51 protein-coding genes and 1 tRNA gene (2 of these 52 running past the window's edge) are annotated in these 56,146 nt (G+C 68.1%); 24 read left to right on the top strand and 28 right to left on the bottom strand.

Going from position 1 to position 56,146, the window contains the following annotated elements; translation table 11 throughout:
• The 3 genes in view from ACM0PK_RS02035 to ACM0PK_RS02025 are tightly spaced (at most 11 nt apart) and all read left to right on the top strand, a layout consistent with a single transcriptional unit that may run on beyond the window.
• On the top strand, positions 1-387 hold the 3' portion of the coding sequence (locus ACM0PK_RS02035) for an RNA polymerase sigma factor (protein WP_414607038.1). Its footprint begins 192 nt before the window's first position; the window shows 387 of its 579 coding nt (coding positions 193-579); the start codon falls outside the window, past its left edge; the stop codon is at positions 385-387.
• Positions 384-917 carry a hypothetical protein gene (locus ACM0PK_RS02030; protein ID WP_334272024.1) on the top strand — a complete coding sequence of 178 codons (534 nt, stop codon included), beginning with the start codon at positions 384-386 and terminating at the stop codon, positions 915-917. Before ACM0PK_RS02035 ends, ACM0PK_RS02030 begins: the two co-directional genes overlap by 4 nt.
• An 11-nt stretch (positions 918-928) precedes the next feature.
• A complete protein-coding gene (locus tag ACM0PK_RS02025; protein WP_252744417.1) occupies positions 929-1,810 on the top strand; it encodes a DUF4097 family beta strand repeat-containing protein in 882 nt (293 codons plus the stop codon).
• 49 nt (positions 1,811-1,859) lie between these two features.
• Here ACM0PK_RS02025 and ACM0PK_RS02020 read toward each other — a convergent pair whose 3' ends face one another.
• The 3 genes from ACM0PK_RS02020 to ACM0PK_RS02010 form a co-directional block, all read right to left on the bottom strand.
• Positions 1,860-2,042, bottom strand: coding sequence for a hypothetical protein (locus tag ACM0PK_RS02020; RefSeq protein ID WP_005410566.1), 183 nt, complete (start codon positions 2,040-2,042; stop codon positions 1,860-1,862).
• 11 nt (positions 2,043-2,053) lie between these two features.
• Entirely contained in the window at positions 2,054-2,347 is a 294-nt protein-coding gene (locus ACM0PK_RS02015; RefSeq protein WP_072169117.1) for a YkgJ family cysteine cluster protein, read from the bottom strand.
• A 229-nt stretch (positions 2,348-2,576) separates the two neighbouring features.
• Positions 2,577-3,938 carry an Hsp70 family protein gene (locus tag ACM0PK_RS02010; protein ID WP_414607037.1) on the bottom strand — a complete coding sequence of 454 codons (1,362 nt, stop codon included), beginning with the start codon at positions 3,936-3,938 and terminating at the stop codon, positions 2,577-2,579.
• Between the two features lie 179 nt (positions 3,939-4,117).
• Here ACM0PK_RS02010 and ACM0PK_RS02005 point away from each other — a divergent pair, with 179 nt between their 5' ends.
• Entirely contained in the window at positions 4,118-4,453 is a 336-nt protein-coding gene (locus ACM0PK_RS02005; protein WP_010482882.1) for a zinc ribbon domain-containing protein YjdM, read from the top strand.
• 7 nt (positions 4,454-4,460) lie between these two features.
• Here the strand turns inward: ACM0PK_RS02005 and ACM0PK_RS02000 are convergent, their stop codons facing one another.
• The gene (locus ACM0PK_RS02000; protein ID WP_414607036.1) at positions 4,461-5,612 is read right to left on the bottom strand and encodes a transglutaminase domain-containing protein; all 1,152 of its coding nucleotides are present in this window, start codon (positions 5,610-5,612) and stop codon (positions 4,461-4,463) included.
• Positions 5,613-5,841: 229 nt separating this feature from the next.
• Between ACM0PK_RS02000 and ACM0PK_RS01995 the strand changes: the two genes are divergently transcribed.
• The 4 genes from ACM0PK_RS01995 (at position 5,842) to ACM0PK_RS01980 (ending at position 8,706) form a co-directional block, all read left to right on the top strand.
• A complete protein-coding gene (locus tag ACM0PK_RS01995; RefSeq protein ID WP_088496759.1) occupies positions 5,842-6,444 on the top strand; it encodes an HD domain-containing protein in 603 nt (200 codons plus the stop codon).
• A 49-nt stretch (positions 6,445-6,493) separates the two neighbouring features.
• The gene (locus ACM0PK_RS01990; RefSeq protein ID WP_061480629.1) at positions 6,494-6,667 is read left to right on the top strand and encodes an oxidoreductase-like domain-containing protein; all 174 of its coding nucleotides are present in this window, start codon (positions 6,494-6,496) and stop codon (positions 6,665-6,667) included.
• Entirely contained in the window at positions 6,664-7,281 is a 618-nt protein-coding gene (locus ACM0PK_RS01985; protein WP_111200931.1) for a DUF998 domain-containing protein, read from the top strand. Before ACM0PK_RS01990 ends, ACM0PK_RS01985 begins: the two co-directional genes overlap by 4 nt.
• 78 nt (positions 7,282-7,359) lie before the next feature.
• Entirely contained in the window at positions 7,360-8,706 is a 1,347-nt protein-coding gene (locus ACM0PK_RS01980; protein ID WP_414607035.1) for a virulence factor family protein, read from the top strand.
• Positions 8,707-8,801: 95 nt separating this feature from the next.
• Here ACM0PK_RS01980 and mprF read toward each other — a convergent pair whose 3' ends face one another.
• Complete coding sequence (mprF, locus tag ACM0PK_RS01975) at positions 8,802-11,366, bottom strand: bifunctional lysylphosphatidylglycerol flippase/synthetase MprF (RefSeq protein ID WP_414607034.1); 2,565 nt, start codon at positions 11,364-11,366, stop codon at positions 8,802-8,804.
• Positions 11,367-11,558: 192 nt separating this feature from the next.
• Here mprF and ACM0PK_RS01970 point away from each other — a divergent pair, with 192 nt between their 5' ends.
• On the top strand, positions 11,559-11,906 hold the full coding sequence (locus ACM0PK_RS01970) for a RidA family protein (protein ID WP_005418155.1): 348 nt from the start codon (positions 11,559-11,561) through the stop codon (positions 11,904-11,906).
• Between the two features lie 50 nt (positions 11,907-11,956).
• Here ACM0PK_RS01970 and rnfB read toward each other — a convergent pair whose 3' ends face one another.
• The 9 genes from rnfB to ACM0PK_RS01925 form a co-directional block, all read right to left on the bottom strand.
• The gene (gene rnfB / locus ACM0PK_RS01965; RefSeq protein ID WP_414607033.1) at positions 11,957-12,370 is read right to left on the bottom strand and encodes an Rnf electron transport complex subunit RnfB; all 414 of its coding nucleotides are present in this window, start codon (positions 12,368-12,370) and stop codon (positions 11,957-11,959) included.
• A 24-nt stretch (positions 12,371-12,394) separates the two neighbouring features.
• Positions 12,395-12,985 (bottom strand): HAD family hydrolase, encoded by a 591-nt coding sequence (locus ACM0PK_RS01960; RefSeq protein WP_414607039.1) that lies wholly within the window; start codon positions 12,983-12,985, stop codon positions 12,395-12,397.
• A 78-nt stretch (positions 12,986-13,063) separates the two neighbouring features.
• Positions 13,064-15,136 carry a methionine--tRNA ligase gene (gene metG, locus ACM0PK_RS01955; RefSeq protein WP_072169113.1) on the bottom strand — a complete coding sequence of 691 codons (2,073 nt, stop codon included), beginning with the start codon at positions 15,134-15,136 and terminating at the stop codon, positions 13,064-13,066.
• Between the two features lie 101 nt (positions 15,137-15,237).
• Positions 15,238-15,681 carry a DUF2147 domain-containing protein gene (locus tag ACM0PK_RS01950; protein ID WP_049415741.1) on the bottom strand — a complete coding sequence of 148 codons (444 nt, stop codon included), beginning with the start codon at positions 15,679-15,681 and terminating at the stop codon, positions 15,238-15,240.
• 479 nt (positions 15,682-16,160) lie between these two features.
• A complete protein-coding gene (gene gloA2 / locus ACM0PK_RS01945) occupies positions 16,161-16,565 on the bottom strand; it encodes an SMU1112c/YaeR family gloxylase I-like metalloprotein (RefSeq protein ID WP_414607032.1) in 405 nt (134 codons plus the stop codon).
• A complete protein-coding gene (locus ACM0PK_RS01940) occupies positions 16,562-17,632 on the bottom strand; it encodes a serine hydrolase domain-containing protein (protein ID WP_414607031.1) in 1,071 nt (356 codons plus the stop codon). Before ACM0PK_RS01940 ends, gloA2 begins: the two co-directional genes overlap by 4 nt.
• Positions 17,633-17,648: 16 nt before the next feature.
• Entirely contained in the window at positions 17,649-19,589 is a 1,941-nt protein-coding gene (locus ACM0PK_RS01935; RefSeq protein WP_414607030.1) for a DUF885 domain-containing protein, read from the bottom strand.
• A gap of 94 nt (positions 19,590-19,683) precedes the next feature.
• Positions 19,684-20,472, bottom strand: a complete 789-nt coding sequence (locus ACM0PK_RS01930; protein ID WP_414607029.1) for a queuosine precursor transporter — start codon at positions 20,470-20,472, stop codon at positions 19,684-19,686.
• Complete coding sequence (locus ACM0PK_RS01925; RefSeq protein ID WP_005418129.1) at positions 20,469-21,152, bottom strand: DUF502 domain-containing protein; 684 nt, start codon at positions 21,150-21,152, stop codon at positions 20,469-20,471. Before ACM0PK_RS01925 ends, ACM0PK_RS01930 begins: the two co-directional genes overlap by 4 nt.
• Positions 21,153-21,228: 76 nt before the next feature.
• On the opposite strand from ACM0PK_RS01925, the gene ACM0PK_RS01920 reads away from it, so the two are divergent.
• Positions 21,229-22,545, top strand: coding sequence for a hypothetical protein (locus ACM0PK_RS01920; protein ID WP_032954375.1), 1,317 nt, complete (start codon positions 21,229-21,231; stop codon positions 22,543-22,545).
• Positions 22,546-22,672: 127 nt separating this feature from the next.
• Here the strand turns inward: ACM0PK_RS01920 and ACM0PK_RS01915 are convergent, their stop codons facing one another.
• The 4 genes from ACM0PK_RS01915 to trxA all read right to left on the bottom strand — a co-directional run bounded on the left by ACM0PK_RS01915 (position 22,673) and on the right by trxA (position 27,508).
• A complete protein-coding gene (locus ACM0PK_RS01915) occupies positions 22,673-23,125 on the bottom strand; it encodes a DUF4442 domain-containing protein (RefSeq protein ID WP_111201791.1) in 453 nt (150 codons plus the stop codon).
• Between the two features lie 98 nt (positions 23,126-23,223).
• Complete coding sequence (locus ACM0PK_RS01910) at positions 23,224-24,846, bottom strand: CHASE2 domain-containing protein (RefSeq protein WP_111201792.1); 1,623 nt, start codon at positions 24,844-24,846, stop codon at positions 23,224-23,226.
• The gene (locus tag ACM0PK_RS01905) at positions 24,843-26,543 is read right to left on the bottom strand and encodes a FecR family protein (RefSeq protein WP_111201793.1); all 1,701 of its coding nucleotides are present in this window, start codon (positions 26,541-26,543) and stop codon (positions 24,843-24,845) included. The genes ACM0PK_RS01910 and ACM0PK_RS01905 overlap by 4 nt, the downstream gene beginning before the upstream one ends.
• 107 nt (positions 26,544-26,650) lie before the next feature.
• Entirely contained in the window at positions 26,651-27,508 is an 858-nt protein-coding gene (trxA, locus tag ACM0PK_RS01900) for a thioredoxin (protein WP_069139614.1), read from the bottom strand.
• A 257-nt stretch (positions 27,509-27,765) separates the two neighbouring features.
• Between trxA and ACM0PK_RS01895 the strand changes: the two genes are divergently transcribed.
• The 8 genes from ACM0PK_RS01895 to ACM0PK_RS01860 all read left to right on the top strand — a co-directional run bounded on the left by ACM0PK_RS01895 (position 27,766) and on the right by ACM0PK_RS01860 (position 34,657).
• Positions 27,766-28,365 (top strand): DUF998 domain-containing protein, encoded by a 600-nt coding sequence (locus ACM0PK_RS01895; protein WP_111201794.1) that lies wholly within the window; start codon positions 27,766-27,768, stop codon positions 28,363-28,365.
• Positions 28,366-28,470: 105 nt separating this feature from the next.
• Positions 28,471-31,113 (top strand): leucine--tRNA ligase, encoded by a 2,643-nt coding sequence (leuS, locus tag ACM0PK_RS01890; protein ID WP_005418117.1) that lies wholly within the window; start codon positions 28,471-28,473, stop codon positions 31,111-31,113.
• A gap of 137 nt (positions 31,114-31,250) precedes the next feature.
• The gene (locus tag ACM0PK_RS01885; protein ID WP_005418114.1) at positions 31,251-31,835 is read left to right on the top strand and encodes an LPS-assembly lipoprotein LptE; all 585 of its coding nucleotides are present in this window, start codon (positions 31,251-31,253) and stop codon (positions 31,833-31,835) included.
• A 12-nt stretch (positions 31,836-31,847) separates the two neighbouring features.
• Positions 31,848-32,885: a DNA polymerase III subunit delta gene (holA, locus tag ACM0PK_RS01880; RefSeq protein ID WP_049414424.1), complete on the top strand. Its 1,038-nt coding sequence runs from the start codon at positions 31,848-31,850 to the stop codon at positions 32,883-32,885.
• Positions 32,886-33,554, top strand: coding sequence for a nicotinate-nucleotide adenylyltransferase (gene nadD / locus ACM0PK_RS01875; protein WP_171955659.1), 669 nt, complete (start codon positions 32,886-32,888; stop codon positions 33,552-33,554). It begins immediately after the preceding gene.
• 58 nt (positions 33,555-33,612) lie between these two features.
• Entirely contained in the window at positions 33,613-34,023 is a 411-nt protein-coding gene (rsfS, locus tag ACM0PK_RS01870; protein WP_005410536.1) for a ribosome silencing factor, read from the top strand.
• 64 nt (positions 34,024-34,087) lie between these two features.
• Positions 34,088-34,558, top strand: a complete 471-nt coding sequence (gene rlmH, locus ACM0PK_RS01865) for a 23S rRNA (pseudouridine(1915)-N(3))-methyltransferase RlmH (RefSeq protein WP_005418108.1) — start codon at positions 34,088-34,090, stop codon at positions 34,556-34,558.
• Between the two features lie 22 nt (positions 34,559-34,580).
• Positions 34,581-34,657, top strand: a tRNA-Asn gene (locus ACM0PK_RS01860).
• A 101-nt stretch (positions 34,658-34,758) separates the two neighbouring features.
• Here the strand turns inward: ACM0PK_RS01860 and arcD are convergent.
• From arcD to ACM0PK_RS01840, 4 genes are all read right to left on the bottom strand, one after another.
• Positions 34,759-36,180: an arginine-ornithine antiporter gene (gene arcD / locus ACM0PK_RS01855; RefSeq protein ID WP_134972466.1), complete on the bottom strand. Its 1,422-nt coding sequence runs from the start codon at positions 36,178-36,180 to the stop codon at positions 34,759-34,761.
• 164 nt (positions 36,181-36,344) lie between these two features.
• The gene (locus tag ACM0PK_RS01850) at positions 36,345-39,134 is read right to left on the bottom strand and encodes a TonB-dependent receptor (protein WP_061479655.1); all 2,790 of its coding nucleotides are present in this window, start codon (positions 39,132-39,134) and stop codon (positions 36,345-36,347) included.
• Positions 39,135-39,331: 197 nt separating this feature from the next.
• Complete coding sequence (locus tag ACM0PK_RS01845) at positions 39,332-39,982, bottom strand: energy transducer TonB (protein ID WP_134972464.1); 651 nt, start codon at positions 39,980-39,982, stop codon at positions 39,332-39,334.
• Between the two features lie 216 nt (positions 39,983-40,198).
• On the bottom strand, positions 40,199-40,936 hold the full coding sequence (locus ACM0PK_RS01840; protein WP_005418081.1) for an SIMPL domain-containing protein: 738 nt from the start codon (positions 40,934-40,936) through the stop codon (positions 40,199-40,201).
• Between the two features lie 130 nt (positions 40,937-41,066).
• On the opposite strand from ACM0PK_RS01840, the gene ACM0PK_RS01835 reads away from it, so the two are divergent.
• Genes ACM0PK_RS01835 through tldD form a run of 4 tightly spaced genes read left to right on the top strand, consistent with a single transcriptional unit; the run spans position 41,067 to position 48,547 of the window.
• Entirely contained in the window at positions 41,067-41,675 is a 609-nt protein-coding gene (locus ACM0PK_RS01835; protein WP_414607028.1) for a Maf family nucleotide pyrophosphatase, read from the top strand.
• The gene (rng, locus tag ACM0PK_RS01830) at positions 41,668-43,155 is read left to right on the top strand and encodes a ribonuclease G (RefSeq protein ID WP_111201796.1); all 1,488 of its coding nucleotides are present in this window, start codon (positions 41,668-41,670) and stop codon (positions 43,153-43,155) included. The genes ACM0PK_RS01835 and rng overlap by 8 nt, the downstream gene beginning before the upstream one ends.
• Positions 43,156-43,185: 30 nt before the next feature.
• On the top strand, positions 43,186-47,043 hold the full coding sequence (locus ACM0PK_RS01825; protein WP_414607027.1) for a YhdP family protein: 3,858 nt from the start codon (positions 43,186-43,188) through the stop codon (positions 47,041-47,043).
• 58 nt (positions 47,044-47,101) lie between these two features.
• Entirely contained in the window at positions 47,102-48,547 is a 1,446-nt protein-coding gene (gene tldD, locus ACM0PK_RS01820) for a metalloprotease TldD (RefSeq protein WP_072168528.1), read from the top strand.
• 41 nt (positions 48,548-48,588) lie between these two features.
• Here tldD and yjgA read toward each other — a convergent pair whose 3' ends face one another.
• Complete coding sequence (yjgA, locus tag ACM0PK_RS01815; protein ID WP_088496583.1) at positions 48,589-49,176, bottom strand: ribosome biogenesis factor YjgA; 588 nt, start codon at positions 49,174-49,176, stop codon at positions 48,589-48,591.
• Positions 49,177-49,244: 68 nt separating this feature from the next.
• Here yjgA and pmbA point away from each other — a divergent pair, with 68 nt between their 5' ends.
• Both pmbA and ACM0PK_RS01805 read left to right on the top strand, forming a co-directional pair.
• On the top strand, positions 49,245-50,612 hold the full coding sequence (gene pmbA / locus ACM0PK_RS01810) for a metalloprotease PmbA (RefSeq protein WP_414607026.1): 1,368 nt from the start codon (positions 49,245-49,247) through the stop codon (positions 50,610-50,612).
• A gap of 87 nt (positions 50,613-50,699) precedes the next feature.
• Complete coding sequence (locus tag ACM0PK_RS01805; RefSeq protein WP_111201799.1) at positions 50,700-51,071, top strand: DUF4870 domain-containing protein; 372 nt, start codon at positions 50,700-50,702, stop codon at positions 51,069-51,071.
• Positions 51,072-51,146: 75 nt separating this feature from the next.
• On the opposite strand, the gene ACM0PK_RS01800 is transcribed toward ACM0PK_RS01805, so the two are convergent.
• The 5 genes from ACM0PK_RS01800 to ACM0PK_RS01780 all read right to left on the bottom strand — a co-directional run.
• Complete coding sequence (locus ACM0PK_RS01800) at positions 51,147-52,025, bottom strand: polyprenyl synthetase family protein (protein WP_072168525.1); 879 nt, start codon at positions 52,023-52,025, stop codon at positions 51,147-51,149.
• Entirely contained in the window at positions 52,015-52,275 is a 261-nt protein-coding gene (locus ACM0PK_RS01795; protein WP_072168524.1) for an exodeoxyribonuclease VII small subunit, read from the bottom strand. The genes ACM0PK_RS01800 and ACM0PK_RS01795 overlap by 11 nt, the downstream gene beginning before the upstream one ends.
• Positions 52,276-52,311: 36 nt before the next feature.
• On the bottom strand, positions 52,312-53,598 hold the full coding sequence (tilS, locus tag ACM0PK_RS01790; RefSeq protein WP_181357781.1) for a tRNA lysidine(34) synthetase TilS: 1,287 nt from the start codon (positions 53,596-53,598) through the stop codon (positions 52,312-52,314).
• A 535-nt stretch (positions 53,599-54,133) separates the two neighbouring features.
• The gene (locus tag ACM0PK_RS01785) at positions 54,134-54,679 is read right to left on the bottom strand and encodes a WG repeat-containing protein (protein WP_414607025.1); all 546 of its coding nucleotides are present in this window, start codon (positions 54,677-54,679) and stop codon (positions 54,134-54,136) included.
• Positions 54,676-56,146, bottom strand: the 3' portion of a protein-coding gene (locus ACM0PK_RS01780) for an alkaline phosphatase (protein ID WP_414607024.1). It continues 236 nt past the right edge of the window; only the last 1,471 of its 1,707 coding nucleotides appear in the window; the start codon falls outside the window, past its right edge — the gene reads right to left on this strand; its stop codon occupies positions 54,676-54,678. The genes ACM0PK_RS01785 and ACM0PK_RS01780 overlap by 4 nt, the downstream gene beginning before the upstream one ends.

The following is a 56,146-nucleotide window of genomic DNA, read 5'->3' as shown; positions in this document are numbered from 1 at the left end:
GAAGCCTTCCTGCAGGCATGGAAGGCGCTGCCGGGGTTCCGGTTCGAAAGCAGCCTGTCGACCTGGTTGCATCGGCTGGGCGTCAACGCCGCACTGATGGAACTGCGCGGGCGCGCCGCCGGGCAGGACCACGACAGTCTGGAGGAGGTCGACGGCGGCGTGCAGGAGCTGGCGGTGCACGACCGTTGTGCCGGTACCGAGCGCGACCTGGAGCGCGCACTCGCGACGCTGCCTCCGAGGGCGCGTGCGGTACTGGTACTGCACGACATCGAAGGCTGGAAACACCAGGAAATCGCCGAGCAGCTGCAGATGGCCGTCGGCAGTTCAAAGGCACAGCTGCATCGTGCGCGCGGCCTGCTGCGCGCACGGCTGGGAGACATGACATGAGTACACACGAACACGATTGCGATCACGATCTGCTGGCCCGGCTGCGCGCGCTGCCGAACGAGCGCGATGTACCGGCCGATGGCTGGGCACGCCTGTCCGCGCGGCTGCCGCCGCGTGAACCAGAGGCAGCACCTGCGCCAACGGGCAACGTGGTGGCCCTGGCAACGCGTTCGCGGCGCCGCTGGTGGTTGCCGGCCGGCGCTGCCCTGGCTGCCAGCCTGGCGATCTACGCCGTGGCCCCTTGGCGGCATGCGCAGCCGGATATACCGGTGCCGTCCGCGCTGCAGTTGCAGGCTGCGGCGATGACCGAGCAGTACCGGCAGGCGGTGGCCTCGCTGCCCGCAGGCCGGGCACCGGAATGGCAGCCGGCGCTGCACGAACTGGATGAAAGCGCGGCACAGATCCAGGCCGCGCTGGCGCAGGACCCACGTGCGCCTCACCTGCTTGGCCAGCTCAAGCGCACCTATGCGCTGCGGCTGGAACTGACCCGGCAGGCGGCCTATGCCGCCGAGTCCGGCCTGACGACCTGAGGAGACCCCCGATGACACGAACCCTGATGACCTGCTGCGCCGCGCTGTTGCTGCTGCCCGCGGTGGCCCTGGCTGACACCCGGATCGACGAACGCCACAACCTGGCCGCCGGCGGCCGCATCGAACTGAGCAACGTGGCCGGCAAGGTGACCGTGCGTGGCTGGGACCGCAACGACGTGCAGCTCACCGGTACGCTCAGTGATGGCCTGCAGCTGCGCCAGGAAAAGAGTGCCAACCGCGTCCGCTGGGAGATCGAGTATCCGCGTCGCAGCAACAACGGCGGCGCAACGCTGGTGCTGAACGTGCCGCGCTCGGTGGAACTGCTGCTGAGCACGGTCAGTGCCAGCCAGGACATCAGTGGCATCGACGTGCGCCGCCTGCAGGCCGACACCGTCAGCGGCAGCCTCAGCGCCTCCGGTCGCAGCGGCGACAGCAAGCTCAATACGGTCAGTGGCGGTGTCAGCGCGCGCCTGCAGACCCCGAAGCTGGATGTGAACACGGTCAGCGGCCGCATCGAAGCCGGTGGCGGCGTGTCCGGTGACATCGGTGCACAGACGGTATCCGGCCGGGTCGAGGTCGATGCCGGGCGGGTGCAGCGGCTGGCGGTGGAAACCGTATCGGGCAGCATTGACCTGTCGGCTGCCGGGCTGGTGCCGGGTGGCCGGATCAATGTCGAATCGGTGAGTGCGTCGGTCAACCTGCGCCTGCCGCGCGCCGTCTCGGCGCAGCTGTCGGTGAACAGCTTCAGCGGGTCGATCAACAGCGATGCTGGCCAGGTGGAGCGGCCGCGCTACGGCCCCGGCAGCCATCTTGATACGCGGCTGGGCAGCGGCGACGGTGATATCCGCATCCAGTCGCATTCGGGCAGTGTTCGGGTAAGCCTGGATCGCTGAGCGCGATCCGGCAGGCCGCGGCGGCAGCGCCGCCGCGGTCGCTACTGGGTCAGCTGGCTTTCTTCAGCGCCCAGGTGGTGCCGAGGACTTCGATCTTGCCACCGGCCTTGCGGAACGCTGCCAGGTCCGAAGCGATCGAATCGCTGCTGACCACGGTGCTGGCGGCCGCGCCCTTGCGTTCGCTGCGGATGCTGTTGCTGGCCTTCGCGGGGGTCTTTGCCTTGCGGGGCATGGTTGCTCCTGTCAGGTGGAAGGGGAGGAAAGCGCCCAGGCATCAGCCTGGCGCAGGTAGTCCTGCCGCTCGCGGCGGCAGTCACTGCCGCCCATCGAGAACTGGCGGCAGATCGCCGGGCGCTGCGAATAGATCGTGCAGCGCAGGTGATAGGGATCGATCGCCGCACACCAGCCTTCCTCGTTGCGTGCCATCACGGCACGGCCGTGGGTGTCGCGTGACAGGAACTGGCCGGGCACGTGGTCGCCGGACTGCAGCAACACGGGCAGCCGGCAACAGACCGCGTCACAACGGCGGCAGTCGATGGGTGCATGTGCTGCGTCAGGTTGTAAGGCCTCAGGGGCCTGGCGGGTGCCCAAAGCGGGTCTCGATGGCGGCTCCGGTGGTACGCGGACCATGAACGAGCCAGGAAGGCATGGCCGCTAGGCCCGCAGGGCGGGCCAGGCTGCACCGTGGACACACACCGGCGTGGCCGGTGGAAGGTACAGCAGGGTTCTAGCCGACCAAGAGTAACTTAGTTCGCGTAACGTTTTGTTAATCCTGGCTGGCTGCCGCCAGCGCAAGGCCCTGGACCACGCCCAGCGAGGGCTCGCCGTGGACCATGCGGGCGCCCGGGAAGGCCTCCGCAACGGCCTGGCGCAGATACCCGGCGCGGGACATGCCGCCGGTCAGGAACACCGCGTCCGGGTCGCCGCCGATGTCGCTGCGGACCTGGGCCAGCAGCTCCCGGAGCTGCTCCAGATAACCATGGGCGGCTGCGGCCAGGCCGTCGGCGCTGCTGTCGGCATGCAGGTCGCGGGCGATGTAGTCCAGCGTGCTGCGATGTTCGCTGGCGGCGCTGAGGGCGATCTTGGCGCGCTCGACGTCGCGGTACAGGCGGGCGGTATTGCCGGTGTCCTGCAGGGCCTGCAGGCGCGCGCCCCACGGATTGTCGACATGGTCATACTTGTGCTGGCGGAAGTCGCGCTGGCGGGTCATGTCCTGCACGGTGGCCGCTTCCACGTAGTGGTGGGCGGGCACGCGGGTGATGCCGCGGCCGAACAGCGGCATGTAGCTGGACAGGCTCAGCGCCAGGTCGATGTCGGTACCGCCGCGGGCGATGCCCCAGGCGCGGTGGATGCGCGGGGCGTCGTCGCCGCCGACTTCGGCGTGGGCGATATCGGTGGTACCGCCACCGATGTCGACGATCACGGCCTGGTGCCGTTCGCGGCTTTTGGCGTGATAGTGCATGGCCGCCGCGGCCGGTTCCTCGAGGAAATCGATCTGGTCGAAACCGGCCTGGCGGGCGGCTTCGCGCAGGATGTCCAGCGCCTGGTCATTGCCGGCCGCACCGATCGAGCTGCGGAACTGCACCGGACGCCCGAGCAGGGCCGCTCGCAGCGGCTGGCCAAGCTGGGCGCTGGCGGTCAGGCGGATGTGTTCGAGGATGTGCGCGGCGATGCCGGTGATGGTCTGCTTGGCGCGCGGGTGCAGGTTGTAGCCGAGCATCGATTTCGGGCTCTGAACCAGGTTGCCTTCGTGTTCCTCGAAATAGGCTTCCAGCGCTTCGTCACCGTAGACCGCATTCTGCAGCAGGTCGCTGGCACTGCGTTCCTTGCCGGCACGGGCCTCCATCCATTCCCGGCGCAGCGCGCGCAGGGCTTCGCGGCGCAGCGCCTGCGGCGTGCGTTCCTGGCCGGCGGCGCGCGCCGCACGCGCAGCGCTGTCGATCATCTGCTGCAACTGGTGCTCCTGGCCGTCATCGAGCTGGAAGTCATCCAGGTCGGGCACCACGCCGGGGAAGTACACGCTGGTCCGGAACTGTTCGGCGTCGCCGAAGCGGATCGGCAGCAGCTTCCCTTCATGCACGATGGCGGCGGCGGAGTTGCTGGTACCGAAGTCGATGCCGAGGCGCATGGGGAGTTCCGGGGGCGATCAGGGGCCGCGCACTCTGCTGCAGTTCGCCGCCGACTGCAAGGTCCCGCAGTTTCCTGTTCCGGGCCGGGTCAAGGAGGTCGCGGCGTACTGCCCGGAAAAGGCCAGGGGAGCCGGACGGTTACAATGGCGGCTGTTGATTCACTTTGAGGTACTTGCTGATGTCTTCTGCCCCTGCCTGCCCGCAGTGCACCCTGGAAAACACCTACGCCGATGGCGCGCTGTGGATCTGCGCCGACTGCGGCTTCGAATGGACCGCCGAGGAAAGTGCCGGTTCGACCCTGGTCGTGCGTGACAGCAACGGCAATACCCTGCAGGCCGGTGACACCGTCACCGTGATCAAGGACCTGAAGGTGAAGGGCTCCTCGATCCCGCTCAAGCAGGGCACCGTGATCCGCAACATCCGCCTGGTCGAGGACGATGCCGAGCACATCGAAGGCAATTCGGACAAGATCAAGGGCCTGGTCCTGAAGACCTGCTTCCTCAAGAAGGCCTGACCGGCCTTCAGCGCCTGGCCTGCTGCCGTGCGCGCCAGCGGGCCAGGCTGTCCAGCTTGGCCTGGTAGCGCGCCTGCTGCGGCGCCCCGCCCAGTTCCTGTGCACGCAGCAGCTCACGATCGGCGTGCTTGAGCTGGCCCGCCAGGAAATAGACCCGCGCCAGCCCGAAGTGGAACTGGTGCGCGGTGTCGTACAGGCGCACGGCCTGCCGGTAATAGCGGATCGCCTGCTGCAGTTGCCCGGCGCGTTCGGCCTCGGCACCGAGCATGTACTGCGCGAACGGGTCTTCGCGCTGCACCGATTGCAGCCGCTGCTCCAGTGCTTGGGCCTGCGCAATCATGCCGAGCTTGCGGTAGAGGGCGCTGGCGTTGGTGAGTGCAGCATCCTGGCGGCCGTCCAGTCGCAGCGCCCTTTCCAGTGCCCGTCGCGCGGCGGCGGTATCGCCCGCGCGATTTTCCAGCACGCCCAGGTTGTTCCAGGTGGCAGCGAAGCTGTCGTCCTGCGCCAGCGCGGTATCGAAGAAGGTACGTGCGCCCGCCAGGTCGCCGCTGGCCATGCGCTCGGCACCGCGATTGTTGTAGAAGTGCGCCAACGCCCGCGCCTGGCTGATCGGCAGCGGCCCGCGGCGGTCGTACAGCACATTGCGATCCAGATCGACGGTGGCGAAGCGGCCGGCGAAGCCGACCCCGGCATTGACGTGGCCTACGCTGTAGACCAGGCCCTGGGCCTGGTCCTGGTACCACGACACCACCTGGCCGACCTCCTGCACGCGCGCCTGGATGCCGGCTTCGCGTGCCAGCGCCACGAACATCAGGGTAAAGGCCAGGCAGTTGGCGCGTCGCTGCTGCCAGATCTCGCTGACGGTAAGGGTCGCGTCGGCGTCGTACTGCAGGTCCATGCCATGGCGGTCGAAGATCATCTCCACCAGCGCCTGCAGGCGTTGCTCGCGCGAATAGCTGCGACGGGTCACCTGGGTGTGCAGCATATCGAGCATGGCCGGTGGAATCGCGAACACCTGCTGCGGCGTCGGAATCGTCGGCGCGGCGGTGCTGGCAGTGAGCGCAGGGACTTCGTTCGCGCCAGGGTTCAGGGCGATCGCGGAGGGTGCCGCCAATGCGGCCAGTGCGAGCAGAACGGATCGGGCGGCAGGACGGTACATGACGGCTCCCGGCAGCGGCGGGCGCTCCCGCCTGAGGCGAGTGTAGACCTGTGCGCGCACCCCTGCAGTGACCGCTGGTCGGTACGCGCGTTCATCCACAGCCGGTGTGGACCAGCGCTCGACAAAGCTGTGGACAACCGCGTTGGGGCCCCGTGCGAAGGGCGTTGTGAGGGTGTGGTGAAAAAATGGCCAGCTTGCCCGCCACCGGCGCAGGCGGGATGATCCGGTCATGGACTTCTCCCCGCTGACGCTCGCTCCGGCGCAGTGGCAGGCGCTGCAGGACAGCTATGCGACGCCACCACGTGCCTACCATCACTTCGGCCACGTGCGTGCGGTGCTGCAGCACTGCCAGGAGGTTGCCGACGGTCCAGGCTGGCAGCAGCCGGCCGAGGTCTACCTGGCCGCGCTCTACCACGATGCGATCTATGTGGCGGGGCGAAAGGACAACGAGGCGCGTTCGGCGCAGCTGGCCCTGCAAGTGATCGCGCAGGCGCCGGAACTTGCCACGGTCGACGCGGCCCGGGTCGAGCAGCTGATCCTGCTGACTGCCCGCCATGGCGAGCTTGGCCCGGACGATGTCGATGCCGAGGCCGCGTTGTTCCTGGACTGCGACATGGCGATCCTGGCCGCGCCGGAACCGGTGTTCAGCGCCTATGACCGCGGCGTGGCCGAAGAGTACAAGGGCGTGGTGCCGGGCTTCCTTTATCGCGCCGGCCGCCGCCGTTTCCTGCAGGGCCTGCTGCGTGCACCGCGCATCTTCCTTAGCGAATTCTTCCACCAGCGACTCGACGCGGCCGCGCGCGACAACCTGCGCCGGCAGCTGGGCCGCTGAACCAGCCCGGTACACTGGGGCCTGTTTCCACCGATTGCCGCTTCCAACCGTGTCTGTCCCTGATCCCGATCCCCGCCCGTTGCCGCCGGAAGAGCCCGGTCCGAACGAATGCTGCGGCAGCGGTTGCCCGCTGTGCGTGCTGGACCTGTATGCCGACGAGCTGCAGCGCTATCGCAAGGCGTTGGCCGAATGGCTGGCGCGGCACCCGGAGGCGTCCGCATGAGCCGCGCGCGCCCAGCGGCACTGCTGGCGCTGGCGGCGCTGCTGCTGTTCGTGGCCACCGCGCTGTGGACCCAGTTCGCACGCACTGATCTGGACTGGGTGCGGGCCACGCTCAGCCTCTACCTGCACGGGCCGTGGGGGCTGGCATTGCGCGCGGCCTACTGCCTGCTGGCATTGGCGATCGCCCTGCTCGGCATCAGCCTCTACCGGGGCAGCATCGGCCCGCGGCGCAGCGCGGCGGCGCCGCTGCTCTTCACTGTCTCGGCGCTGGGCCTGGCCACGGTCGCCATCGGTGACAGCTGGCTGCCGGAAGCGACGCCGCTGCTGGCACCGTTCATCCATGGGCTGGCGGCCAACACTGCGTTCCTGTGTGCCAGCGTCGGCATGCTGCTGCAGGCCTGGTACCTGCGCCGCGAACCGGGTTGGCAGTCCGCCGCGGGCCTGCTCTGGGGCTGGGCCTGGCTGGCGTTCGTACTGTTGTGGCTGCATGTGTTGTGGCGTGGCGGTCCGCCGCGCGGGCTGGGCCAGAAGGTCGTGATCGTGGTGATCGTAGGCTGGCTGCTGTACCTGGCGCTGGCACTGTACCGGCGCAGTAGGCGTACCACGGCCGACTGAATCGCCAACGGCCTGCACCGGTACGTGCCGTGCACGCGGTGGCGGCGTATCGTGTGCGCATTCCATCGGGGATGCGATATGAAGCGTGCAGGGCTGGGCAGGGCAATGGGTGTGGTACTGGCGCTGGCCGCGCTGCCGGCGACGGCGGCGGGGACCCCGCAGCAGTTCAGCCATGGGCGGTTCGAGCAGATTCCGGTGCACATGCCGGCCGGCACGCCGCAGCGGGTGGTGATCTGGTTCCACGAGCCCACCCCGGGTGGTGACACCAGCCGCCTGCCGATCGAAGCCCTGCGTGCCGACGGCGCCATGGTTGCCGCTGTGGACATCGCGCACCTGCGCGGCGTGCTCAAGCGCGAGGGTGATCCGACCTGCTCGTTCGGCGCCGGTGACGTCGAGAACTTCTCGCGCTGGCTGCAGGCGTCCCTGCATCTGCCCGGCTACCACCTGCCGCTGGTCGGCGGTGACGGCGAGGGTGCCGAGATGGCCTATTCGCTCGCGGCGCAGGCCGACACCCAGGTGTTTGCCGGCCTGCTGACCACCGGCTTCTGCCCGGACCACAAGCATGAGCGCATGGTCTGCGGCGATGGTGTGAAGCACAACACGCTGCAGCCCGCCGAACTGAATTTTCCGTGGTTGAGTGCCGCTGGCGATCACGGCTGCAAGGTGGGCGAGGCCAGCCGGTTTGTTCAGCAGGTCACCATGGCGCGCGAATTCAAGCGAACCGCGCGCGGTGATGCCTCACCCGGTCTGGTGGCCGCAGCGCGGGTGATCGGCGCGCAGGCCGGGGTCAGTCTGGCACCGCCGCCGGCCGCGCTGAAAGGCCTGCCGGTGGTGGAAGTACCGGCGAGTGGCAACGGTGACACGCTGGCCGTGTTCGTGTCCGGCGATGGCGGCTGGGCCGGCCTGGACAAGGACGTGGCGTCGTCGCTCAACGAGCACGGCGTGGCCGTGGTCGGCATCGACTCGTTGCGCTACTTCTGGAGCGAGCGCACGCCGAAGGACTTCGCCGCTGACCTGCAGAAGATCATCGACCACTACCGCCAGCAGTGGCACCGCGACAAGGTGATGCTGATTGGCTTCTCGCAGGGCGCCGACGTGCTGCCGGCCACCATCAACCAGCTCGACGCCGGCACCCGTGACGCACTGGATCGTATCGTGCTGCTGTCGGTAGGCAGGAAGGCCGACTTTGAATTCCACGTCAGCAACTGGCTGGGCGGTGGCGGCGATGGCCTGCCGATCGCACCGGAGGTGGCCAGGCTGCCGGCGGAAAAAACCCTGTGCGTATACGGCGACAAGGACGAGGACGCACTGTGCCCGGACCTGCCGGCCAATGACGGCGTGAAGCGGGTGAAGCTGCCGGGCGACCACCATTTCGGCGGTGACTATGATCGGCTGGCCGAGGTGATCCTCAAGGGCGGGGCGTAGCGCCGGGCCACGCTGGCCAGCGTGCTGGAAAATGCCGACCTTGGTCGGCGCTGGCGTGTCGACCAAGGCCGACACCTGCCGGGTGGTGCGGGTCGTCAGTTGCGCCGCGGGTCCAGAGAGATCAGGCGCGTGGCGTCCAGCAGCGCCGCTGGCAGGTGCATGCCGCCAGGCGCGGCGAGATAGCGCGGCCGCCACTGCGGATCGAACTTCGACTTGAAGCGGCGCAGGCCACTGAACCCGTAGAAACGTTCGCCATGCCGCGCCAGCAGGCCGGCCAGGCGGTTCCAGCGGCCAGCCAGACGATGCTGTGCCAGCCCGGAAAGCGGCGCCATGCCCAGCGAGAAACGTGCATAGCCCTGTGCGCGGCCCCACAGGAACAGCTCGATGAAGAGGAAGTCCATCGTGCCCTTCGGTGCTTCGCTGACGTGGCGCATCAGGTCCACCGACAGCTCGGCGCCGGCCGGTGCCTGCCACAGGTTGGCGAAGGCCACGATCTGGCCTTCGGCCTCGACCACCGCCACCGGGAAGCGCACCAGGTAATCCGGGTCGTAGCTGCCGAGCGAGAAGCCCTTCTCGTCGCCGGCCTTGTCTTCCAGCCAAGCGTTGGAGATCGCGTGCAGGCGCGGCAGCAGGCTGGGAACTTCCTCCACGGGCGCCACGCGGAAGGACAGGCCACCCCGCTTGCCCCGGTTCCAGGCCTGGCGCAGGTCGGCGCGCTCGCGCCCTTCCAGGCCGAAATCATGCAGCGGCACCATCGCTTCTTCGCCCAGCTTGACCAGCCCCAGGCCGAGGTCAAGGTAGGTCTGCCAGTAGGACTCGCCGACCTGGTAGAAGACGGGGCGCAGGCCGAGGCGGTCGGCTTCCTCGCGGAAGCGCCAGATCAATGCGCGGGCGACGTCCGGCGGGCCGACCGGGTCGCCCATCGCGATCAGCGACCCCCCATAGCGCTGCATCATCACGAAGCCCAGTTTCGCTTCATCGCGCAGCACTGCCTTGTCAGCGGTCAGCACCAGGCAGGCCTGGGTGTCGGTGGCACCGGCCAGGACCGGCGCCAGCGATTGCAGCGTCGCTTCATCGGCGGCGGGTAGCGGGCTGCGCGTGCTGTGCAGCAGCCGCGCCAGGCCGAACATCACCAGCGCGATGGCCACCACCAGCAACGCGCGCAACGCGCGCGGTGCGTTGCCGGAGACCGCGAACTGCCACCACAGCTCGTTCTGGTATTCGACATGGCTGTAGGTGAAGAACAGCAGCCAGGTCACCGCCACCAGCACCAGGCCCAGGTTGCGCAGCCACGGCCACGACCAGGCTTCATCCAGCAGCGCACCCTGGCGGTAGAACTCGCGGCGCGCGGCCCACAGCGCCATCGCCACCAGCACCGCCGAGACGGCGATCAACGGTTGGCCACCGCGCAGCCACAGCGGCAGCGGGGTGGCCACGCACACCGCCATCGCCAGCATCCACGCCGCGTGGCTGCGCCGGGCCAGGCCCTGCCCGATCAGCAGCAGCGCGACACCACTGAGGCTGCCGATCAGGTGCGAGGTTTCCAGGATCGGCAGCGACGCGTTGACTAGGTGCCGACGTGGCGTGGGCAGCGTGCCGTCGATGACCAGCGCGGCACCGATGCTGAACACCGCCAGCGCAATGATCTGCGGCAACCATGGGCGCAGTGCGTTCCAGCCGGCGCGGGTTGCCCCGGCACTGGCCTGCAGCGGCTGGCGCAGCGCGGGCGCAAGGGCGAGCAACGTGGCCAGCACCAGCGGTAGTACGTAATAGGTCACGCGGTAGATCAACGCGGCCGCCAGCACCGCCGCCGGCGCCACCTGGGGCAACAGCTTCAACAGGCTCCATTCGAACACGCCCAGCCCGGCCGGCACGGTCGAGACCAGGCCGGCCAGTACCGCGACGAGGTACAGGCCGACGAAGCCGGGCAGGCCGGTGGGTGTCGAGTCCGGCAGCAGCACATAGAACGCTGCGCTGGCCAGCACCAGCTCGATCACGCTGAGCACGGTGACGCCGAGCATGGTGCGGCGGTCGGGTAGCCACAACGTATGGCCGAACACGCTGAACTGCCGTCCATCGCGACCGACCAGCAGCACGGTACCCAGATAGGCGAGCAGGGCGACGATGCCGACGATGCGCACGGCATCGGGATTCAGTGGCAATGCCAACGCCGCTGCCGCCGGTTCCATGCAGAGCGCCACGCTGATCAACAGCCACGCACCGAATACGAAACCAAGCGTGCTCATCAGCACCACCTGGCCGATCTGCGCCAGGTCCAGGCCGGCGCTGCGGTAGCCACGCAGGCGCACTGCGCCGCCGGTCAGCGCGGCAAAGCCCACGGTCTGGCCCAGCGTATGCGCAAGGAAGGCGGTGATGCCGATGCGTGCCGGATGCACGCGGATGCCGCTGCGGCGTAGGCCGATGGCATCGAAGCCGATCAGGCAGGCGTAGCTGGCCAGACCGAGCACCACGGTGAGCGTGATCTGCAGGCCACTGAGCTGGCGGAACGCCTGGCGGATGGCGCGGTAGCCGTGCTCATCGAATTCACTGGCCAGGCCATGCAGGGCCAGCGACAGGATCAGCAGGGGAACGACAATGGTGAGGATCCGCTTCCATGCCGGGGTGGAGGAAGCGGCGGCGGGGTTGGTGGCTGCGGTCATCGGCGCAAGGGTGCGTCAGGAGGGGCGAGTGCGGTGTCAACGCGGGGCGTGGCGCATCGTGCGCCTGTCGCCGCCATTTGACCAGCGGATGTGTCGGAGCCCGGTAGTGACGTCTCTCGCGGGGACCCGTGCACCCACCGTTGACCGGATTGGAGGACAATGCGGGCCTGATCACCCGCAGGAGCCACGCCCATGATGGAGCGTTACGACGTCGGACCGCGCATGTCCGAAATGACCGTGTACAACAAGGTCGCCTACCTCTCCGGCCAGATTCCGGAAGACACCAGCCAGGACATCACCGGCCAGACCCGGCAGGTGCTGGCGGAGATCGACAAGCTGCTGGCGCTGGTCGCCAGCGATCGCCAGCACGTGCTGCGTGCGGAAGTGTTCCTGGCCGACATCGCCGACTTCGACGGCATGAACAAGGCGTGGGACGAGTGGGTGGTCGAGGGCGCGACCCCGGCCCGCGCAACCTTCGAAGCCAAGCTCGCCCACGCCGAGTGGAAGGTCGAGATCGTGGTGACGGCAGCGGTGCCGTAACTGCGGGATGGGGTCAGATCCCTTTCCTGCGGAAAGGGATCTGACCCCTGTTACAGCGGCACCAGCTCGATGCAGTCCACCGGGCACGGCGGGATGCACAGCTCGCAGCCGGTGCACAGGTCGGCAATGACCGTGTGCATGTACTTGGCGCCGCCGACGATGGCGTCCACCGGGCAGACTTGGATGCACTTGGTGCAGCCGATGCAGTCGGCTTCGACGATCAACGCCACCTGGGCCGCCTTGTGCTCGCCGCGCGAACGATCGAACGGAATCGCCGGTACGCCCAGCACCTGCGCCAACGCCCGTGCACCGGCGTCGCCACCCGGCGGGCAGCGGTCCACACCCGCCTCGCCACGTGCCATTGCCTGCGCGTACGGGCGGCAGCCGTCATAGCCGCATTGCCCGCATTGGGTCTGCGGCAGCAGGCGGTCGAGGCGTTCGGTCAGGGGCGGGATCAGGCTCATGCGTGGCGGAGGCTGCGCGTTGGGTTATTTCAGGGGCTTGCCGCGGAACCAGCGCTCGTGGGCCAGCGCCAGCATCGGCTTGTCTTCGGAACTGTCACCGTAGGCATGGATGCGCACGTAGCGCGACAGATCGAACTGGCGGCGGATGTGCTCGGCCTTGCGCGGACCGCAGTCGCCACCGGCGTAACGGCCGGTCAGGCGGCCGTCCTGGCTTTCCAGCCGGTTGCAGATCAGCTGCAGGCCCAGCTGCTCGCACCACGGCCGCAGGTACAGGTCCAGCGAGCCGGACACGATCACGACGGTGTGCTGCTGTTCCTTGTGCCAGCGGATCTGCTCCAGCATTTCCGGGCGCACCACGTCGGGCAGGAACTCACGCGAGAAGCCGGCGGCCAGCGTGGCGATGTCATCGCTGTGGCGGTCACTGAAGGTCAGGCGGGTGACGCGGGCGCGGATGCGTTCGGCCGAGATCAGCTTCAGCCTGTACGCGGCCAGCCACGGCCCGACTTTCCACCATGGCTGTGCCAGCTGTTCGGCGGTGGCCACGCGGCGCAGGAAGCGGCCATAGGTATCGCAGGTGGTCACGGTGTGGTCGAAGTCGAACAGCGCCAGTTCCATTGCGTTGCTTCCCATCGCGTTGCCTCCCGGGGCCGGAGCTGCCGGCGGGCGTGGCCGTAACCACGCCCGCTGCAGGCATCAGCGGACCGGCATGCCCGGCTGCGCGCCGCTGTCGGCGTCCAGCAGCGCCAGTGCGCCACCGTCGAAGCCGGCCGACAGGATCATGCCTTCGCTCAGGCCGAAGCGCATCTTGCGCGGGGCCAGGTTGGCGATGAACACCACGCTGCGGCCCACCAGCTTCTCCGGTTCGCCGTAGCTGCCACGGATGCCGGAGAAGATCTGGCGCTTGCCCAGCTCGCCGGCGTCCAGTTCGAAGCGCAGCAGCTTGTCCGAACCTTCCACGAACTCGCAGACCAGCACCTTGCCGATGCGCAGGTCGAGCTTGGCGAAATCGTCGATGCCGATGTAGGCCGACGCGTCGGCGCTCATTGCTTCGTCCTTGGCCGGGGCCGGAGCCGGGGCGGCCGGCTTGGCGGCGGGGGCAGCGGCAGCCGCCGGCTGCAGGGTGTCCTTGGAGGCGTCGATCATGGCGTCAATCTTCTTCGGGTCAATACGGGTGAACAGCGGGGTGTACTCGGTGATGCGGTGTCCCAGCAGCGGTTGCGCCAGCTCGGTCCAGTCATTCACCGGCGCGGCGAGGAAGGCCTCGGCCTGCGCGGCGGTGGCCGGCAGCACCGGCTTCAGGGCGGTGACCAGCACGCGGAACAGGTTCAGGCCCTGGCTGCACACGGCCTGCAGCTGCGCATCGGCGCCTTCCTGCTTGGCGATGACCCACGGCTTGACGTCGTCGATGTAGCGGTTGGCTTCGTCGGCCAGGGTCATGGTCAAGCGGATCGCCGCGGCCGGGTCGTTGCGCTCGTAGGCTTCACGGATCGGCGCCAGGCCATCGACGAAGCGCTGGTACTGCGCCGCATCGGGGAGCTGCGCGGCCAGCTGGCCGTCGAAGCGCTTGCTGATGAAGCCGGCGCAGCGGCTGGCCAGGTTGACGAACTTGCCGACCAGGTCGGCGTTGACGCGGGCGATGAAGTCACCCAGGTTCAGGTCGAGATCGTCGACGCCACCGCCGGACTTGGCGGCGTAGTAGTAGCGCAGCGCTTCCGGCTCCAGACCAGCATCGAGGAAGGTACGGGCCATCACGAAGGTGCCGCGCGACTTGCTCATCTTGGCGCCGTCCACGGTCAGGTAGCCGTTGACGTGCAGGCGGGTCGGCGCGCGGTGGCCGGTTCCGTGCAGCACCGCCGGCCAGAACAGCCCGTGGAAGTTGACGATGTCCTTGCCGATGAAGTGGTGCAGTTCGGTGGCGGTGCCGGCACGCAGGTGCGCTTCGAAGTCCTCACCGATCCTGCCGCACAGGGTCTGGAAGCTGGACAGGTAGCCGATCGGCGCGTCCAGCCAGACATAGAAGTACTTGCCCGGCTGGCCGGGAATCTGGAAACCGAAGTACGGCGCATCGCGCGAGATGTCCCACGCGCGCAGGCCGCCTTCGGCATTGAGCCACTCGCCCAGCTTGGCCTTCACGCCCGGCAGGGCGACATCGCCGGCCAGCCACTCGCGCAGGAACGCATCGAAGTGGCCCACCTCGAAGAAGAAGTGCTCCGAATCGCGCATTTCCGGCGTGGCGCCGGAGATGACCGAACGCGGCTCCTTCAGGTCGGTCGGTGCATAGGTCGCGCCGCAGACTTCGCAGTTGTCGCCGTACTGGTCGGCACTGCCACAGTTCGGACAGATGCCCTTGACGTAGCGGTCGGGCAGGAACATGCCCTTGGCCGGGTCGTAGAACTGCGCGACCGAACGGCGGCTGATGTGGCCGGCCGCTTCCAGCTTCAGGTAGAACTGCTCGGTCAACGCCTTGTTGGCCGCCGAATTGGTCGAGTCGTAGTGGTCGAAGGCCACGCCGAAGGCGGCGAAGTCACGTTCGTGGCTGGCCTGGATGTTGGCGATGAAGGTTTCCGGGGTGACCCCGGCCTTTTCCGCGGCCAGCATGATCGGCGTGCCGTGGGTGTCATCGGCGCAGACGAACCAGGTCCTGCCGCCGCTCATTCGCCGCGCACGTACCCAGATGTCAGCCTGGATGTAGCCGACCAGATGGCCCAGGTGCAGCGGGCCGTTGGCGTAGGGCAGGGCGGTGGTGACGAGCGCGGTACGGGTCATGGTCGCGGGGTGAAGCCGAGGGGAACCGCAGAGTATCGCATGCCCGCAACGACGTGACCCGGCTGGGGCCGGGTCACGGGGTTGAAGCAGGTGCGGGGCGCTTATTCGCGCTGCCAGGTCTGCGCACGGCAGATGAAGGCGATGCAGCCGGACACGTCCAGCCGGGTGCCGCCGGGCTGCAGTTCCATCTTCGACTTGTAGGTCTTGCCGTTGGCCGGGTCGAGGATGGTGCCGCCGGACCACTTGTTGGCGCCGTCGGCCTTCAGGTTCCAGAGGATGGTCATGCCCTTCACCGGCTTGTTCCTGTTGGCGCCTTCACAGCCGTCACAGACCGGGTTCGGGCCCTTGTCCGAGTGCAGGATGTCGACCACCTTGCCGGTCAGCGTGCCGTTGGGGGCCTGGGTGATCTCGACGATCGACTTCACCTTCCCGGTCTTGTCGTCGATGGTCTTCCAGCGGCCGGCGGCGCCGTCGGCGGCCTGCGCCGAGAGCGCGGCCAGGCACAGCGGCAATGCCAGCAGCAGGGTCTTGAAGGTCTTGCGCATGGTCCCCTCCCAGGGTTCATTCCGGCACGGTGCCGGCATGGGTCGACTGTATACCCATTCGGCGGAGTATGGGGAAGGGGGGCGTTGCAGGGTTGCGCCCTGCACCCGCGGTAGTGCCGGCTGCTGGCCGGCAACCTCAACGGCGGGATTCCGTGGGATGGCGGGGCGGTGTGGGTGGGCAGGACACGCCGTAAACCCCGCTCCGCGGTCCGGCCCAGCCGCTGGCGGCTGGGCGTTCGGGCGCTTGCGAAGCAGTGCTTCGCAAGCAAAGCGCCCTCACCCATGGGGGCTCGATGGCGCCATTCATGGCGCCAACGGTCCTGCCCACCCACACCGCCCCACCTCTGACAAATTCCTTCGGCTGTTGGTAGGTGTCGACCTTGGTCGACACGGTAGATCCACGCGTGGATGACGTTTCCGGTGGCGGCGATGGGGTCAGATCCCTTTTCCGTCGGAAAAGGGATCTGACCCCAGGGCCGTCAACCGACTTCGTACAGTTCCAGCGGCAGGCTGTCGGGGTCGGCGAAGAAGGTGAAGCGGCGGCCGGTGTATTCGTCCACGCGGATCGGTTCGCAGGCCACGCCATGTGCGGCCAGGCGTTCGATGAACGGCTCCAGCGCAGCGACCCGGAACGCGAGGTGGCGCAGGCCCTGGGCCTCCGGGCGGCTGGGGCGGGGCGGTGGCGAGGGGAACGAGAACAGTTCCAGCTGTCCGCCGTCGGGCAGGGCCAGGTCCAGTTTCCAGGAATCGCGCGCAGCGCGGTGGTTCTCGGCCAGTACGCGCAGGCCGAGGATACGGACGTAGAAGTCTTTTGAACGCGCGTAATCGCTGCAGATCAGTGCCGCATGGTGGATGCCCAGCAGGGCGTCGGAACCAGTGTTCATTGCAGGGTGTCCAGCCAGCGCTGGGCGATCTTCAGTGCCAGCGGATAGGGTTCGGGGGCGTTGCGGTTGGTCAGCACGATCACGGTCAGGTGCTTTTCCGGGTGTCGCACGATCACATTGCGGAAGCCGATGCTTTCGCCACTGTGCCATTGCACTGGGCCGTTCAGGCGCCAGCCGAAGCCGTAGTGCGGCACATCCGGTTCGGATGTCGATGTGGCCGGGCTGAACATCGCGCGGCGCGAGGCCTTCGACAGCAGGCGGTCGTCGTACAGCGCCGCATCCCAGCGGGCGAGGTCGTCCAGCGAGGAGTAGATCCCGCCATCGCCGAGCACGGCACTGGTGGCGCTCTGGTCGGTGCGCTGCCAGCGGCCATCGATCCAGCTGTAGCCATAGGCGCGTGCGGCGATGGTATCGATGCCGTCCTGATGGGCCACGGTGTGGGCCATGCCCAGTGGACGGAAGATGCGCTGCTGCAGGAAGGCTGCGTAATCTTTCCCGGACGCGCGGCCGACGATCAGTGCCAGCAGCGCATAGCCGCTGTTGCTGTAGTGGTACTGCGTGCCCGGCGCGAAGTTCAGCCGGTCCTGGCGCGACAACAGGGCCAGCACGTCGGCGTCATCCACCTGCCGAGTATCAGCCGGATCCATCAGGTCTTCGTAGTCGAGCAGGCCACCGGTGTGCGAGAGCAGCTGGCGGATCGTGATGGCTGCCGCAGCCGGTGGCAGTTCGGGCAGCCACTGCCGGGCAGGTTGATCCAGCCCAAGCCGGCCATCCTCCACCAGCAGCAGCACCGCCGCAGCGGTGAACTGCTTGCTGACCGAGGCCAGCCGGAAGTTGCTGGCCGGGGTGACCGCGGTGCCGTCCTCCACCACCGCCAGGCCGTAGCCGCGGCGGAACACTACTTGCCCGTCGTGCAGTACCAGGACTGCAGCACCGGGTACCTGGCCGTCGTAGGCCTGCATCAGCCCGTCGATGCCCGCATCCGGTGGCGTCAGCACCGGTGCGGCGATACCCGTTGAAGGCAGCAGGCCCAGCACGACGGCGAACAGGGCGACGGCAGGGCGCATGGTGGCTCCGGAGGGGTCAAGGTGAAGGCGTGGGCGGAGTGCTGGCCGGCTGAACCATCCAGCGTTCCATCTTGCGGTCAAGCACGTCCAGCGGCATCGAGCCGTCCTTCAGCAGTTCGGCGTGGAAGCGGCGCAGGTCGAAGGCGGCGCCCTGGCGTGCCTTGGCCTTGTCGCGCAGGGCAACGATGGTGGTCAGGCCGGCGACGTTCGACAGCGCCTGGCCGGGCTGGGCCATGATCCGCTCGACTTCGGCGTTGGCATCGTCGCTGCTCATGTCCACGGTCTTCTGCAGGTAGGTGACAGCCTGCTGCTTGCTCCAGCCCTGTGCATTGACGCCGGTGTCGGCCACCACGCGGGCGGCGCGCAGCAGGCGCGAGTACAGGTAGCCGATGCGGTCGTAGGGATCGGTGTAGATGCCCAGGTCCTCGCCCAGCGTTTCGGCGTACAGGCCCCAGCCTTCGACGAAGGCGAGATCGCCACCGAGGCGGCGGAAGCGTGGCAGCTTGGCCAGCTCCTGCTGCAGGCCCAGCTGGACGTGGTGGCCCGGGATCCCTTCATGCAGGTACTGCACAGGCACGTTCCAGCGCTTGCGGCTGGGCAGGTCGCGGGTATTGATGTACAGCACGCCCGGTTGACCGGCCGCCGACGGCTGATAGGCGGCAGCGGCGGCGGTCAGTGCACGTTCCGGTTCCACCGCACGGACTTCCAGCGGTGCCTGCTGCAAGGTATCCAGCACCTGCGGCAGGCGTGCGCTGACCTGCTGCTGCACCTGGCGGTAGCGGTTGATCAGCGCGTTGGCGTCGCCGTACTGGAACTGGCGGTCGTTGCGCATGCTGCGCAGCAGCTTGGTGGGAGAGCCGCGCAGCTTGGCGTCCTTCATCACCGTGGCGATCTGCGCCTGCAGTTCCTGCACGCGCTGTTCGCCCAGCGCATGCAGTTGTGCGGCGGTCTGGTCGCTGGCGGTGGTCTGCACGATCAGGTTGGCGTACCAGGCCTGGCCATCGGGCAATGCGCCCAGGCCGCTGCTGGTGCGTGTGGCCGGCAGGTATTCGGTGGCGATGAAGCCGCGCAGGGCGCGGTAGGCCGGCATGATGCGCAGCTCGATCATGCGCTTGTATTCGGCGCTGATGCGCGCCTTGTCCTCAGCCGGGATGGTGTTCGGCATGGTGCGGATCGGCGACCAGAAAATGCTCTCCTCGGCGGTCGGCTTGATCACCGCATCCAGCTGCGGCAGCACTTTTTCCATCAGGTCGCGTGGTTGCACCACGCCGGCCTTCATGCCCTGGCGCATGTTGTCGATGGCCTGGTCGAACAGCTCGGGAATGCCCAGCGAACGGCGTGACCAGGTGTCGTAGTCCTGGACGGTGTTGAATGGCTGCGCGCCCGCACCGGAGCCGAGGATCGCCATGATGCTGCCGATGTTGTAGTACTGGCTGATCGGCATCATCCAGCTCGGGTAGCGCTCGGCGGCCAGCGATGCGCGCGCGTCGCGCACGAAGATCTCGTAGCTGAGCAGGTCCTGGCCCTGCAGGCCGTCACTGCCGAGCTTCTCGACCTTGCCCAGCCATTGCGTGGTGAAGTCGTGCGACTGTTGGCGCCAGGCGGCGGACAGGATGTTGGGCAGCTGGTCGTTGTAGCGGGCCTCGCCCTGGAAGGTCGCCTGCAGCGGATTCAACCGCATCGAGGCATCCCAGTATTCGTCGTACAGGCGCTCCAGCTGCACCTGCTTGGGTACGGCCCGGGCTGGGGCGACCGGGCGGGGCGCGGCGCGGCGCGCCGAACTGCCACGCGCCGGCGCGGTGGCGCGGGCGGGCCTGGCCTTGGGCTTGGCAGCCTGGCGGGTCTGCGCAGCGGCAGGGCGGCTGGCCTTTTTCTTCGCTGCTTCGGCCGACGGCATGGCACTGAACAGGAACAACGCGGCAATGGCGGCGGCCAGGGCGCGGGTGGGATGCGGCATCAGGAGCTTCCGTGGAACACAGACCGTGGAGCTTGCACGATCCGGCCGCGTACGGCCAGCGTAAAGGCGCAGTCAGCTTTTTGCCGCTGGGGCTTCAGTCAGCCGCGGCCGCGGCGCGCAGGACGGCGGCCCTGTCGGCGCCCAGGTAGCGGGTGATCGCGCGCCGCATCAGGTACAGCAACGGGATCAATGCGATCGCAAAGCCCATCTTGTAGATGTAGTTGACGCTGCTGACGGCCAGGAACAGCGACGTCGGCCAGTGCTGCGGGCCGAGCACGAAGGCGATCCAGATCACCACGAAGCTGTCCACCACCTGGGAGATCGCGGTGGATCCGGTCGCACGCAGCCACACGTGGCGCTCGCCGGTGGCCTGGCGGATGCGATGGAACACGGCCACGTCGATCAGCTGGCCGAGCAGGAAGGCCACCAGCGAACCGGCGATGGTCCACATGCCCTGGCCGAACACCGCTGCGAATGCCGCTTGGTAGTCCGGCACGCCGTGGCCGTCCATCGAGGTGACCCACCAGCTGGCCGGCGCCAGCGAGATCGCTGCGAAGGCGAACAGGAAGCCATAGGCGATCAGCACCACGGCCAACCACGAGATGAAGCGCACGCCGCGCTTGCCGAAAAACTCGTTGATCGTGTCGGTCATGATGAACACCACCGGCCACAGCAGGGTACCGGCGGTGAAGCTGAGCGAACCGGTCTGGCCAAACAGGTTCCAGTTCAGCGGATCAATGCCGAGGGTGTCTTCCAGCGCGAAGATCTTCACCCCGATCAGTTCGGCCAGCACGGCGTTGCCGCAGAAGAACGCGGCCAGCACGATGAACAGCAGGACCGCGCGGTCCTGCAGCGGGCGCTCGATTGGCGCCGCGGTGGTCATTCGCTGCGTTCGCCTGCGCGCGTGAACGGAACGCTGGACGGTGCGACGGCACCGCCGGAAATGATGAAGCTCATGGCCTGGTCGACGGTCCAGTCGGTCGGGGTCAGCAGCTCCACCGGCACGATCTCCAGGTAACCCGAGGTCGGGTTCGGTGTGGTTGGCACGTACACCGCGGCCAGTTCACGGTCGGTGCCGTGTTCCTTGATCACGCGGGTGACCAGCCCGACCGACTTCATGTCGCGGTGCGGGAAATCGATCAGCACCACGCGCTGGGTGCTGCCCGGCTCGGTCTGCAGCATGTCCAGCAGCTTCTTGGCGCTGTCGTAGATGATGCTGGCCAGCGGAATGCGCTTGATCACCGCGCCGACCCAGCGCAGCAGGCGCTGGCCGAGCACGCGGCGGCTGGCCACGCCCACCGCCAGGATCACCAGCAGGGTGGCCAGCAGGGCGATGGTGTTCTGGATCCACTCGGCACGGACCCAACCGAGGTAATGCGGGAAGCTTGTCGCGATCTGCTCGGAAAGCGGCACCACCAATGGGCTGGAAATGCCCGAAAGCAGCACGAACACGAACTTGACCACGACCCAGGTCAGCCAGATCGGCAGCAGGGTCAGCAGGCCGGTCAGGAACAGGCGCTGCAGGGAGGGGCGGGGGACCAGGGCGGGGGCTTCGAGCGACATGCGCGCATTGTAGCGGCCACGGCCGGTCGATTACGCTGGGGGATCGACTGCGGCAACGATGCATGGAAGGGAAGCTGTGTTGAAGATTCTGCGCGGACTGGGCTGGGCCCTAGCAGGACTGCTGGTGCTGGCCATCGTGGTGTGGTGCGCCTCGCGCATGTGGCCGGTGCCGGAATCACGGCTGCAGGCCCAGCAGCGGTTGCAGGCCCGCCTGCCCGCTGATGGCCGCAACGGCTTTGCGCTGCTGTGGACACTCGCGTTCGACGATCTCGACCCGGACCAGCGCGATCAGGCGTTGGCCCGGGATGTACAGCGCTGGGAGGCGGATCCGCGCGGCAATGGCGGCGCCCGTCCGCAGCTGGCAGAAGACCACGTCGAGCTGCATTCACGGCCTTCGGCCAGCTGCGGACCGACCGCCAGTGACTGCCTCGGCCAGGTGCGTGCGGACCCGCAGCGCTTCGTCGATGCCCACGCTGGCCACCAGCAGCTGCATGCGCGCCTGGACCAGCTGGCCGATGCGGATCACTTCGTGTCGCCGTTCCGGCCAAAAGGGGAGGGCATCCTGGTGCCGATGCCGGCCTATGGTTTGGTGATCGACGCCACCAGCGCACGCGCGCTGGCGTATGTGCAGGGTGATATCGACGGTGCACTGCGTGGCAGTTGCCGGGGGCTGCAGCTGGGCCGCCGGCTGGTGACGGGCGGCAGCTACCTGGTGGAGAGCATCATCGGTGCCAGCCTGGTGCAGGCCAATGCCCAGCTGCTGGCCGACATGCTGGTCGAACTGCCGGCCGACCAACCGCTGCCAGCGGAATGCGAGCAGGCGATGAAGCCGATGCGGGCCGCCGAACAGAGCCTGTGCCGTGCGATGCAGGGCGAGTATGCGATGAGCAGGGCTGCGATCGAAACCTCGGCGCAGGAGTTCGGTGGCGTGCTGGTACTCGATCGCAGCAGCACCCTGGCGCGAGTGGCGGGCAACCTGGGCTGGGCCTGTGGCGCGGCGGCGATGACCGCGCTGGAGGCGGATCGTCCGCTGCCGGTACCGGCACCGCCGCAGCATGACTTCGGCTGCCTGTCGAACGTCATGGGGTGCGTGCTGGCCGATATCGCGGGCCCGGCCTATCCCGCCTATTCGTCACGGCCCCAGGATGCCGCCGCGATGGTGCGGCTGATCGGTGCGCAACGCTGGCTGCGACAGCAGGCCGAGGACCCTGTGGATGCGCTGAAGCGCTTGCCTGCCCAGTTCCGCTCGCAGGTGCGGACACCGCAGTTGTCGGCCGATGGCCGCCGCCTGCAGGTACCGCGGCGCTCAGCGCCGCGCAGCACCGACGAGAGCCCATGGTTGTCGGTATCGCTGGTGGCAGGGGACGCCCCGGCCGCCGCCGCGCGCGACTGAGCAGCGGCGGCCAGTGCGCGCTGTCCCCGTCATCCTCGCGGCTGCCTTCGCTCCGCAGGTGCACACGCGCATACGGGCGCATCGGAGCCTCCCTGGCAGGGCAGCAGAGGACAGCGCCCGCGCCGGATCAGCGCGCGTGTGGCTTCAACCGCAGATAGACCTGCTTGCGCACCTGGGCGACCACCTCGCCGCTGTCGTCGACGACGTCGTTGCTGAACCAGCGCAGCACCTTCTCGCCGCCCGCTGCTTCGGCACGCAGTTCGGACAGCAGCGCATCGTCGATGCGGAACGAGGTGCGCACCGTGCCCCGGCCAGGCTTGAGGAAATCGATCGCACCGGCCCGGTCCCACACGTAGTAGTCACGGCCGAGGATGTGCAGCAGGCCCAGCATCCAGAACGGGTCGGTCATCGCGAACAGGCTGCCGCCGAAATGCGTGCCGACGTAGTTGCGGTTCCACGGCCGCAGCCGCAGCTCGACGTCGATCTGCCGGTAATCGGGCGTGATGCGGGTGACATGGATGCCGGTGAACAGGAACGGTGGCCACAGGTTGATGCCGAAGCGGAACAGGCGGGCGTTCATGCGGGTCCGGGGGCGCGAGGCGAGGCGCCCAGTCTAACCATTCGCATGCGTATGTTGCACCCCGGGCGTGTGTCCTACGGCGGCGTGCATGTCCTGCCTCATGGGCCGTCGATCATGTATCCGTCGCGGCCGTTGGCCTTGGCCTGATAAAGGGCGGTGTCGGCGCCTTCCACGAAATGGTGGGGCTGCAGTTCGCCGTCGGGCACGCGGGTGAATACGCCGATGGTGAGCGTGACGGTATCGTCGCTGCCATCGCCCGGCGCCGGCAAGGCGCGCACGCAGGCAATCAGGTCCTCAATCACCTGGCGTGCGCCCTCGGCCGGTGTATCCGGCAGCACCAGCGCGAATTCGTCGCCACCGTAGCGTGCCGCCATGTCGCGCGGGCGGCGCGCATGGGCGCCGATCAGGCGGGCGACATCACGCAGCACGCGGTCGCCGACCTGGTGCCCGTGGCGATCGTTATGGCGCTTGAAGTGGTCGACGTCGATCAACGCCAGGCTCAATGGCTTGCCGCTGCGCCGCGCTGCATCGCATTCCTGCTGCAGCGACTGCTCGAAGCGGAGGCGGTTGCCCAGGCCGGTAAGGGCGTCGCGGTTGGCCTGGCGGTGCCAGGCCGAGATCCGCCACACCGCCCAGACCAGCAGTGCCAGCGTCACGCCCAGCATCGCGCTGGCCGGCGCCCACCACAGGTCACTCGTGCGCAGCAGCAGCCAGCTCAGCAGGGCAGGCATCGGCAACGAACACAGCGCGACCAGCCAGGGCAGGCGCAGGCCGAGCAGGATCACGCACAGCGCCACCAGCACACCGCTGATGGCGTGCTGCCAGGCATGCGGTAGAACATCGATCTGCCTGTGCTGCAGCAGCATCGAGGTGATGTTGGCCTGGTACTCGCTGCCGCTCATCCAGAACTCGCGGGTGGTCGGGGTCAGCAGGCGGGGCGCAATGCCGCTGGCCGTCATGCCAACTACGATGCGGCGGCCATGCAGCATCGCCATGTCCACGTGGCCATCGAGAACGTCCGCATAGGACACCTGCGGCAGCCGCTCGGGGGGGCCGGTGTAGCGCACGCGAACGTAATCGTCGCGACGCCATTGATAGGGCGAGCCCAGTTCCGGGTCGGGATCGGGCAGGCCGCGTACGGCACCGGCAGGCAGGTCGGCCAGTGCCAGGCCCAGTGCCGGCCAGTGCGGCTGGCCGATACCTGCATGCAGATAGACGCCACGGGCGACGCCGTCGCCATCCACCTCGACATCGGTGTGGCCGATGGCGGCAGCACTGGCAGTGATCTGTGGGATCGGCAGCATCTCCTCGGCCATGCGGTCGCCGGCCGCCGGTGCGGCCAGCACCGGCAGCACCACCCGGCCATTGCGTCGGATGGCGGCCGCCAGTTGATCATCCTGTCGGCTGTCACGGCGATCCGGTTCGGACAGCATCAGGTCCAGCGCAACGCGTTCGGCGCCGGCATCGGTCAGGCGGTCAAGCAGGCGTGCATGCACCGAGCGGGGCCAGGGCCACTGGCCGATGCGCTGCAGGCTGCCTTCGTCGATGGCGACGATCAGCACGCTGGGATCGGGGCGGTAATCCCAGTTGCCGACCAACGCGTCATAGGCCGCCTCGTCCTGCCGCCACAGCCACTGTCCCTGGCTGGCCACGATGGTCAGCACGCCGGCCAGCAGGGCCAGCAGGATCCGCTTCGACCATGGCAGCGGCGAGCGCCTCACAACAACAACCAGAGCAGCAGGGCACCGCCACCCGCGCCGTAGCACAGGCGGCACGGCAGCGGGACCTGCTGGGCAGGCGAGAACGCGCTGGCGTGGCCGTCATCGTCGATGTACTGCACGCGTACATGCAGGGTGCCGCTCCACGGGCGCTTGAAGCTCACCTGCGGCTGGTCCACGGTTTCGTCGACCAGCGGTGCCTTGAAGTCGCCGCGGCGATCCACCTGCACCCGGTAGCGCTGGCCCTCGCTGCCGGCCTGCCAGCGCAGCGTCAGCTCGCCGTGTGCGGCCTCGGGTGGTTGCAGGGCCGGGTCCATCGGTTCATTGCTCAGCTGCAGCGGCAACGCCTGGCCATAGCGGCCCTGTCGGCCTTCGCCATCGCGCGAGGCCACCCGCCAGTAGTACTGGCCGGGCGGCAGCGGTTGCGCCAGGCGCAGGTCGGTCGCATGGGTGGCCTGCTCCTGCAGGGGCTGCAGGAAGCTGGGTTCGGTGGCGATCTGCAGGACGCTGCTGCGCGCACCGGGGGCCTGGCTCCAGCGGAAACGCGGGCGGTCGCTGTTGATCGTCTGCCCATGCAGCGGCGATACGGTCAGCGGCGGTGGTGGCTGGTCACCGAGCTCGAAATCGGCGCTGGCATCCAGGCCTTCGACCCCCTGGGCGTCGACCGCGCGCAACAGGATGCGCAGTTGGCCAGGCGGCAGATCGCCGATCGCCAGCCGGGTGTCGGCGGTGGTGGCGGCGAACAGCAGGATCTCCGGCGTTGCCGCCTGCACCACTTCCACCCGGTAATGATCGGCGCCATTGACCGGTTCCCAGGCAAGCACGGTCGGCAGCGGCGCCAGGCGCAGCGCGTCATTGCGCAGCGCCGGCGCCGGCAGCAGTGCGGAGACCGCAGCGGGCGCCGCATCGGCACTGCTGCTGCGGGTCGCCTCGCCCGGCCGGACCAGCCGCTGGCCATGGGAGTTGCCGACCTGCACCTTGCCCTGCAGGACCTCGGTGGCACCGACGTGCCCGTTATCCCCGGCGCTGACCCGGAACACCGTGCCGCGCACGCTGCTGGTCGCGGTGGGCGCATCGATGATGTAGCGCGAGGCGGGGCCGCGCGCCGGCGTCACCCGGTTGCTGGCTCGCCCCTGCTGCAGGCGCAGTCGGGTGTCGACCATGCCGGTGTGGCCGTAACGGCTCAGCTGGTCCAGGCGCAGGCGCGAGTACTCGCGCAGCTGCAGGCGCGAGGCATCGGCGAATTCCAGGGTGATGCTGGAATCGCCTTCGGTCTCCACGGTGTCACCGATATGCAGCTGTTCGCCGGCCTGGAGCGCGCGGGTCGCCGTGCCATCGGCGCCTGCCAGCGCGACCTTGCCGCGCACGGACAGCACCCGGGCCGGCGCCGGTTCGGTGCGCAGCCAGCTGATCGGGAAGCGCAGCAGCTGGCCCGGCGGCAACTGGTAGGGGTTGTCGATGCGGTTGTGCTGCTGCAGCTGCTGCCAGCGTACCGAGGGCTTCAGGTAGAGCCCGCCCAGGTCCCACAGGGTATCGCCGGGCCGGACCCGGTAGTTCCAGTCCTGGGCGCCGGCAATGGCGGGCATCAGGAAGAGGGCGCAGAGCAGAGCGCCCCTTAAATGCATGGCGAACGACAGAGAGCGGACGACGGTCACAGTTTGCAATCCCGGCAATGCGGGGGTGCAGCTGCAAGACCCCATGGCCCCGACCTCATCCCCCCGAACGGATCGTGGCGACCGCGTGGCCACCAGCGCGGGCATTATTGCCCGCGTTCAGTGCAGGGATTCTGAACGGAGCGGGTTCCCGTTCAGAACAGCAGCGACGCCATCCTGCGGCGGTACTGGCCGACCAGATCCTCGTCGGAGATCACATTGAAGGCGTCGATCAGCGCCTTGCGCGGCAGGCCCTCCTCGAATCCGCGGTCGATCCGCAGCATTTCCAGGAACTGGGCCAGCGCGGCCTCGTCATGACCGCCGAGCAGCAGTTGCACGCCGCGCAGGTGGCGGGCCTTGAGGTCCTTGCCGTCAGCGGCGATGCGTGCGTCCAGTACCTCGGCGGCCGGTGCATCCTTCAGCGCGGCGGCGAAGGCCAGGCGGGCGCGGGCACGCACGGCGCGGTCGTCGGTGGCCAGGTTGGCAGGCAGGCCGTCGATCAGGGTGCCTGCCTCGTCCACGCCACCGATCTGCAGCAGGGCCAGGGCCAGGTCGAGCTTCAGTTCATCCTTGTCCGGCTCGGCGGCGATCTGCGCACGCAGCACATCGACCTGCGCCTGCGGATCCAGCGGGGTGTCATCTTCGGGGACAGCATCGCCCACATCGGCCGGTACGATGCCGTGCTGGGCCAGGAACTCACGCAGCTGGCCTTCCGGAATGGCGCCGGGGAAGCCGTCCACCAGCTGGCCGCCCTTGACCAGGAACACGGTCGGCACCGAGCGGATCTGGAAGGCCGCAGCGATCTGCTGTTCCTTGTCGACATCGACCTTGGCCAGCTCGAACGCACCGTTGTACTCGGCAGCCAGCTTTTCCAGCATCGGGCCGAGGGTCTTGCACGGCCCGCACCAGGTGGCCCAGAAGTCGACCAGCACCGGCGTCTGCAGCGACTTCTGCAGGACTTCGGCCTCGAAGGTCGCAGTGGTGGCGTCGAATACGTAGGTCGTCTCGGTCATGGGGAAAGCATCGCTTGGCATCTGGAGACCGATTCTATGGTGACGATCGATGTCCGTCTCAACCCTGCCATCACATTGCGCGCGACGGCCTCGGGGGCGTGGCACGCAGTACAGCTCGTGGATCGCCCGCTTTCCGCAGCTGACCGGCGTAGTGGTCGAGGTGCGCCGGAAGTACCCGGCCTCGGCCGCGTGCTTGGCGCACCGCGTCGCTGCCGCGACAATGCGCTGATCCATTCTTTTCCGGGTGACTGCGCGCAATGTCCATGGTCCGGCTTGATCGTTGGTTGGGACTGCTTGCCGCAGTCGTGTTCGTCCTGGCTGTGTCTGGCTTCGGTGCCGGCCTGGAGGGTTATGCACAGGCCCGCCACCCGGTGGCGCTGCTGGGTGCGCGGGGTGTACCGCATGCGCTGGCCTTCAATCTGCTTGGCTTCGTGCTGCCCGGCGTGCTCGCCGCGGTGGTGGCTGAGCGCCTGCGCCGCAGCCTGCCCGCCACTGCCGGCTGGGCACCGAGGGTCGGCAGCCAGATGCTGCTGCTGGCTGGCCTGGGCTTTGCCGCGATGGGCTTGCTGCCGCTGGACGTGGACGATCTGCATGGGCCGGACAGCCAGCTGCATGCCAGTGCCTGGATGATCTGGGTGCTGGGCTTCGTCGCCGGGACCCTGTTGCTGGGCACGACACAGCTGCGTCAGGCGCATGGCCGCGCCCTGGGCGCCCTGGCCCTGGGCTGCGGCGTGCTGGCTGCGGTGGCCGCGTTTGCCCTGCAGGGCGTGCTGCCGGCGCCGCTGGCACAACGGCTGGCGTTTGCCTGCTGGGTGGCCTGGCTGGCCACCGCACTGCCGCTGTCGCGCCAACGCTGAGACGGCTCCCGGGGCATCGCGGCGCCCACCCCCAGCGGGCAGGATTGGAGACGTTTGCCGCACTGCGGTACGCTGTACCGCTTTGCCGCCGCATCCGCGTGTTCCATGACCAGCGCTGAAACCAACGCCTACGACCCGCAGCAGGTTGAATCCGCCGCCCAGCAGTACTGGGACGCCACCCGTGCCTTCGAGGTCGACGAGACCTCGGACAAGCCGAAGTACTACTGCCTGTCGATGCTTCCGTACCCGTCCGGTGCGCTGCACATGGGCCACGTGCGCAATTACACGATTGGCGACGTGATCAGCCGCTACAAGCGCATGACCGGCCACAACGTGCTGCAGCCGATGGGCTGGGACGCGTTCGGCCTGCCGGCGGAAAACGCCGCGATCAAGAACAAGACCGCGCCGGCGGCGTGGACCTACAAGAACATTGACCACATGCGCAGCCAGCTGAAATCGCTGGGCTATGCCATCGACTGGTCGCGCGAGTTCGCCACCTGCCGTCCGGACTATTACGTCCACGAGCAGCGCATGTTCACCCGCCTGATGCGCAAGGGCCTGGCCTATCGCCGCAACGCGGTGGTGAACTGGGACCCGGTCGACCAGACCGTGCTGGCCAACGAGCAGGTCATCGACGGCCGCGGCTGGCGCTCCGGTGCGCTGGTGGAGAAGCGTGAGATCCCGCAGTGGTTCCTGCGCATCACCGACTACGCCCAGGAACTGCTGGATGGCCTGGACGAGCTGGATGGCTGGCCGGAATCGGTCAAGACCATGCAACGCAACTGGATCGGCCGCTCGGAGGGCCTGGAAATCCAGTTCGACGTGCGCGACGTCGATGGTGGCGTGCTGGATCCGCTGCGCGTGTTCACCACCCGCCCGGACACGGTGATGGGCGTGACCTTCGTGTCGATCGCCGCCGAACACCCGCTGGCGCTGCACGCAGCGAAGAACAACCCGGAACTGGCCGCGATGCTGGCCGACCTGAAGCAGGGCGGTGTATCCGAGGCTGAACTGGAAACCCAGGAAAAGCGCGGCATGGATACCGGCCTGCGCGCGCTGCATCCTGTCACCGGCGAACCGGTGCCGGTGTGGGTCGCCAACTTCGTGCTGATGGGCTACGGCACCGGCGCGGTGATGGCCGTTCCGGGCCATGATCAGCGCGACAACGAAGTGGCCAACAAGTACGGCCTGCCGATCAAGCAGGTGATCGCGCTGAAGGATGCGCGCACCGACGAAGAGCGCAACTGGGACGGTAGCCGCTGGCAGGACTGGTACAGCGACAAGAGCCGTGCGTTCGAGCTGGTGAACTCGGCCGAGTTCGACGGCCTGGATTTCCAGGGGGCCTTCGAAGCCCTGGCCGAACGTTTCGAGCGCAAGGCCCAGGGCCAGCGCCGCGTCAACTACCGCCTGCGCGACTGGGGCGTGAGCCGCCAGCGCTACTGGGGCTGCCCGATTCCGGTGATCTACTGCGACAAGTGCGGTGCGGTGCCGGTGCCGGAGGAGCAGCTGCCGGTGGTACTGCCGGAGGACGTGGCGTTCTCCGGGACCGGTTCGCCGATCAAGACCGACCCGGAATGGCGCAAGACCACCTGCCCGGAATGCGGTGGCGCCGCCGAGCGCGAGACCGACACCTTCGACACCTTCATGGAGTCGAGCTGGTACTACGCCCGCTACACCTCGCCGGGTGCCCGTGACGCTGTCGACAAGCGCGGCAACTACTGGCTGCCGGTCGATCAGTACATCGGTGGCATCGAGCACGCGATCCTGCACCTGATGTATTTCCGCTTCTATCACAAGCTGCTGCGCGACGCGCGGATGGTGGACAGCAACGAGCCGGCGCGCAACCTGCTGTGCCAGGGCATGGTGATCGCCGAGACCTACTACCGCCCGAATCCGGACGGTTCGAAGGACTGGATCAACCCGGCCGATGTGGAAGTGCAGCGTGACGAGCGCGGCCGCATCACCGGCGCCACCCTGATCGCCGACGGCCAGCCGGTGGTGGTCGGTGGCACCGAGAAGATGTCCAAGTCGAAGAACAACGGCGTGGACCCGCAGGCGATGGTCGGCAAGTACGGCGCCGACACCGTGCGCCTGTTCTCGATGTTCGCCGCGCCGCCGGAGCAGTCGCTGGAGTGGAACGAGGCCGGTGTGGACGGCATGGCGCGCTTCTTGCGCCGCCTGTGGGCCCAGGTGCAGAAGCATGCTGCCGACGGTGCCGCCCCGGCGCTGGACGTTGCAGCACTGGATGCCAACCAGAAGGCGCTGCGCCGCAAGACCCATGAAACCATCGGCAAGGTCGGTGACGACTACGGCCGCCGCCACAGCTTCAATACCGCCATCGCAGCGGTGATGGAGCTGATGAACGCGCTGGCCAGGTTCGAGGACGACAGCGAGCAGGGCCGCGCGGTGCGCCAGGAAGCGCTGCAGGCCGTCGTGCTGCTGCTGAACCCGATCACGCCGCATGCCAGCCACGCCCTCTGGCAGGTGCTGGGCCATGGCGAGACGCTGCTGGAAGACCAGCCGTTCCCGCAGGCCGACAGCAGTGCGCTGGTACGCGATGCGCTGACCCTGGCGGTGCAGGTCAACGGCAAGCTGCGCGGCACCATCGAGGTGGCGGCCGATGCCGCGCGCGAGCAGGTCGAGGCGCTGGCGCTGGCCGAGCCCAACGCGGCCAGGTTCATGGAAGGCCTGACGGTGCGCAAGATCATCATCGTCCCGGGCAAGATCGTGAACATCGTCGCCGCCTGATGTACCTCGCACCGGCCACCCGCGCGGTGGCCGGTGCCTTTCCAGAAGCAGGGCCGGGTGCTTGATGGCCCTGCATTCACGCGGCTTCGGGCACGCTGTGTGTTGCCGTGATCGCCCGGCTCCGCCAGACTGTCTCCATGACCCGAATCCTGCTTGCCCTCGTTCTTGTCCTCGGCCTTGCCGGCTGCGGCTTCCATCTGCGCAACAAGCTGATGCTGCCGACCGACACCGCCCCGGTGAAGGTGGTCTCCACCGCCCCGTACAGTGAACTGGTCAAGCTGCTCAATCGCAGCCTGCTGGCCTCCGGTGCCAGGCTGGCCGATGAGGACAGCAAGGAACCCAGTACCCAGCTGCAGGTGTTGTCCGAGCGCTGGGGTGACCTCCCGATCGCCATCGACTCGCAGGGTCGTGCGCAGGAGTACAGCCTGCGCTATGCGGTGATCTTCATCTTCCGCCGCGAGGATGGAAGCGAACTGGTGCCGCAGCAGGTGATCGAACTGTCACGCGACTACGTGTCGCCGCCGACCGACGCCACCGGCACCACCACCGAACGCGAAATCCTGGCCACGGAGCTGCGCCGGGAAATGTCTGCCTCGATCATCCGCCGTATCGACAGCGTGGTCCGCGCCGAGATCGAGAAGGGGGGCAGCCTGTCCGCGCCGAAGGCCAAGCCGATCGAGGGCGCGGTGCCGGCAGAGCCGGCCGCCGCCGTCAAGCACTGAGCGGCAGCGACGATGGAACTGCGTCCGGAGCAGCTGGCCAGCCAGGGCGCTGACACCGCGTTGGCGCCGGTATACCTGATCGCAGGCCCGGAAACACTACGCGTGCTGGAGGCCGCAGATGCCATCCGCGCGCGTGCGCGCGCCTCGGGCATCGGCGAACGCGAAGTGTTCGACGCCGACGGGCGTGATTTCGACTGGAACCAGCTTGACGCCAGTTTCAATGCGCCCAGCCTGTTCAGCGCCCGCCGCCTGGTCGAGGTGCGCCTGCCCAGCGGCAAGCCGGGCAAGGAGGGCGCCGAGGTGATCAGCCAGTTCTGCGCCAACCCGGCGCCGGACGTGGTGTTGATGATCACCGCCAATGAATGGAGCAAGGCCCACCAGGGCAAGTGGGCCGAGGCGGTCAGCCGCATCGGCGTGCTGTCGGTGGCATGGGCGATCAAGCCGCACGAACTGCCGGACTGGATCGAGCGCCGCCTGCGCGGCAAGGGCCTGCGTGCCGACCCGGCTGCCGTGCAGCGCCTGGCCGAGCGGGTGGAGGGCAACCTGCTGGCCGCCGCCCAGGAAATCGACAAGCTGGCGCTGTTGGCCGACGGCCAGCCGTTGGATGTGGAACGGATGGAGTCGCTGGTGGCTGACGCTGCCCGCTACGACGTGTTCCGCTTGGTGGAGGCGACGTTCTCCGGCCAGCCGCCGGCGGTGCTGCGCATGCTGGCCGGCCTGCGCGGTGAAGGGGAGGCGGTGGCCGCATTGATGCCGATCGTGATCCGCGAACTGCTGGCGGGCGCAGGCCTGGCCCGCGTGCAGGCGCGTGGTGGCAACCTGGCCGCTGAAATGAAATCGCGCGGCATCTGGGAATCGCGGCAGGCGCCTTACAAGCGCGCGCTGCAGCGGCACCCGGAAGGCAAGCGCTGGGAGCGCTTCGTGGCCGAGGCGGGGCTGGTCGACCGCATTGCCAAGGGGCGCGCTGACGGCGACGCCTGGCTGGCGCTGGAACGCCTGCTGGTGGCCGTGGCCGAACCGCGTGCCGTGCGCCTGCTGGCGCGGGCCTGAGTGATGAGCCTGCGGATCTACTACGGGGGCACCTTCGATCCGGTGCACCTCGGGCACCTGGCGATCGCGCGTGCGGCCCGTGATGAACTGCAGGTCGCCGTGCGCATGCTGCCGGCCGCCGATCCGCCGCACCGCGCGGTGCCCGGTGCCACCGCTGAGCAGCGCTGCACGATGTTGTCGCTGGCCATCGGCGACGAGCCGGGGCTGCTGCTGGACCGTCGCGAACTGGATCGTGCCACCCGCTGCCCCGGTCGCCCGTCGTACACCGTCGACACCCTGCGCGAGCTGCGTGGCGAGCTGGGTCCGAGCCGGCCGCTGGCCTGGCTGGTGGGCGCCGACAGCCTGCTGGGGCTGTCCGGCTGGCACGAATGGGAGGCCCTGTTCGATCTGGCCCACTTCGTGGTGGCCGAACGGCCGGGCAGTCCGTTGCAGGCGTCGATCGATGGCGAGCTGGGGCGCGCCCTGCAAGGGCGCTGGGCCGACAATGAGCAGGCGCTGTTCGCCAGCCCGGCCGGGCGCATCCTGCGCCTGCACCATCCACTGCGCGAGGAATCGGCCAGCGCCGTGCGCTCGCAGATTGCCGCTGGCGGTCCCTGGCGCGCACTGCTGCCACCGGCCGTGGCCGACTATGTCGCTGCACACGGGCTGTACCGCCCGGGCACGGCGTGAATGGCGCGGCCGCGCCATCCCCGTATAATCGCCCCCACGTTTATCGAGTCGATCCACTTTGAGCAACCAGACCCAGCCCCAGACCATCAAGGTCGATCTGCCCAGCCCGCCGCCGTCCGTGCCGGAACTGCTGGCCAGCGTCCGCCAAGCCACCGAAGACCTGAAGGCCAAGGACCTGGTCGAGATCGACGTGCGCGGCCGGTCCAGCGTTGCCGACTACATGATCGTCGTTTCGGGCACTTCGACCCGTCACGTCAAGTCGATTGCCGATGAAGTCGTGCGCTTTGCCAAGAACCTCGACGTGATGCCGCTGGGTGTTGAAGGCGAGCGCGAAGCGGAGTGGGTGCTGGTCGATCTGGGCGACGTGATCGTCCACGTGATGCTGCCGCGCGTGCGTGAGTTCTACGCGCTCGAGCGCCTGTGGACCGTCGGCGACCAGCCGCCGTCCAGCGACGACGAAGTGGCCTGAGCCACACGATGATGCATCCCTTCGACGGCGCCGATGGCGCCGTCGACGTTTTGGAGGACCGCTGATGAAAGCCCGCCTGATCGCCACCGGTGAACGCGCCCCCAGCTGGGTCGCGCAGGGCTTCGCCGAGTACCAGAAGCGGCTGTCGCATTGGCTGCCGTTCGAGCTGGTGGAAATCGAACCCGGCCTGCGCGGCAAGGGGCGCGATCCGCGCCGTGCCACCGAGGATGAAGGCAAGCGGGTCATCGCCGCGCTGCCGAAGAACGCTTACGTGGTGGCACTGGACGTGCCGGGGCGGCAGTTGAGTTCCGAGCAGCTGGCGCAGCGCCTGGAGCATTGGCGCGGGCAGGGCCGGGACCTGGCGTTCCTGATCGGTGGCCCGGAAGGGCATTCGCCAGAGGTCTCCGCGCTGGCCGACGAAAAGTGGTCGATCGGACCGCTGACGCTGCCGCACATGCTGGTGCGTCTGGTGGTGGCCGAGCAGCTGTATCGGGCTGCCGCAATGATTGCCAATCACCCCTACCATCGCGCGTGAAGAGTGGTTATACTAGTCGTCTGCCCGAATAGCTCAGCCGGTTAGAGCACTTGACTGTTAATCAGGGGGTCGTTGGTTCGAGTCCAACTTCGGGCGCCACCTTGCAAAACCTGCATCGCGAGATGCAGGTTTTTTTTTGCCGTGTTGTGGCGGCGAGCCCATGCTCGGCTGCATCCTCCAAGCCGGGCACGCGCTCGGCGCTACAGCGTGATCCGGCCCTTCCAGAACGCTGCCAGCGTGGCGATCGCTACTGCCAGGATCGCGCCGAACAGCGCCCACTCCCAGCGCGTGAAAACCGGCTCGCCGCGCTGGCGCCGGGTCTGCGCAAACAGTACAACGCCGGGCACGTACAGCAGCACGGACAGCAGCAGGTTGTTCAGGCCGCCGGCATACACCAGCCACAGCGCGTAGGCGCTGGCCAGCAGCGCGACCACGAAATCGCGCCAGCGCACGCGTGGCTCACCCGCGTAGGACTGCCCGCGCCAGGCCAGTTGCACGCCGAACGCGGTGGACAGGAAGTAGGGCACCAGGCTCATCGATGCGGCCAGCAGCACCAGGCCGGTGTAGCTGCCCGCATTGAACAGCACCAGCAGCAGGAACAACTGGATCAGCCCGTTGCTCAACCACAACGCATTGGCCGGCACGCCACGCGCATTCTCGCGTCCCAGGAAGGCGGGCATCGTGCCGTCGCCAGCGGCGGCATACAGCACTTCGGCACACAGCAGCACCCAGGCCAGCAGCGCGCCCAGCACCGAAATGATCGAACCGGCGATGATCACCGTCGCGCCCCATTCGCCGACGATGGCGCGCAGCACGTAGGCCATCGACGGGTTGGGCAGCCCGGCCAGTTCGGCCTGCGACAGCACGCCCATCGACAGCAGGCTGACCAGGACCAGCAGCAGCCAGACCCCCAGGAAACCGATCACCGTGGCACGGCCGACGTCGGCACGGCGCGCGGCTCGCCGCGAATAGATGCTGGCGCCTTCGATGCCGATGAACACCCACACGGTGACCAGCATCATGCCGCGCAGTTGCTGGCCGAGGTCGCCGAGCGCAGGCGTGCCGAAGAAGTCGGCGCGGAACACCTCCATGCGGAACGCGCCGGCGGCCAGCACCAGGAACAGTGCGATGGGCAGCAGCTTGGCCACCGTCACCAGACCGTTGACGATGGCGGCGGTGCGCAGGCCGCGCAGCACCAGCAGGTGGACGGTCCACAACAGTACGGACGAAGCGGCCACGGCGGCTGGCGTGTTGCCTTCGCCGAACACCGGCATGAAATGGCCCAGGCCGCTGAAGATCAGCACGAAGAAGCTGGCATTGCCCAGTACCGAAGCAACCCAGTAGCCCCACGCCGCGGAGAAGCCGATGTAGTTGCCGAAGCCTTCGCGTGCGTATGCGTAGATGCCGGTGTCCAGGTCCGGACGGCGGTTGGCCAGGGCCTGGAACACGAAGGCCAGCATCAGCATGCCGGCGCCACTGACGGCCCAGCCGATCATCGCGGCGGCCGGACCGGCACTGCGCGCGACGTTCTGCGGCAGCGAAAAGATACCGGCGCCGACCATCGAGCCGACTACCAGTGCAGTCAACGCCGGCAGGCCGAGGCGTTGCGATGTCGTGGCCATTGAGATCCCCTGCGGCCCGGATGCCGCGAGCACACCCTAGCCATGTACTCGTGAACATGGCTGCAAGGCCGGGTGTGCGGGAGCCGGCATGGACAACGAACAGCCAGGAAACGACGAAGGCCCGGGCAACAGCCCGGGCCTTCGAAGCAAACACAGCAGCGGGATTATTTGAACGTGTACTTGGCGCCGACAGTGAAGTACCGGCCAATCGCACCACTGAAGTGCAGCGGGTTGTAATTGACTGCACCATAAGTGCTCGGGTCGAGCGGCGCAATGCGGTCGAACACGTTCTGCACCGAAGCGTTCAGCTCGAAGGCTTCGGTGATGTTCCAGCGGCCGGACAGATCGAAGGTGGTGAACGAGGAGATCTTCTCTACCGGCTCGCCGTCTTCATAGAAGGCCAGGTAGTCACCGCCGCGGCGGTCCTTGTTCTCCAGCTTGCTGATGTAGTTGGCCACGCCGCTGATGCTCCACGGGCCCTGCTTCCAGGTGGTGCCGAAGTTGATGCGGTCCTTCGGCGTGCCGATGCAGTTGGTCACGTCGCAGTTGCCGTGGGTGCCCACATAGTCGACGGTGGTATCACCCTCGGTGCGCTCGAACTTGAGCACGTGGCTCCACTGCAGGTCCATTTCCAGCTGGCCCGGGCCGATGTCGAAGGTCTGGCGGATGTCGGTGTCGATGCCGCGGACGCGCGAGGAGTTGGCATTCACGTAGGCGGTATTGACGGCCAGGATGGTGCCGCTGTTCGCGACTCCGCCGATGTTGTTGGCATCGCGGAGAACGTTGCCCGCGGCGATGGCGTCGGCGGTGCTGCCCTGCGCGATTTCGTTGGTGCGCTTGATTTCCCACGCATCCACAGTCAGCGAGGTGGTCGAGGTTGGCTGCAGAACGATGCCCACCGAGTAGCTCTTGGACTCTTCCGGCTTCAGGTCCTTGTTCGGCCGCGTGATGATCGCCACCGAGCGCGCGGTGCATTCGTTGGCCGGGTCGATGGCGCAACGCACCGGATCGCGGGCGTTGGAGAAAGCGGCCAGGCCACCGTCACCGTTCTCGGCCGGGTTCGGCGCACGGAAGCCTTCAGCGTAGCTGGCGCGCAGTGCGATCCAGTCGGCCGGGGTCCACTTCACGCCCAGCTTCGGCGTGGCCTTGCCTTCGCCGCTTTCGTACTTGTCGTAGCGGACCGCAGCGCTCAGCTCCAACTGCTCCAGCACCGGTGCGGACAGTTCGGCGTAGCCGGCATACACATTCTGCGTGCCGTCGTAGGCCGAGTAGCCCAGGCCGATGATCTGGCCGATATCGGTGAAGGTCTGCGGCGTCAGGCTGTTGCTCGTCTTGCGCCACTCCGTACCGAAGGCCAGGCCCAGCGGACCGCCCTTGAGATCCATCAGGCTGCGCGAGATGGTGAAGTCGAACATGTCCAGGCTCGACTTGGCACGCGCGCTGATGGTCGGGCTGATGGCATCGTAGACCGACTGCGGCGTCTGCGAGGCATTGTCGCCGATGCGCCAGGTGCCATAGGGGCAGGCCGGATTGCCCAGCACGCAGCGTACTGCGTCATAACGCAGGAAACCCGTGCGCTTGTTGACCAGGTCGGTGCCGGAATGCAGGTAGGCGGTGTCGTAGCTCCAGTCGCCCCAGTTGCCCTTGACACCCACCAGGAAGCGGTTGAACTCATTGGTATTGTCGGTCACGCGCGGGCCCACGTCCCACGCGCTGTAACGCAGGCGGGCCGCGGTGGGCAGCGGGTTGTCCGGATGACCTGCATACAGCTGGGTCGCACCGGCACCGCTGTTGGCGTTGACCGGGCCGCCAGGGTAGCCCCAGCCGCCGGATACGCCGGATGGCGTATTGCTGAAGATCGTTTCCTTCTTCGAGTAACCGATCTCGGTATAGACCTCGCCGCCTTCACCAAACGCGAAGCTGGCGCGGCCGAACACGTTCACGTACTTCTCTTCCGGGCTCAGGTCGCGGTACTGCTGCGCCGGATCCCACAGGCAACCCTGGGCCTGCGCGGTCGCGTCACTCTGCCCGGGAATCGTGGTCAGCCCGGCGCAGCCCGGCAGGGCAACCAGATGGCCGGTGGCATCGAACACCGAACCATTGGGACCCACGCCGCCGGCGGTACCGCCCGACAGGTAGGCGCCGCCCAGGAACTGCGCGTCTGCAGCGTCGTAACCCCAGCGACGGATATCGCCGGTGCCGATCCACTTGCGGTTCTTGCGGTCGCTGATCTTGATCGCGTCGGTCTTGCCGACGTCCAGGCTGAAGAACGCATTCCAGCCATCGCTGGACAGGTCGCCGGTGCCGGCAGTGAGGGTCGCCTTCTTCGCGTCGCCATCGCCGTCACCGGAAATGCCGTAGGAACCGCGCAGGATGGCGCCTTGGAAGTCGCTGCGCAGGATGATGTTGACGACGCCGGCGATGGCGTCGGAGCCATAGATCGCCGAGGCGCCGTCCTTGAGCACTTCCACGCGCTCGACGGCATCGAGCGGGATGGTGCTGAGGTCGGTGAAGACCTTCTGGCCGTCATCGGCCAGGCCGTAGGTGGCCATGCGGCGGCCGTTCAACAGCACCAGCGTCGAGCCGGCGCCCAGGCCACGCAGCGAGATGCCGGCGCCGCCACCGGCGAAGCCGTTGCCGAAGGTCTTGGGAATGGAGCCTGCGCCGTCGGCGGTCAGGGTCTGCAGGTACTCGGCGACCGTGGTCTTGCCGGTGCGGTCGATTTCCTGGCGGGTCACCACCTGCACCGGCGACGGTGTCTCGGTGTTGGTGCGCGGGATGTTGGAGCCGGTGACCGTGATGCGGTCGAGGTTGGTGGCCTGCTCCTGTGCAAAGGCTGAGGAAGAAGCCACGGCGCCGACCAGCAGCAGGGTGCTGCCAGCAAGGATATGGGTGATGGACGATGCCAGGGTGGTGCGGCGGCGGCTGGCGGGCCGTTGGATCGGGTGTTTCACAGCTTCTCTCCTAACTGGAAAACCGTAGCGTTGAGGGCTGTCGCCGAATCGATACCGGGACGCGCCAATCTAGGTTTCCAGCAGGTGACGAAGACGTGAATTTTTGCTTAATCAGTAACGCTTGGCTCGGGCATGTCCGCATTTGCCGGGCAGTGGCAGGGGGGGCGGCCCGGCGCGAGGCCGGGCCGGTGGGACGCTCAGTCCGGCAGCGAGAACTGCACCGGCACCATGCCGATGGCCGGGACCGCCACGCCGTCACGCTGGGCAGGCTCGAAGCGCCAGTGCTTGAGCACCTGCTGGCGGGCGGCCTGGTCCAGGTTGCGCGAGCCGCTGCTGCGCTCGACGCTGACCGCGACCGGCTGGCCACGGGTGTCCACTTCCACCCGCAGCAGCACCGTGCCCTGTTCGTGGTTGCGCAGGGACTGGATCGGATAGGTCGGCGGCGGAGCGCTGCGGTACTGCAGCTGGGCGCCGGCCAGCGGGGTGGAGGTGTCGATGCTGGGCGCCAATTGCGGCGGAGCCGGTTCGGCGGCCGGCAATGCGATGCCCTGAGTCTCTTCCACGGTCGCGGTGGGCGCGGGCAGTGGCGGTACCACCGGCTGCGTCCGCGGCTTCGGTACCACCTGGACGATCTCTTTTGGCGGGACCGGAACCGGCGGCGCCGGCGGTGGCGGGATCCTCTCGATCAGCCGGACCGGCGTCTTTTCACGCGGGGCCTGCACGGCCTGGTAGGTCGCAGGGATGAGCAGCAACAGGAAGGCCAGCAGGTGCAGGGCGATCGCTGCACTCCAGGCGGCTACGCGGGCGGGGTCGAAGTGCGGGGATGCAACGGGATAGGTACGAACCATGATCCACCTCCATGCCAGTGACGAAGTCCTCAACGCACCAGGGTCCGTGGCGGGGTTGCCGCACGCGGCTGGCAGTCCATCAGTAGCGCGGCATGGCGGCCACTGCCTAGAGGCAGGGGCATGCGCGTTGGGCTGGCCTTCAGCCAACGCCGCCGGAATACACGAAAAAGGCGGGCCCCTGCGAGACCCGCCTTGCGTCGGCCGTGCCGGGCGCGATCAGCGGCCCAGTTCGAACACCACGTCCAGGTTGACCGAGACGGTCGATTCACCCGGTGCGACCGGGGTGGCCTTGTCCATCGCCGCGCCGGCGGCCATGGTGCGCATCATCGGCATCGGGCGGAAACCGCCGTTGCTGTTCTCGGAAATGCTGACGATGCGGCGCACCTGCAGGCCCAGCGACCTGGCATAGGTCTGGGCGCGGGCCTGGGCCTTCTTCAGGGCGGCCAGGCGGGCTTCGTCATAGACCGGTTCGGGCTGGTCGATCTCAAACTGCGGACCGTTGATCTGGTTGGCACCCTGCGCGGCCAGCGCGTCGAGCACCTTGCCGAGCTTGGCGATGTCGCGGACCTTCAGGCTGACCGTGTTGCTGGCCTGGTAGCCGGTGATCTTCGGTGCCTCATTGTCGGCATAGCGGTACTGCGGGTTGAGGCTGACGCCGCTGGTCTGCACGTCGCGCTCGGCGATGCCGGCGGCCTTGATCGCGGCCAGCACCTTGTCCATCTGCTGGGCGTTCTGGCGCATGGCGCTGTTGCCGTCGGCAGCCTGGGTAACCACACCGGCCGACAGGGTGGCGACGTCCGGCACGCGGGTGGCCTCGGCGTTGGCCGAGATGTTCAGCAGGGTGCCTTCGGCCGCGGCGGCGATCGACGGCGACGACGGAGCGGCATGAGCAGTCATCGAGGTTCCAAGGGCAAGGGACAGGGCAAGCAGCAGCGGGGTGGCGGTCAGGCGCATGGGATCTCCTTGTTGTGCCGGTGAGGGTGGTGTCGTAGCGATGAACGCGCTGTGAGCCTGTTCGGGGTTGTACGCGTTCCGTAACGGGTTGCCGACGATTCAGGTGGCGGCCTCAGGTTATGCTGTGCCGATGCTCTATCTTGCTTCCCGCTCCCCCCGACGCAACCAGCTGCTGGCCCGACTCGGACGCCCCTTCCAGGCCCTTGACCTGGAGGTCGTCGAGCAGCGCGCGGCCAATGAAAGCGCCGAACAGTATGTGTGCCGGGTCGCCGCCGACAAGGCGCGCGCCGGGCTGGCCCGGGTGCTGGCCGACGACCCGCAGGCGCGGGTGCTTGGTTCGGATACCGAGGTGGTCCTGGACGGCGAGGTCTTCGGCAAGCCGGTCGATGCCGCTGACGCGCGGGCGATGCTGGCGCGGCTGGCCGGGCGCACCCACCAGGTGATGACCGCCGTGGTGGTGGTCGGCGCGGGCGGCCTGGACAGCGAGCTGGTCATTTCCGAAGTGACCTTCGCCCCGATCGATGCCGCCGACATCGCCGCCTATGTCGCCACCGGCGAGCCGCTGGACAAGGCCGGCGCCTACGCCATCCAGGGTGGGGCCGAACGCTGGATCGAACACCTTTCCGGCAGCTACTCCGGCGTGATGGGGCTGCCGCTGCTGCATACCGATCGTCTGCTGGCGCGCTGTGGCGTGCCGGTCCCCACTGCCGATGCCGCCAGGGAGGCTGCCGATGTCTGAGGAAATCCTGGTCAATGTGACCCCGCGCGAGACCCGTGTCGCGGTGATCGAAAACGGCATGCTGCAGGAACTTCACATCGAGCGCGGTTGGCGCCGTGGCGTGGTCGGCAACATCTACAAGGGCAAGGTGCAGCGGGTCATGCCCGGCATGCAGGCCGCCTTCGTTGAAGTCGGCCTGGAGCGCGCGGCGTTCCTGCACGCCAACGACGTGGTGCGGCCGGCGCCGGTGGCCAGCGCCGACACCGAGAACACCACCCTGCCACCGCCGGCCAGCGTGCCGATCGTCGAGCTGCTGCGTGACGGCCAGGACATCGTGGTGCAGGTGGTGAAGGACCCGATCGGCACCAAGGGCGCGCGCCTGACCACGCAGATCAGCATTCCCTCGCGCTACATGGTGCTGCTGCCGCAGTCCAAGGTGGTGGGCGTGTCGGCGCGCATCGAAGACGAAACCGAGCGTGCCCGCCTGAAGGCGCTGGTGACCGAGCTGTCGGCGCAGCACGGTGGCTACGGCTACATCGTGCGGACCAACGCCGAAGGGCAGCCGGCCGAGGCCATCGCCGAGGACATCGCCTACCTGTCGCGCGTGTGGAACGTGGTCGAGCGCCGCGGCCGCGAGGCGCCGTCGTGCAGCATCATCTATGAAGACCTGAGCCTGCCGCTGCGGTCCGTGCGCGACCTGATCCGCAAGGACGTGGACAAGGTGAAGGTGGACTCGAAGGAGACGTTCGGCCAGTTGCAGGCCTTCGTCGCCAAGTACATGCCGGTGCTGGCTGAAAAGCTGGAGCTGTATGCCGGCGATCGCCCGATCTTCGACATGTTCGGCGTGGAAGACGAGATCGGCCGCGCGCTGGACAAGCAGGTGCCGTTGAAATCCGGTGGCTACCTGGTGATCGACCAGACCGAGGCGATGACCACCATCGACGTCAATACCGGTTCGTTCCTCGGCCAGCGCAACCTGGAAGAGACGGTGTTCCGCACCAACCTGGAAGCGGCGCAGGCAGTGGCGCGTCAGCTGCGGCTGCGCAACCTGGGCGGCATCATCATCATCGACTTCATCGATATGGATGATGCAGAGCATCGCCGTCAGGTGCTGCGCACGCTGGAAAAGGCGCTGGCCCGCGACCATGCCAAGACCACGGTGTACGACTTCTCGCCGCTGGGCCTGGTGGAGATGACCCGCAAGCGCACGGTCGAAAGCCTGGAGCGCCAGCTGTCGGAAACCTGCCCGCAGTGCAGCGGCCGCGGCAGCATCAAGACCACCGAGACGGTGACCTACGAGATCTTCCGCGAGATCACCCGTGCCGTGCGCCAGTTCGATGCCGCGCGCCTGCTGGTCATCGCGTCGACCAAGGTCGTCGCGCGCATCACCGACGAGGAGTCCTCGGCGGTGGCTGAGCTGGAGGAATTTCTCGGCAAGAGCATCCGCTTCCAGGCGGACGAGCAGTACCTGCAGGAGCAATTCGATGTTGTTCTGCTCTGATCCTCGCCGGCTGCAGGCCGGCGGTGGCCGATGAGCGCGCCGCCGCGCCTGCGACTGCGAAGGATCCGCCGTCATTTCATTGCCGCCTGTGCAGTGGGCCTGGTCGGGCTTGCACTGCTGGTGGGCACGCTCAGCCAGCTGCTGCCGCTGGCCGAGCGCCATCCGGAGAAGATTGCCGCCTGGCTGAGCGAGCGGGCCGGCCAGCCGGTGCGTTTCGACCAGCTGCAGACCGCCTGGACCCGGCGTGGCCCGCTGCTGCAGCTGAAGGGCCTGCGCATCGGCGCCGGGCAGGGCCTGCCGATCGGCGAGGCCGAAGTCCTGGTGTCGATGTACAGCGGGCTGCTGCCCGGGCGCTCGCTGACCGAATTGCGCCTGCGTGGCCTGGCCCTGGACCTGCAGCAGGGCGAAGACGGACGCTGGTCGGTGCGCGGGTTGCCGCAATCCGACAACGGGGGGGATCCGCTGGATGCGTTGCGCCGGCTCGGCGAGCTGCAGGTGATCGGCGGCCGCCTGGGCGTGCACGCGCCGGGGATCGGCATCGACACCACGCTGCCGCGCATCGACCTGCGCATGCGGGTCAATGGTGATCGCCTGCGCGTGGGTGTACGCGCCTGGGCCGATGCACAAGCGCTGCCGCTGACCGCGGTACTGGACGTGGACCGTGCGCGTGGCAACGGCCAGGCCTGGCTCGGCGCCGACCCGGTCGATTTCCATGCCTGGTCGCCCTTGCTCGCGGCCGGCGGCGTGCGCCTCCGCGAGGGCAAGGGCGAGCTGAACCTGTGGCTGACCCTGCGTGATTTCGCGCCGGTCGCGCTGACCACCGATTCGGACCTGCGGGACGTGCGCGTCGACGGTGCACCGATGCCCGGCGTGGCAGCGCCGCAGCTGCAGCTGCAGCGGCTGCAGGCCCGCCTGCGCTGGCAGCGCCAGGCCGATGGCTGGGCGTTGCAGGTGCCGCGCCTGCGCCTGAAGACCGGAGATGGCGAACAGCAGCTCGATGGCCTGCAGCTGCAGATCGGCAAGCAGCTGCGGGTGAACGCCGGTGCGGTGCAGGCCGGCACCGCGCTGCGAGGGCTGGCCCTGAGCAATCTCCTTGAACCGGGTCTGCGGCGCTGGCTGTTCCTGTCCAGGCCGCAGTTGGAGATGCGCCGATTGCAGTTGGCCGGCGAGCGTGATGGCCCGTTGCGGGCACAGGGCGAACTGCAGTCACTGGGCTTTGCCAGCGTCGGCAATTCTCCGGGCCTGCGCGGCCTCGGGGGGCGTTTCGAAGGCGATGCCGATGGCTTCAGCCTGCAGCTGCAGCCGCAACGGCAGCTGCAGTTCGATTGGCCGACCGGCTTTGGCGTGCGGCATGACCTGCATCTGGCCGGACAGATCGTGGGGTGGCGCGACGAGGGCGGCGGTTGGCGGATCGGAACGCCGGCGATGCGCGTGGAGGGCACCGACTACGCGGCCGACGTGCGCGGCGGCGTCTGGTTCCAGGGCGACGGCACGCGGCCGTGGCTGCAGCTGGCCGCCAAGCTGGACGACGTGCCGATGACGGCGGCCAAGCGCTTCTGGATCCACTCCAAGATGAGCAAGGGCGCCACCGACTGGCTGGACATGGCACTGGCCGGCGGCCAGGTGCGTGGCGGTGTCGGCCTGGTCACCGGTGACCTGGACGACTGGCCGTTCGACAACAACGATGGCCGCTTCGAGGCCACCGGCCACATCAGCAATGGCGACATCCGCTTCCAGCACGATTGGCCGCTGATGCGGCAGGTCGATGCCGATATCGCCTTCATCGGCCCCGGCTTCGAGATGCGTGGACGTGGCGACCTGGCGGGCGTGGCGGTGCAGAAGTTCGAAGCCGGCATTCCGGACTTCGGCCATCAGCCGCTGTACGTGCGCGCCGACGCGCCGAGCGAGGCCGGCAAGCTGCTGGCGATGCTGCGCCAGAGCCCGTTGCACAAGGACTATGGCGATACCCTGGACAACCTGGTTGCCAGTGGTCCGGCGCATGTGACTTTCGATCTGCTGCAGCCGCTGCACCACGATGAAGGCGGTGGTCATCTGCAGGGGACGGTCGACCTGACCGGCGTAAAGCTGGTCGACAAGCGCTTCCAGCTGGCCTTCGACAACATGCGAGGGCAGACGCGCTACAGCAATGGCGGCTTCGGCGCCGAGGAACTGGCGGTGCGCCACCTCGGCCAGGATGGCCGCCTGAGCCTGCGCGCTGGTGGCTACGTGCACGACAGCACGCGGGCTTTCGAATCGCAGCTGACGGCGCATCTTGATGCGGGCGTACTGATCGACCGCGCACCGGAAATGGCCTGGCTCAAGCCCTACATCACCGGCACTTCAGCGTGGACCATCGCGGTCAACCTGCCCAAGGTGGCCCCGGGGGCGCCCGCGCCGCCGAGTGAACTGCGGTTGAGTTCGGACCTGGTCGGCACGCGGCTGGACCTGCCGGCACCGCTGGACAAGCCGGCCACCGAACCGCTGGCGACCACGGTGGCCGCGCAGTTGCCGATGGGCGCCGGCCGCATCGATGTGGCCTTCGGCCAGCGCCTGGCCCTGGCCGCACGCAGCCACAACAACCAGACCGGCGTGCAGGTCACATTGGGCAGTGATCATGTTGATCGTGAGCCGCCGCCGAGCGGGCTGACGGTCAATGGCCGCAGCGCGACCCTGGATGCGCTGGAGTGGATCGGCCTGGCGCGGGGCGGCGGTGACGACGATGCGATGCCGCTGCGAGCGGTGGACGTCCAGGTCGGCCAGTTGAAGCTGATCGGCGGCGTGTTCGAGCAGACCCGGCTGCAGCTGCACCCGGGTCCACAGGCACTGGATGTGCGCCTGGACGGCCCGTCGCTGGCCGGACGCCTGACCGTCCCCAATGCGGACGGTGGCACGATCAGTGGCCAGCTTGACCGCGTGCACTGGCAGTCACTGCCGGCGGCACCGGGTGCGCCGGCTGCACCGGCGCGGGTACAGGCCGGTGCCAACGACATGGACCCAGCCAAGCTGCCGCCGTTCGCGCTGGACATTGCCGACCTGAAGTTCGGCAAGGTGGTGCTGGGCCAGGCGGTGCTGCGCACGCGGCCGCTGGCCAACGGCCTGAACGTGGATGAGCTGCGTTTCCGTGCGCCGGACCAGGAGATCGACATCAGCGGTCGCTGGCTGGGCCGGACCGGCGGTGCCCGTACCGAGTTGACCGCACAGGTGCGCAGCGAGGATCTGGGTGGGTTGATGCAGAATCTTGACTACGGCGGCCAGTTGCGCGGCGGTTCCGGCCAGGCGCAGTTGCAGGCCTCGTGGAGCGGAGGCCCGTCGGACTTCCAGCTGGGCAATCTGCAGGGCAGCCTCGACCTGCACGCGCGCAATGGCCAGCTGCTGGAGCTGGAGCCAGGCGCCGGCCGCGTGCTGGGCCTGCTCAGCGTCGCGCAGCTGCCGCGGCGCCTGATGTTCGACTTCCGCGACTTCTTCTCCAGGGGCTTCGCGTTCAACCAGATCGACGGCAGCATGCAGTTCGGCCAGGGCATGGCGCGCACCGACAAGGTGCTGATCGAAGGCCCGGCGGCCAACATCACCATCCGTGGCCAGGCCGACCTGCGCAACCAGCGGTTCGACCAGACCATCGACGTCAACCCGCGCGCGGGCAACCTGCTGACCGTGGTCGGTGCGGTGGCCGGCGGCCCGGTGGGGGCCGCGCTGGGCGCGGCCACCAATGCGGTATTGTCCAAGCCGCTGGGCGAGATTGGCGCCCGAACCTACAAGGTGACCGGTCCATGGAAGGAACCGAAGGTGGAAGTGATCGAGCGCAGCCGCGACAAGACCCCATCACCGCCCGTGCCGGCGTCTGCACCGGCCATTCCGCCGACCGTCACCGACCTGCCGCGCTCGCGCTGAGCGCGGTTCCCTGTTCACGGGGCTTGCCTGAGCGCCCCCGCACCCCCAGATCGAGACCATGACTGATATCGCCCTGACGCTTGCCCAAGACCGCCTGCTGCGCCCCGGCGGCCTGGATACCGCTGGCCTGGAGCGCACCTTCGGCCAGTTGCTCGGCCCCGGTGTCGACTTCGGTGACCTTTATTTCCAGCACGCCCGCCGCGAGAGCTGGAGCGTGGAAGACGGCATCGTCAAGGACGGTGCCCATTCCATCGAGCAGGGCGTGGGTGTACGTGCGATTTCCGGCGAGAAGACCGGATTTGCGTACTCCGATGACATCCATGCCGACGCGCTGCTGGCGGCGGCGCAGTCGGCGCGCGCGATCTCGCGTGAGGGCGGTGCGCAGTCCGGGCGATCGCTGCTGCGCGGCAATGCGCGCGCACTGTACCCCGCGCTGGACCCGATCGATGGTATCGGCAACGAAGCCAAGGTCGAGGTGCTCAAGCGCCTGGATGGTTACCTGCGTGCCGCCGACCCGCGCGTGAAGCAGGTGATGGTGAGCCTGTCGGGCGGCGTCGATACGGTGCTGATCGCCCGCAGCGACGGTGTGCTGGCGGCCGATGTGCGTCCGCTGGTACGCCTGAATGTGCAGGTGATCGTCGAGCACAACGGCCGTCGCGAGTCCGGCTATGCCGGTGGCGGTGGCCGTTATGGCTACGAAGACCTGTTTGCCAGCGGCCGCCCCGAAGCCCTTGCCCAGGAAGCGCTGCGCCAGGCGCTGGTGAACCTGGAAGCGGTGCCGGCGCCGGCCGGCATGATGCCGGTGGTGCTCGGCCCGGGTTGGCCGGGCGTGCTGCTGCACGAAGCGGTCGGCCACGGCCTGGAAGGCGACTTCAACCGCAAGGGCACCAGCGTCTACGCCGGCCGCATCGGCGAGCGTGTGGCGGCACCGGGGGTGACCATCGTCGACGACGGCACCCTCGACGGCCGCCGCGGTTCGTTGAACATCGACGACGAAGGCCACCCCAGCCAGTGCACCCCGCTGATCGAGGACGGCATCCTGGTCGGCTACATGCAGGACAGCCTCAATGCGCGGCTGATGGGCATGGCCCCGACCGGCAACGGGCGCCGTGAATCGTTCGCGCACCTGACCATGCCACGCATGACCAACACCTACATGCGCGCCGGCGAGCACGACCCGCAGGAGATGATCCGTTCGGTGAAGAAGGGCCTGTACGCGGTCAACTTCGGCGGTGGCCAGGTCGACATCACCAATGGCAAGTACGTGTTCTCGGCCACCGAGGCCTACCTGATCGAGGACGGCCGCATCACCACGCCGGTGAAGGGCGCGACCCTGATCGGCAACGGCCCGGAAACCATGCAGAAGGTGCGCATGGTCGGCAATGACCTGGCCCTGGACGAGGGCGTGGGCATCTGCGGCAAGGACGGGCAGAGTGTGCCCGTGGGTGTCGGCCAGCCCTCGCTGTTGATCGAGGGCATCACCGTCGGCGGTACCCAGGCCTGAGCGTGGCGATGGCCACAGCAACCGCCCGGGCCGACGGGGACTCAGTCCTCGTCGGCCTCGCCGGTCCCGATGTGGTCGGCGTCTTCGGCGCCGGCCTTCAGGCCCAGCGCGGCTGGCAGCATCAGGCCGCGCAGCACCTGGAAGATCTCGCGGTAAGCGCGCGGCGGCTTGTTCCTGGCCTTCTCGGCCTGCGCGTTGCGTACCAGCGTGCGCAGCTGCTGGCGGTCGGCCTGCGGATAGTCATCGAGCAGAGCGGCCAGCGCCTTGTCTCCCTCGGCCAGCAGGCGGTCGCGCCAGTCTTCCACACGGTGCATCATCGCCACTTCGCGGCGGCCGGTTTCGCTGTTGGCGTCGAGCGCATCGCGGATCGCATCCAGCGTGGCCTCTTCTTCGCGGCGCATGTGCTTGGCCAAGAACGCCAGTTGGCGCTTGTGGGCGATGTGGGCGGTGATGCGCTTGCACTCGGCGATGTGCGGCAGCAGGTCTTCCGGAATCGGCAGGCGCGCCAGCTGGGCCGGGGTCAGCGACACCAGCTTCTCACCCAGGGCCAGCACGTCGAGTGCATCGCGCCGGTTCTGGCTGCGGCTCTTGTCGTGGAATTCACCGGTTTCTTCATCGCGTCCGCGCATCGTCCCTACCTGATTTCAAAAAAAGTCGCCCGGCGTGATGCCGGGCCCAACCCGTACAGGATAAAGCATTGAACGTGATCGCCCCTGAAGTGGCCGTCGGCGACGACAGCCTGGCCCGGCTGGAACGGCTGGCCGACCTCTCCCAGCAGCTGCTCGACCGCGCCCGCGCGCTGGGCGCCAGCCAGGCCGAGGTCAGCTGCAGCGAGGACCGCGGCCTGGAGGTCAATGTCCGCCTCGGCGAGGTCGAGACCGTGCAGTCCACCCGTGACCGTGGCATCGCCGTGACCGTCTATTTCGGGCAGCGCAAGGGCAGTGCCAGCACTGGCGACCTGAACGAGGCCAGCCTGGCCGCTACGGTCGAGCAGGCCTGCGCGATCGCACGGCATACCGAGGATGACCCGGCCGCCGGCCTGGCCGAGGCCGCACTGATGGCCACCGACTTCCCGGACCTGGATGGCTGGCGCCCGTGGGCGCTGCAGGCCGATGAGGCGGTGGACCTGGCCCTGGCCTGCGAGGCGGCTGGCCGCGAGGCCGATGCGCAGATCCGCAATTCCGATGGCGCTTCCGTGTCGAGCATGCAGAGCCTGTCGGTGTACGCCAATTCGCACGGCTTCTTCGGCCGTGAGCGCGGCACCCACCATTCGATCGGTTGCGCGCTGATCGCCGGGCAGGGCGACGGCATGCAGCGCGATGGCTGGTATACCAGCGCGCTGGCGCAGGAGGACCTGGAAGACGTGGGTCTGGTCGGCCGCCGCGCCGCCGAGCGCACCGTGGCCCGCCTGCAGCCGCGTTCGTTGGCCACTGGCAGCATGCCGGTGCTGTTCGCCCCGGAAGTGGCGCGCAGCCTGGTCGGCCACCTGCTTTCGGCGGTGTCCGGCGGCGCGCTGTACCGCCAGGCCAGTTTCCTGCTGGACAGCGTCGGCCAGCGCCTGTTCCCGGAGTGGATGCAGATTGACGAACTGCCGCACCTGCGCCGCGGCCTGCGCTCGGCCGCCTTCGACGGCGACGGCGTGGCCACCCGTGCCTCGGCGCTGGTCCGTGACGGCGTGCTGCAGCGTTACGTGCTGGGCAGCTATTCGGCGCGCAAGCTGGGTCTGCAGACCACCGCCAATGCTGGCGGCGTGCACAACCTGCAGCTGGCGGCCAATGCCGGCTCGCTCGAAGAGATCGCCCGGCAGATGGGTGACGGCCTGCTGGTGACCGAGCTGATGGGGCAGGGTGTGAACGGGGTGACCGGCGACTATTCGCGCGGCGCCGGCGGCTTCCGTGTCGAGAACGGCGAGATCCAGTACCCGGTGGACGGCATCACCATCGCCGGCAACCTGCGCGAGATGTTCAGCAGCATCGAGGCGGTCGGCAGCGACGTCGACCCGCGCTCGCACATCCGGACCGGCTCGATCCTGCTGGGGCGGATGACCATTGCCGGTAATGATTGATGGCATCGATGGCGTAAGCTATGCCCGCCTGACGCATCCAGCTTGGTGCTGGTGGGTCAAGACCACCCAATGAAAAGGAGTTTTGTCGTGAGTGAATTCGATAACGTCCCGCCGCCGCCGGCAACCACCAATGCCCCGGCCGACCAGCGCACGATGGCGCTGGCCGCGCACCTGCTGGGCATCTTCACCTGGTTCATCGGCCCGCTGATCATCTGGCTGATCAACAAGGATGACGCCAGCAAGTCCTTCGTGACAGACCAGGCCAAGGAAGCGCTGAACTTCCAGATCACCATCACCATTGCGATGCTGATCTGCATCGTGCTGACCATCGTGATCATCGGCGGCATCCTGGCGCCGATCGTCGGCATCCTGAACCTGGTGTTCTGCATCATCGCCGCTGTGAAGGCCAACAACGGCGAAGCCTACCGCTACCCGCTCGCGCTGCGCCTGGTCAAGTAATACCGTCTGCGTGCGCAAACAGGAACGCCCGGCATTGCCGGGCGTTCCTGTTTGGCGCCAACGTCACGCCAGCGATCAGTGATCGCGTTCCACCGCCAGTGTTGCCAGCGCGCGCAGCGCATCGGCTTCTTCGCCATAGTCGGCCAGCGTGGCCTGCATGCGTGCGGCCAGTTCGCGCAGCTGCGCCTTCGCACCGTCCATGCCGAGCAGCGCGGGGAAGGTGCTCTTGTCCTGCGCCTGGTCCTTGCCGGCGGTCTTGCCCAGCTGTTCGGAACTGGCTTCGACATCGAGGATGTCATCGCGGACCTGGAAGGCCAGGCCGAGCGCGTCGGCGAAGCCGTCCAGCTGGGCCAGCTGTGGTTCGTGGGCCTGGCCGCACAGCGCGCCCAGGCGCACTGCCGCGCGGATCAGCGCGCCGGTCTTCAGCGCATGCATGCGGGTCAGTGCCGCCAGCGTCTGCTGCTGGCCGGTGGCGTCGATGTCCAGCGCCTGGCCACCGCACATGCCGGAAGCGCCGGAGGCGTGGGCCAGGGTCTGCAGGCAGGCCACGCGCAGCGTGGCCGGCAGCGGCGCATCGGCCAGCAGACCGAAGGCGCGGGTCTGCAGGGCGTCACCGGCCAGGATCGCGGTGGCTTCGTCGAAGGCGATGTGGGTGGTCGGCTTGCCGCGTCGCAGCGCGTCATCGTCCATCGCCGGCAGGTCGTCGTGCACCAGCGAATAGGCGTGGATGAGCTCGACGGCCATCGCCGCTGCGTCAAGGTGTTCAGGCTGCGCGCCAAACAGATGGCCACTGGCGTACACAAGCAGCGGTCGCATGCGTTTGCCACCGCCCAGCACCGAATAGCGCATGGCCTGGTGCAGGCGCTGCGGTGCTTCGGCGGGCGAGGGCAGGGCGGCGTCGAGCTGGCTTTCGATACGGTCGCGCCAGCGCGCGAACAGAACCTCAGCCGTCATGGCTGGGCGGATCGAAAGGCTCGGATGTTTCCGGCTGCGCCGGATCGCTGAGCAGGCGCACGCGCAGTTCGGCCTGTTCCAGCGCCTGCTGGCACTGGCGGTACAGACCGACGCCGCGTTCGTAAGCACTGAGCGAGGCTTCCAGGCTCAGCTCGCCGGTTTCCATCTGCTCCACCAGCTGTTCCAGCGATTCGAGCGACTGCTCGAACTGGGCGACCGGGGAGACGTTTTCGGGGGACTTCTTGGCCATGCGGCAAGTGTGGACGGGCTGCGCGCGGGGGTCAATTCACCAGCCGCCGGGACGCCACTGCAGCTGAGCATCCTGGGCCTGCAACCAGGCTTGCAGAGGGGCCGCAATGACCACGTCGGCGGCAGCGAGCAACTGTGGCCCATCGAAGATCAGCGGCAGCTGGGCGCGCCGCCAGGGGGCCAGGTGCTCGCGTTGCAGGCAGTCCTTCAGTGCATGCGAATGCGGGCGACCGGGCAGCACGATGCGCTCGCCGCCCACGCGCGCACGGACCTGAAGCGGGCGTTCGAAGGCCACGGCGCCCCGCAGGCGCAGTTGACCACCATCGGGCAGCGGCAGGGGGGCACGCCCATCCCATTCGGCCTGCCACCCGCGGGGCAGCGATGGCAGCTGTGCGGGCAGCAGATAGGCGTGATCGCGCCATTGCTGGATGGCATGCTCGTGCCAGCGCACCCGCGCCTGGCGATCGTTGCTGGCCGGCAGCAGTTCGTGCAGACCCTGCTGCAGTACCGTGGCCGGCAGTGGGGCGGCACCGTGGCCGATCACCCAGGCGCGCAGCACGCGCGCGGCACGCCCCGGTGACACCTGGCGCAGCAGCTGCAGCGAAAGCACGCGTGGTGCCACTTCCAGGTGCGCGATCAGCTCGGCGTCTTCCTCGTCCAGCAGAGCACGCGTCTGCCCGCAGTGCATTGCGCTGCCCGCCAATGCCGCAGCCGCATGCGGCCAGCGCTGGCGCAGCAACGGCAGCACCTGCAGGCGCAGGAAGTTGCGATCGGCGTGGTCGTGGCCATTGCTGGGGTCTTCGATCCAGCGCAGCGCGTGCTGGCGCGCGTAGTCGAGCAGCGCGTTGCGCGTTGCCGGCAGCAGGGGGCGCCATAACGGATGCCCGCCAATGTGGCTGTGTGCGGACATCGCCGCCAGGCCGTCAATACCGGAACCGCGCAGGGCACGCAGCAGGAAGGTCTCGGCCTGATCGTCCTGGTGCTGCGCCAGTGCCAGCGTTTCGCCGTCGCGCAGTTCGGCCGCGAAGGCGGCGCGTCGCGCCTGCCGCGCCGCGCCTTCAAGGCCGAGGCCCGCGCGATTGTCGATCTGCACGTGATGCACGGCCAGTTCAATGCCCAGTGCCGCGCATTGCTGCTGGCAATGCAGCACCCAGCCGTCCGCATCGGCCTGCAGGCCATGGTGTACGTGCACCGCACGCAGCGCCGTGCCGGAGGCCTGTGCGCAGCGCCACAGCCAGTGCAGCAGCACGGTCGAGTCGACGCCACCGCTGTAGCCCACCAGCAGTGGCGCATCCAGCGGAACGAGGGCAGGGAAGGCAGTCACGCCGGCAAGTATAGGGTTGCTCGGCAGGGCTGCGCCCTGCACCCGCTAAGATCCAGAGCAACAACAACAGCAACAGCAGAAGCTGGCTTCCTGAGGGTTGGCGGGGTGGGTCCGGTTGCGGGGGGCGCTGCAAGTACGTCCATGTAAGCTCGGTCGCCGCATCCATGCGGCTCACGCCCCCGCAACCGGACCCACCCCGCCTTCGACAGATTCCTGCGAACTGTCGGAATTGCTCTTGGGGTCAGATCCGTTTTCCTGCGGAAAACGGATCTGACCCCTATTTATTTCGATATCTGACAGATTTCATCCACGCGTGGCGTGGATCTACTGGCCACCGGAAAACTGTCGAAGGCGGGGCACTGTGGGTTTGCGGGGTGTGAGCCGCATGGATGCGGCGACCAAGGCTACATGGACGTACTTGCGCCGTCCCCGCACACCCACGGTGCCCCGCCATCCCACGGAATGCACGCTGTTGCTGTTGCTTCGGCCGTTGCCGTTGCATCTGCAGGTGCAGGGCGCAGCCCTGCAGAAAAACCTACTTCACCCGGCGGCCCGCGCGGTCGATGCGGAACCACTCTCCGCCTTCCATCGGCGTGTGGCCATCGGCATCCGGCGTGCCGCGCCGGCAGCCGTTGCAGACCTCGGCCACGCCATCCTGGAACGGCCAGGCGAAATCGAAGGTGCCGGGTACCACCTGGCGGAACGTCAGGTCGAAGTAACCCACGCGGTTGCCTACGCGGGCGCGCAGCAGGCCTTCCTGCGGCGTTTCCGGGCCGTTGTCCCAGGTCAGCACCGGCAGGCTGCGGCCCTTGCGGTCGACGTAGTGGAAACCCTGGTCGGCGTACACCACTGCCAGGCCGTGGTCGTCGTAATTCAGGGCCTTCAGCGTGTCGGCACTGATCTTCGGCCGGTGATCGATCACCTCGCAGTTGGGCAGCGGCCACAACCCGTGTTCGTCGGTCAGCAGCTTGCATGCCGGTGCCTGTGCCGCTGCAGTGGCGCTGACCAGCATGCCAAGCAGGGCCAGCGACCGCGCGAAGCGGCCGCTGGCAGAATCAGGGCGGGCCTGACGTGCGATCACTGGGCCTCGGCCTTGCGCTCGAACGCGGTCGGTGCCGGCAGCTGCACCGGCACGCCCTTGTCATCGCAGGTGCCGGCCTGGCACAGGCGCTCGCGCAGGGCCGGGGTGGCCTGCACGATCATGTGATAGATCGCGTTCTGTTCCAGCGTGCCGCGGATCGCCTTGCTGCCCGGGCCGCGTGCCCAGATGCCGACGTCCTCGCCACCGTGCGATTCGGACTTCATCGGCACCAGCGCTTCCTGCATGTAGTCCGGATGCTCGGTGTCGACCTCGCGCAGGTTCGGGCGGCCGTCGGCCGGTTCGAAGCTGCTCGGGTTGTGCGGATAGCGCTTCGGGCCGGCCGGCTGCTGGTTGCTGCTGCCGGTGTGGCCCGGGCCATTGGCGTAGCTCAGCGTGGTGTACGGCTGGCCGGTGCCGTCCAGTGCGTAGTCCAGCTTGCCGGCGCCATCTTCGCCGCCCTTGTCCTTCACCTTGCCCAGGATCGGGTTGCCGCGCGCCGGGTAGCCGACGAAGTTCAGCGTGTGCGAGTGGTCGGCGGTAACGATGATCAGGGTGTCGTCGGCCGAGGTCAGCTCGCTGGCCACGCGCACCGCATCGGACAGCGCCACGGTTTCGGTCAGTGCACGGTAGGCGTTGCCGCTGTGGTTGGCGTGGTCGATGCGTGCGCCTTCGATCATCAGCACGTAGCCTTCCGGGTGCCTCGACAGATTCTTGATCGCCGCTGCGGTCAGTTCGGCCAGGCTCGGCTCACCGCCCGGATCCTGCGGGCGCTCGTACTCGTAGCGCATGTGGTCCGGCTCGAACAGGCCAAGGATGGCCGGCGCATTTGCGGCTGCGGCCAGCTGCTTGCTGTTCCAGACATAGGCACCCTGCGGATGCGCCTGCTGCCATTCCTGGACCAGGCTGCGGCCGTCCAGGCGCTGGCCGACCTTGTCGTCGTATTCCGGGTCGCGCTCTTCCACGGTGGTGAACTCACCACGGCCGCCACCAAGGGCGACAAGCGGGCCGCGCCCATAGCGCGAGGTCGACAGCAGCTGCTGGGCGATGTCCTTGCAGCCGGCCGCCTTGGCCGCTTCAGTCAGGTCGGTGTCGTTTTCCCAGTTGCGCTCGGGCGAGTGCGCGTAGGTGGCAGCCGGGGTGGCATGGGTCAGGCGTGCGGTGGAGACCACGCCGGTGGCCAGGCCGGCGCTGTCGGCCAGCTGCAGCCAGGTCAGCAGGCCCTTGGACAGGCTGTCGGCACAGTCGGTGCGGCTTCCGGCACTGACGCCGATCGCGCCCATGTGGGTCTTCACGCCGGTGGTGATGGCGGTCATGGTGCCGGCCGAATCAGGCGTCTGCGAATCGGTGTTGTAGGTCTTGCTGAACGCCGTGGCCGGGAAGCGTTCCCAGGACAGCAGGTTCTCCTCGCCGGAGCCGCCCTTGCGCTGGCCCTCGTAGATGCGCGAGGCGGCCACAGTGGTCAGGCTC

Source organism: Stenotrophomonas sp. FR010 (genome assembly GCF_047520755.2).
Classification (GTDB): Bacteria; Pseudomonadota; Gammaproteobacteria; order Xanthomonadales; family Xanthomonadaceae; genus Stenotrophomonas; species Stenotrophomonas sepilia.
The sequence above is the reverse complement of the archived record's forward strand: the minus strand, read 5'-3'. Positions and strand labels throughout refer to the sequence as shown.

What these genes read in the sequence shown, in the direction of transcription:
- ACM0PK_RS02030 (WP_334272024.1), top strand. Translation starts at nt 384, where the DNA reads ATGAGTACACACGAACACGATTGCGATCACGATCTGCTGGCCCGGCTG.
- ACM0PK_RS01915 (WP_111201791.1), bottom strand. Translation starts at nt 23,125, where the DNA reads ATGAACGCCCGCCTGTTCCGCTTCGGCATCAACCTGTGGCCACCGTTC.
- ACM0PK_RS02005 (WP_010482882.1), top strand. Translation starts at nt 4,118, where the DNA reads ATGTCTTCTGCCCCTGCCTGCCCGCAGTGCACCCTGGAAAACACCTAC.
- ACM0PK_RS01840 (WP_005418081.1), bottom strand. Translation starts at nt 40,936, where the DNA reads ATGCGCCTGACCGCCACCCCGCTGCTGCTTGCCCTGTCCCTTGCCCTT.
- ACM0PK_RS01950 (WP_049415741.1), bottom strand. Translation starts at nt 15,681, where the DNA reads ATGCGCAAGACCTTCAAGACCCTGCTGCTGGCATTGCCGCTGTGCCTG.
- rlmH (WP_005418108.1), top strand. Translation starts at nt 34,088, where the DNA reads ATGAAAGCCCGCCTGATCGCCACCGGTGAACGCGCCCCCAGCTGGGTC.
- ACM0PK_RS02010 (WP_414607037.1), bottom strand. Translation starts at nt 3,938, where the DNA reads ATGCGCCTCGGCATCGACTTCGGTACCAGCAACTCCGCCGCCGCCATC.
- holA (WP_049414424.1), top strand. Translation starts at nt 31,848, where the DNA reads ATGGAACTGCGTCCGGAGCAGCTGGCCAGCCAGGGCGCTGACACCGCG.
- ACM0PK_RS02020 (WP_005410566.1), bottom strand. Translation starts at nt 2,042, where the DNA reads ATGCCCCGCAAGGCAAAGACCCCCGCGAAGGCCAGCAACAGCATCCGC.
- ACM0PK_RS02025 (WP_252744417.1), top strand. Translation starts at nt 929, where the DNA reads ATGACACGAACCCTGATGACCTGCTGCGCCGCGCTGTTGCTGCTGCCC.
- arcD (WP_134972466.1), bottom strand. Translation starts at nt 36,180, where the DNA reads ATGGCCACGACATCGCAACGCCTCGGCCTGCCGGCGTTGACTGCACTG.
- ACM0PK_RS02000 (WP_414607036.1), bottom strand. Translation starts at nt 5,612, where the DNA reads ATGTACCGTCCTGCCGCCCGATCCGTTCTGCTCGCACTGGCCGCATTG.
- ACM0PK_RS01970 (WP_005418155.1), top strand. Translation starts at nt 11,559, where the DNA reads ATGATGGAGCGTTACGACGTCGGACCGCGCATGTCCGAAATGACCGTG.
- ACM0PK_RS01895 (WP_111201794.1), top strand. Translation starts at nt 27,766, where the DNA reads ATGTCCATGGTCCGGCTTGATCGTTGGTTGGGACTGCTTGCCGCAGTC.
- tldD (WP_072168528.1), top strand. Translation starts at nt 47,102, where the DNA reads ATGACTGATATCGCCCTGACGCTTGCCCAAGACCGCCTGCTGCGCCCC.
- ACM0PK_RS01825 (WP_414607027.1), top strand. Translation starts at nt 43,186, where the DNA reads ATGAGCGCGCCGCCGCGCCTGCGACTGCGAAGGATCCGCCGTCATTTC.
- ACM0PK_RS01995 (WP_088496759.1), top strand. Translation starts at nt 5,842, where the DNA reads ATGGACTTCTCCCCGCTGACGCTCGCTCCGGCGCAGTGGCAGGCGCTG.
- ACM0PK_RS01925 (WP_005418129.1), bottom strand. Translation starts at nt 21,152, where the DNA reads ATGTCGCTCGAAGCCCCCGCCCTGGTCCCCCGCCCCTCCCTGCAGCGC.
- gloA2 (WP_414607032.1), bottom strand. Translation starts at nt 16,565, where the DNA reads ATGAACACTGGTTCCGACGCCCTGCTGGGCATCCACCATGCGGCACTG.
- ACM0PK_RS01985 (WP_111200931.1), top strand. Translation starts at nt 6,664, where the DNA reads ATGAGCCGCGCGCGCCCAGCGGCACTGCTGGCGCTGGCGGCGCTGCTG.
- ACM0PK_RS01940 (WP_414607031.1), bottom strand. Translation starts at nt 17,632, where the DNA reads ATGCGCCCTGCCGTCGCCCTGTTCGCCGTCGTGCTGGGCCTGCTGCCT.
- leuS (WP_005418117.1), top strand. Translation starts at nt 28,471, where the DNA reads ATGACCAGCGCTGAAACCAACGCCTACGACCCGCAGCAGGTTGAATCC.
- ACM0PK_RS01980 (WP_414607035.1), top strand. Translation starts at nt 7,360, where the DNA reads ATGAAGCGTGCAGGGCTGGGCAGGGCAATGGGTGTGGTACTGGCGCTG.
- ACM0PK_RS01930 (WP_414607029.1), bottom strand. Translation starts at nt 20,472, where the DNA reads ATGACCACCGCGGCGCCAATCGAGCGCCCGCTGCAGGACCGCGCGGTC.
- ACM0PK_RS01935 (WP_414607030.1), bottom strand. Translation starts at nt 19,589, where the DNA reads ATGCCGCATCCCACCCGCGCCCTGGCCGCCGCCATTGCCGCGTTGTTC.
- ACM0PK_RS01905 (WP_111201793.1), bottom strand. Translation starts at nt 26,543, where the DNA reads ATGGGGTCTTGCAGCTGCACCCCCGCATTGCCGGGATTGCAAACTGTG.
- trxA (WP_069139614.1), bottom strand. Translation starts at nt 27,508, where the DNA reads ATGACCGAGACGACCTACGTATTCGACGCCACCACTGCGACCTTCGAG.
- mprF (WP_414607034.1), bottom strand. Translation starts at nt 11,366, where the DNA reads ATGACCGCAGCCACCAACCCCGCCGCCGCTTCCTCCACCCCGGCATGG.
- yjgA (WP_088496583.1), bottom strand. Translation starts at nt 49,176, where the DNA reads ATGCGCGGACGCGATGAAGAAACCGGTGAATTCCACGACAAGAGCCGC.
- ACM0PK_RS01835 (WP_414607028.1), top strand. Translation starts at nt 41,067, where the DNA reads ATGCTCTATCTTGCTTCCCGCTCCCCCCGACGCAACCAGCTGCTGGCC.
- ACM0PK_RS01845 (WP_134972464.1), bottom strand. Translation starts at nt 39,982, where the DNA reads ATGGTTCGTACCTATCCCGTTGCATCCCCGCACTTCGACCCCGCCCGC.
- ACM0PK_RS01960 (WP_414607039.1), bottom strand. Translation starts at nt 12,985, where the DNA reads ATGGAACTGGCGCTGTTCGACTTCGACCACACCGTGACCACCTGCGAT.
- ACM0PK_RS01800 (WP_072168525.1), bottom strand. Translation starts at nt 52,025, where the DNA reads ATGACGGCTGAGGTTCTGTTCGCGCGCTGGCGCGACCGTATCGAAAGC.
- metG (WP_072169113.1), bottom strand. Translation starts at nt 15,136, where the DNA reads ATGACCCGTACCGCGCTCGTCACCACCGCCCTGCCCTACGCCAACGGC.
- rng (WP_111201796.1), top strand. Translation starts at nt 41,668, where the DNA reads ATGTCTGAGGAAATCCTGGTCAATGTGACCCCGCGCGAGACCCGTGTC.
- ACM0PK_RS01795 (WP_072168524.1), bottom strand. Translation starts at nt 52,275, where the DNA reads ATGGCCAAGAAGTCCCCCGAAAACGTCTCCCCGGTCGCCCAGTTCGAG.
- ACM0PK_RS01885 (WP_005418114.1), top strand. Translation starts at nt 31,251, where the DNA reads ATGACCCGAATCCTGCTTGCCCTCGTTCTTGTCCTCGGCCTTGCCGGC.
- rnfB (WP_414607033.1), bottom strand. Translation starts at nt 12,370, where the DNA reads ATGAGCCTGATCCCGCCCCTGACCGAACGCCTCGACCGCCTGCTGCCG.